Genomic DNA, 57,671 nt, shown 5'->3' with positions numbered 1-57,671 from the left:
AGTTCTCGCGCCCCCAACGGCGCGCGGTATTGGGTGTTTTGGAGAAACAGCGCAACCTGGCCGAGGACCTGAATCGCTACCGCGGGCTGTGGCTGGAAATCGGCCGCTATCTGCATGTTTCCGAATTCCACAAAACCCACCCCCATACCCACAAGGCCTTCGACCTTTTGCGCAATGGGAAGGTGGTGACCTTTAACAGCAAAACCGAAAAACTGATCGCCGATGGGTTGGTGACCGAACTGTTGCATCACCTCGAACACCGTCCCGGGGTTTTGGCGCGCAAGCTTCACGAGCTCCTGCGGCGTTTCCCCAAGAAGACCACCGCCATTTTGGCGGCGTTTGAGCGAAGCGCCGCTTCCGTTACCGCCAAAAACCTATTGGTCCTGTTGCATTACTTCCAGTCCATCAACGAATCTCCCATTCGAACCGTCGTCAACAAACGCGGCAAGATGAAGGTCCTGGAGAACAATGCCGTTCAGGGCATGACCCCTTCTCAAGTCGATCAAACGGTTGCGTTGATCCGTGAACAACTAACACACCGGATTGCCGAAAAAGAAAGCTGGGTGGATCAGTCAGTCTGGATTGATCCCGACCTGGAACACTACATCGTGCCGCTGCAGCAGCGGGCGGCTTCCGATGGTTTGTTGACCTTTGGCCGAGGTTCCCAGATTCCCATAGATGAAGGAAAGGTTTTGCGGTTGTTTGTCTACTGGAAACAAACCGCGCGAACAACCGACTTGGACCTCTCGCTCATCCAATTCGACGAAACCTTTGTGTACCGCGGTCACGTCAGCTACACCAACTTGGCATCCGACGGCATTGTTCACTCCGGTGACCTCCAATCCGCGCCACGGGGTGCAGCCGAATTCATTGATGTGACGCTGGACCAATTGCCAAAGGAAACACGGTACCTGGCGATTCAGGTTTACCGATTCGCCGGTGAGGCCTTCGCGGAAATGCAGGCCCATGCCGGCTGGATGGTTCGGAAAAAGGTCAGCCGACGTTACCGCGGTTTTGACATCAAATCCGTGGTGAACAAATTTGACCTGAACGGCACCGGTAGTTACTGCGTTCCCCTGGTCGTTGACCTGAAAACCCGCCGCGCAATCCTGACAGACTTGTACATGGGTACGCGCGCCTTTTACAACAATGTGGAAGGTGAATGTGGGAACGTGGCCAAGGCGGTCCAGGCGATTGTCGGCTACCGGGAATCGCGTCCCAACTTAAAAACCCTCGCCGAAATCCACCTGGCCGCACGTCAGGGGGAAATCGCGCAATCCGAAACGGCCGATATTCGTTTTGGTGTCAAAGAGGCTGACTTCAATGCCCACGATACCGCCACCATTTTGGCCGACCTTCTCTAACCCTCTTGTTTCATTGGGAGAACCCAACATGTACCAAACGGGTTCTCCCGGTTTACCAAACACGGTGATCGGCGGCTTATCATCTGCTTCCTTCTCCTGGACGGTTCGCAAGGACCATCCATCATCTTAGAACCCCAGCAGATGTCGTTTCCGCCGTTCCCATCGCCTCATTCGGAGGCCTAGAACAGACCTCCTTCTAACCCGCATTTCTCACAAGGAATTCTGCTACGAAGCCGAAAGTCATGCGATTACGAGGGGGCGGCCCTCCGCGTTACTCGGTCGAGCCGCCTTCGCCGTAGCACTGCTACGCCGATAGGTCGGACCCCTGTGCCGTCTCTCGGTCGTAATCTTCGTACTCACAAGGCTTTCTGCTTCTCGCGACGAATAATTGTGAGAAATGCGGGCAAAGCTTTGGGTGCCGGTGGTTGCTGGTTCGATTCCAGCCGCGTCCCCACGGGACGTGTGGCGCAATGGTAGCGCACCGTAATCGTCTGTTCGATTTCCTCCATCTCCTCTTCAAAAAGGGTCCCGACCGGGGCCGCTCCAACCTTACGGAGGCCTAAGGCAAACTTCCTTCTTTTTGGCTTGAACCAAGGCACCAGTCTTGGTTTTACCCAGGGTCGTTGGTTCGAATCCAACCCCGCCGATTCAGGCGGGTAACTCAGTGGCCAGAGTACCGATGAGCAGTTTGCTCCATTTCCTCTTTTTCACATACTAGGCGGAGGCCTAGGGCGCACTTCCTTCCCTTTCGGCTACGAACCGGGTTGTTGTTGGTTCGAATCCAACCTCGCCGATTTTGACGGCGAGTAGCTCAATGGTAGAGCACCTTCCCGTGCGCTCGCTTTCCTCCGCCTTTCTTACCCATTTTTGCCCGTAAAAAGAGTTTGTATGAATTTTAAAAAAAGGGGCTACCGTTGCGAAGGCGGGCTTTTGGGTTTGGCGGGAAAGGCCCAGGCGACGATGGCACCGGCGAAACCGACAACAACCAAGGCGGTTTCCGTTAAACCTAAGAAGCACGATAAGAGCGAGGGATTTTCGCTAAAGATCTGGAGCGAAATGGCTTGGGAAAAGCGGAAGCGCACCCGTTGGGTGCGGTGAGCATTTTCACAGGCCGTTGCAGCCCAGAGGTTTAGCTAAAATCGCCGCGAGTTATCGCGTTTCTTAGGTTAAAGCCATTTCATGACTTCGTCGCTCAATTCAATTTGTTTGGTCAGTCCTAAGGTTACCAGGGTCATTGACCATAAGGTAATAAACGAAAGAGATGGAAGGGCCGGCGAAGCAGCGTTTTTTGCGCCGCTTGTCTTGTTTCGGAGGCGCGCGCTTCCATCTCCATTTGGGATTTGGCAACACTCGCTTCCATTTCCATTTTGGTGAACGCGGTGTTTGCCTGGATCTCTTTTTCGGTTAGTCTTGCTTCCTGCTCCATAAACTGATCCGGCGTTAAGGACTCAGGAGGCAATCTGCGCAAACGTATTTTCAACGTTAGCCTCGGTATGCCGCCGCATGTTCGAGGGCGGGGGTTTGCAGTTCACGAAAGGTATTGTTTTCTTCGTTAATTGCACCGATGGCCAACCCTTTTTGGCTATTGCGAGCGGCCCAGCCCAGAATCGTCAGTGCGTTGTTGAACAACTCTTTACGGGTTTCCGCGCCGGTGATTTTCATCAGTTCTTCGATCCTTTTCAGGTTCGTTTCACTGATTTCGTATTGGATTCTGATTTTCTTTTCGGCCATGTTGGACTCCTTTTGCCCAGATGGCGGTCCATCAGCGTTTTGGCTGGAATAGGCTTCCAAACCAAGAATGTGGCGATGCAGTGCCAGGCCGATTTCCGAGAAATCCAATGGGGAAGTTTGATTTCCATGGGAAGGGACACATGCCTGATGAACCTTTGGTTGCTTAGAGGACGGACGAACCGACGCCTCCCTCGCGCCCACGTTTGTTCCGAGGTGGTCCAATTTGCCGGATGAAAGACCAAAAAATTGCTTTAATCTCATTGTTTCCAACTCCTTGGATGCTCAGCTCTAGGTGGAGCGGAGAGAACAAGGCTCGCTCCATACTCGGAATATACTCATAAAAGACTAAAAAAACCATCTCACGGCCAAGATTTTCTCAAAAATCTCCAAACCACGCATGTTTTCTTTTCAGAAATTCACCCTGGTTTGACTAACGTCGGCGGCGTTGCGCGGCTGAACGCCGTGCTCGACCTCGGTCCGAAACACGCCTCGGCTGTTCTTCGACACGATGATCGAGGTACGCCGCCAACGCTGCAATCGTGGTGTGTTCGAACAATTTGACCACCGGTAGAGGTTCTCCGAATAGTGCTTTAAGTTGATGGTGAACTTCGATCAGGCTAAAACTGTTGCCCCCCAGTTCGAAGAAGGCATCCGTCAGGCCTACCCCCGCCACACCTAGAACCTTTTCCCAAACGGCGGCAATGCGACGTGCCGTCCCGGTAACCGGTACCTCGCCGCCACCGGTCGTGCTGACGGCAAGCGCCTGAGGCAAAGCACCAGGGTCCAGCTTCCCGTTGGCATTCATGGGGAGCGCATCCAAGGCCGCGTACGCCTCGGGGACCATGTGTGCGGGCAGGCGTTTCCCCAGCCAGGTGCGCAGTTCGCGGTCGCTAACCGGTTTGGAAGGAACGAAATAGGCATGCAAGCGGTTGTGGTTGTTGCGCCGAACGCTGATGACGGCGGCTTCGCTTACAGCGGGATGTTCCCCTAAAACAGCGGTCACCTCGCCCGGCTCAACGCGAAAACCGCGAATTTTCACCTGGTCGTCGGCACGCCCCAGGAACTGCAGACTGCCGTCGGGTTGCCAAATGCAGCGATCACCCGTCCGATAAAGACGGGCACCCGCGGGCAGGCCGGCCTCGGTAGGAGCAGGCACGAAGACGCTCGCGGTGAGGCGAGGGCGCCCGTGGTATCCCAGTGCGAGATGGTCACCACCCAGGAATAGTTCTCCTGGAACACCCATTGGAACGGGTTCGCCGGCCCCATCCAAAACGAGACAGAGGGTCTGGTTAAGCGGCGTTCCGATAGGGGGAAAATCGGGCAAGCCAGGGTCCGTACCGCGCACGGCCTCGGCCGTAACCACATGGGTTTCAGAGGGACCGTATTGGTTGTGTAAAACCAAGTTGGGGTTGGCTTTCAGATGCCGGCGGAGGATGGGATCGAGCCGTAAACGCTCACCGGAGGTAACCAACCAACGCAGGCATTGGGGCAGTGTTTCATTCTCACGCACAAATAAACTCAAGGGCGTGTAGGGCATCACCGCCAGCGCGATTTGGTAACGTTCAATGGTGGCGGCAATGCCGGCCATGTCCAAGCGGGCGGTGGTGTCGAGGTTCACGAGGGTCCCGCCCGAGAGCAACGCGAACAGCATTTCTTGAACCGAGACGTCGAAACCCAAGGCCGCGAAACCCAAGCCGCGCAAGCCGTCACCCATCGTCGCCCGTTGCCAGGCAATAAGGTTTTCCAAACAGCGATAGGTTCCTAAGACCGCCTTGGGTTGCCCGGTGGAACCGGAGGTATAAATCAAGTAAGCGGCTTGGTCGGGCGCGGCAACCACGTCATCCCAGTCCGGCCGCGTCGCGGGCGCCTGTTCACCGATTCGAAGCACGGCGGTATCTGCCAAGGTGGAATCATCGCTTTGGTACGTGATTACCGCTTTGGGCGCGACATCCTCCAGAAAGCGCCGCCGCCGTAGGTCGGGATCGCTCGGGTCGAGGTAGGCATAGGTCGCACCGAGTCGCAGGACGGCCATCAGCGCAACGGCGACGGGAACCTCGCGCGGCAGGTTCACCGCCACGATATCGCCTTCACGTACCCCGCGGGCCCGGAGAGATCGTGCGAGTTGTGCGCTCCATGCATCAACCTGCCGATACGTCAGGGTGAATTCGTTGTAAATCAGCGCCGCCTGGTTTGGTCGGGTGGCAACCTGTTCCACGAAAGCGTCGATCAGGCGGGGCCGATGCTCGGCACAGGGGCCGCGCGACCATTGCCGCAACAAGCGCTGTTCATCCGCGGCGAGCAGCGGCAGGCGGGACAACGGGGTTTCCGGCGCACGAACAACCGCTTCAAACAAGGTATTGAGGTGGGTAAACACCCGATCAATGCGCGTGGGTTCGAACAAGTCGGTATGGAACTCGAGATTGAGGTGCAGGCCGTCCTCAGCCTCCCAAAAGTTAAACAGCAGGTCGAATTTGGCGGTGCGAAAATCAAAGGGAAAATCGCGGATCTCGCCCGCCGCAAAATTCGGCGGCTCAAAATCAGCGTTCTGCATCACCAGCATGACATCGAACAACACGGGTCGCGTGGTGTCACGGGCCAAACCAAGATCATCGACCAACTGTTCGAAGGGATATAACTGGTGATCCAGCATGGCCAACACCGCGGACCTTGTTTGTTCCAAAAACGCGGAAAAAGCCATGTCGGCTTGGAAGGGATCGCGCAGCGGCAGGGTGTTCACCAAACAACCGACCAATCCCTCGAGGCGAGGATGGGGTCGTGCCGCGACCGGGGTGCCCAGCACGAAATCGGTTTGCCCGCTGTAACGGAAAAGCAGGGTTTTAACAACCGCGGCCAGGAGCGAGAACAGCCCGGTTTTGTGACGGCGGGCCAAGGTGTTTAACGCCGCCTGCCGCCCCGTTGAAAAAATAAAATGGCGACGGTCACCGCGATAGGTACGCACGGCGGGACGGGGTCGGTCGAGGGGGAGCGCCAAGGGCGGCGCAAGCGGCTGCAGGCGATCCAACCAAAAATCCCGCTGACGTTGCAAACGGGGGCTGTCGCTCAAGGCGGCCTGCCAGCCGGAAAACGCGGTGATTTGCAGCGGTTCAGGGATACGCGCCAAGGCTTGATCATCGCCCTTCGTCTCACGATATAGGCGATAAAAATCAGCTAACTCTCGCACAATCAGTCCCATCGACCAGCCGTCGCCGGCCGAATGATGGAGATTCAGGAACAAAACATCGGCGCCCTTGGGATTGCGCAGATAGGCGACCCGGAATGGGGCTTCCGCGGCCAGATCAAAAGGACGGTGGGCTTGTTGTTCACACCAGCGCCGTGCCCAATCGGACCAGGTTTCCCCGCCGGCCCGCGGGAAAACGGGAAAACTCGGTCGAACCGATGCAGGCGGCGCCAAATGCTGGTGCAACACCCCGTTTTCGAAACGAAGCAAAACGCGCAAGCCATGATGCCGGGTAACCAAAGCGGTCACCGCGGCAACCAAGGCGGTGGGATCGAGCCCTTGCACCAATTGAACCGCGTGCGGCATGTTGTAGGCCAAAGTTTGATCCTCGATTTGCGCCAGGAACCACATCCGTTTTTGGGCTTGTGTCGCGGGAAAAACCAAACCGTCGCACCTTGTCGGGATCGGGATCCCCAACATGGTGTCACGCGCAACCGCTTCACCGGCGACTTCCCCCACCCGCGCTGCCAAGTGAGCCAGGGTAGGCGCATCGAAAAAGGCACGCAAGGGAACGTCAATACCGAGTCCGGCCTGGATGCGGTGGAGCACCCTGGCCGCGGCGAGGCTGTGACCGCCAAGCGCAAAAAAGTCATCGTTGCGACCCACCCGACCGACACCGAGCACGTCTTCCCAGACCGAGGCAATCCAACGCTCACATTCACCACGAGGCGCGACGAACTCAGTTTCATTGTCGCGACCCGCCTCTGGCGCGGGTAACCGCGCCGTCGCCAATTTGCCGTTGGCGGTCAGCGGGAGCTCGGCCAAGGTAACAAACCAAGTGGGCACCATGTAGGCGGGCAGCACCTTGTTTAGTGCCTCGCGTGGATCCCTTTCCAAGGGCGCCGTCGGATCTTTGGTTTGCAGGTAAGCAACCAGCTCGGGGCCCTCGGCGCCGTCGCGGGCGATGACGGCGGCGTCGCGCACACCCGGCAGATCCAAAAGCGCGGCGCGCACCTCGCCCGGCTCAATTCGGTAGCCGCGAATCTGAACCTGACTGTCGGCACGGCCGCGGTGGATCAAGGTGCCGTCGGCGTGAAGGATGCCGAGGTCGCCGGACCGGTAAATGCGCTCGCCCGGTCGCGTCGCGTGGGGATGCGGTTGGAAACGTTGCGCGGTAAGCGCGGCTTGGTTGAGGTAGCCACGCGCCAAACCCCCGCCGGCCACCAAAATCTCGCCAACCCTGCCAAAGGGCAGCAGTTTGCCCGCGGTATCACACACCAGCGTCGCCAGGTGGGGCATCGCACGGCCGACCGCGCCTTGGGGCGTGTTGCCGTCGACCTTCTGAAAAGTCACATGGACACAGGTTTCGGTGATGCCGTACATATTAATGAAAGAAGGACCGCCCTCGGGATGCCGTCGCAACCAGGCATGAACCGAGGAGACATCCAGGGACTCGCCGCCAAACACGACGTAACGGGGCTGCTCGGTCGGGGCCAACGGCGTTTCCGTCTCGAGCGCGGCCAGTTGGGTGAATGCCGAGGGCGTTTGGCTCAACACGCTCACCCGTTCACCGCGCAACAGTTCGAGAAACCGCCGCGGTGTACGCCCCACCCAATAGGGCACAATCACCAATCGGGCGCCGTGAATCAGTGCGCCCCAAAGCTCCCAAACAGAAAAATCAAAACTGGTCGCGTGGAACAAGGTCCAAACATCGTTCTCGTCAAACTTGAACAAGGCATCGGCGGCGGTAAACAACTGCAAAACCTGGCGATGGGCGACGACAACACCCTTTGGCCGACCGGTCGAGCCGGAGGTGTAAATCACGTAAGCTGCTTGGTCCGGCGAGAAGGTCGCCTCGGGAGCCTGGGTCGCGCTATCGGCCGGCGGCGTCGCCAAATCCATCACCCGCCAGGATCCCGTGGGGATCGATTCCGACGCGACCCCGTGGTGCAACAGCAGCAACGGCTGGGCGTCCGCCAACATAACCCGCTGCCGTGCCTCGGGTTGACGCGGATCGAGCGGAACATAAGCCCCGCCTGCTTTCAGAACCGCCAAGATCGCAACCAAGGTTTCGAACGCGGGTTCAATGAGCAGCGCGACCAAGGTTTCGGGGCCGACGCCGGCCGCGACGAGCACATGGGCCCATTGGTTGGCACGTTGATCCAAGTCCGCGTAAGAAAGGTGACGGCCCTCGTGGGTGAGGGCGATGCGGTGGGGAACACGCGCGGCCTGTTCCTCGAAAAGCCGGTGGATGCCGAGCACGGTCGGTTCCGGCAACACGGGGTTCCCGGCAGCGGTCAAGATCCGCCGTTCCTCCTCGGGCTCCAAAAGCGGCAAATCGACGGCGGCACGACCCATATCGGCACAGAGGCCGCGCAGCAGGGTTTGGAAACGCCGCGCAAACCCTTTAATCGTGGCGGGTTCAAACAATGCGCGCGCATACTCCAGGTTCCCCACCAAAACGCCGTCGCACGCGACCAGCGACAGGTTCAGATCGTATTTGGTGGTTTGGTGGGGCACTTCCAGCGCGCGCCAAGCCACATCGCCCCAACGGCCTTCCCTTGTCTGATTCCCCTGGTAAGCAAAGGAAATGTCAAACAAGGGATGCCGACTGGGATCCCGTTCGGGCTGAAGCAGCTCAACCAGTTGTTCAAAAGGAAGGTCGCGATGGGCAAATGCCTCGCTAACCTCGCCCCGCAACCGGTGCAAAAAGACGCGGCCCGATTCACCCGGTTCGATATGGGTGTTCAAAACCAAGGTATTGACAAAAAAGCCGATCAAACCGGCCAGTTCCTCTCGGTCGCGATTGGCCACCGGGGTTCCGATTCGCGGAACACGCCCCCCGTTCAAACCCGCGAGCAGCAGTTGGAAAGCACCGAGCAAAACCACAAACGGGGTGAGGCCCTCGGCTTGTGCGACACGATGGACCGCGGCGTGATCGGCATCGGAAAGGGTGAATTCAAAGGTTTCCCCTTCGTACCGACAGCGTTCAGGCCGCGGGTGGTCACCCGCAAAAGCCGGCGGCGTATCGGACCCGAGCCGACGGCGCCAAAAATCAGCTTGAGCGGCGAAGGTACCGTCGGCTGCTTGTTCACTCTGGAAGACGGCAACGTCAGTGACCTGAATCGGCAAGCTCGGAAGACGGGGTTCTTCGCCCTTGCAACGGGCTTGATAACAGGCGGCTAAATCATCGGCCAAGGGTTTCAGCGACCAACCGTCGGTGGCAATGTGGTGGAAACACAGCAATAACCCGTGTTCCGCTTCACCGCACGAAACCAAGTCAACACGGAACGGGTGCTGCTCGGCAAGGTCAAAAGGCTGATCGGCCCAACCCGCGAAGGCGGCGGTCAGATCCCCCTCCAGTTGACCGCGACGGCGCAAAGGCACCGGTCCGGGTGGATCCACAACCTGAACCGGGGTGTCGCCGTCGGCGGGGAACCGAGTGCGCAAAACGGCGTGGCGCGTGGCCACATCGGCCAGCGCCGCGACAAGCGCCGCTTCATTAAGCGGTCCGCGCAGATGCAGGGCAACCGGTACATGGTACGCGGCGGTGTCCGGTACCAATCGCGCCAACAACCACAGGCGTCTTTGCCCCGGTGATAAGGGGTAGTGCGAACGCGCTCCCGCCGCGGGTAAGGGGGCGTAACGGGCGGGGCGTCGGCCGCGCAGACGTTGTGCAAAGGCGGCCGGACTGGGTGCTTCAAAGAGATCGGCGAGGGTCACATCCGCGACCAATTCCTTGCGCAGCGCGGCGACCAACTGCATGGCCTTAAGGCTGTGTCCGCCGGCGGCGAAAAAGTCATCATCAAGGCCGACCGTCCCGCGGCCAAGCATCCGCGACCATAGCCGGCACAGCTGCTTTTCCAGCGCATCACCGGGACGCGATACACCGCTCGGGGCAGCCGCGACCTCGGGCCTCGGCAAGGCGCGCACATGGATTTTCCCGCTGGGTAAACGGGGCAACGCCGCCAGGGGCATCACAAAAGCCGGCACCATAAACGCGGGCAAGCGTTCTCGCAACGCCGCGTTCAAGCGCGGTACGGCCGCCGCATCCGGCCCAACGACATATGCGGCCAATTCGCAACTTCCACCAACGGTAACACCCACGGTGACAACCTCGCGAACACCGTCGCAATCGCGCAGCACGCGGCTAACCTCGGCCGGTTCCACGCGGAAGCCACGAATCTTGACCTGGTCGTCGGCACGACCGAGGAATGCCAAGCGTCCGTCCGGCAGCAAGCATCCCCGGTCACCGCTGCGGTACATGCGGCTGCCGGCCGGTCCGAACGGATCGGGCAAAAAACGCGTGGCGGTTTGGGTGGGATCGCCCCAATAACCCCTGGCCAGACCTTCACCCGCCAGGTACAGTTCGCCCGCCACCCCGGGCGGTACCGGTTCCAGGTTCGCGTCAAGCAGGTACACCGCGTTGCCGTCAATCGGCGCACCGATGGGCGCGGCCGCGGGATCATCACCCCCAACCGCCCCGGCCGTGATCACATGGGTTTCCGAGGGACCGTATTGGTTGTGAAGCACCAGCTCGGGATGACGCGCCAAAAGCTTGTCCAGCGCACGGGTGCGTTGCAACGCTTCGCCGGAGGTACACAAGGCGCGCAGGTCGGGCACGTGGCGATCTTCCAACACATCGCCGAGCAAGGCCAAGGCGCTAAACGGCATGGTGATCATGCTGATGCGGTCGCGGATCAGGCGCTCGGCCAGAAGCGATATATCCCGCCGCGTGGTTTCGTCGGTGAAATGAAGCGTCCCTCCACCACACAAGGTCACCAACTGTTCCTGCAAGGAAACGTCAAAACCCAGTGGGGCATAAGCCAAAACCCGGTGCGCCGCGCCAAGTTCGGCAAGGTTCCAGGAAATCAGCTGCGCCAAACAGCGACGGGTACAGGCCACAACCTTGGGGGTACCGGTCGAACCCGAGGTGGAAATGAGGTAGGCAACCTGGTCGGGTTCAACTTGGGAAATCGGGACCGCTTCGGTAGGGGCGACTTGAGGTGCGACCACCGTCAGCGCGGACCCCGCCCAATCCGGCGCGGAAAAAGCAATGAGATGACGACAACCGGTGTGCGCGACCACCCGCCGCAACCGTTCAGCGGGGTAGCCGGCATCCAACGGAAGGTAAATCGCACCCACGCGTAGGACGGCGAGCAGGGCCGCGGGCAGCCAGGTCCCGCGCGGCAGCGCCACGCCGACCACATCCTCAGAACCCACACCCTGGGCGACGAGTTGGGCGGCCAAGGCCTGGACCCGTGCATCCAGTTCCTGATACGACCACGTGGTTTCACCCATCACCACCGCGGCCGTTTGCGGGGATCGTTTTCGCCGTGCCTCAAAAAGGTCCACCACATCCGGGTTTGCCCGCGTGTGGCGCCGATCAGTGGCGGCGATCACCGCTTCCCGTTGGGCCGCGTCCAACAACGGCAAACGGCCTATCGCCTGTTCCGGTCGCCGTACCGCCGCCGCCAACAGGGTACAGAACTGCTCGGTAAAGCGCTGCATGCGGGTATCGCCGAGAAAAGCGGCGTATTCAACATCCAGATGCAGGTACCCGTCCTCGAAACGAAAGAAAAAGGTGACGTCGCATTTGGCTTTATCGAAGTTGATCGGGAACGGCCGCGTGCGCAAACCGTCCAGTTCGAAGACGTCGTCTTCCGCGTCCTGCAAAACCATCATCGCTTGGAATACGGGTGAACGGCTCAAATCGCGGGCGGCGTCGAGACCCTCAACCAACAGATCAAAGGGATAAGCACGGTGTTCGACGGCCCGCGCAAAAACCTCGGCCACCTGATCGAGCGCGGCGAGAAACGGAAGATCCGCGTGCAAATGGGCACGCAACACCAGGGTGTTGAGGTACAAACCCATTTGATTTTCCAGGGCCAGGTGGTCGCGCCCGGATACGGGGACCCCGGCCAAAATTTCGTCCTGACCGCTGTGCCGCTGTAACAGGACAAAGGCGAGCGTCGCCGCCACCATAAACGGGGTGACCTGGCTCCGCGCGGCCAGTTCGGTGAGGGCGTGGGTGGTTTCGGTGTCAATAACGGCCTGGCAACGACCGCCGGCGAAGGATTGTCGCGCGGGCCGTGTTTGGTCGGCGGGCAAAGCCAACACGGGCAAGTCACCGCGCAGCGTCGCCAGCCAAAAATCACGGGCCTGGTCCAAGGCACCTTCTTCGATTTGCGCACGTGCAAAGGCTGAAAAATCGCGATGTTGCAGGGTCAAGGCGGGCAAGGCCGGTGTCTGGTCGTTGCGGAAGGCGGCATAAGCCAGAGATACCTCACGCGCCAGCACCCCGATACTCCAGGCGTCGGCCACGATATGGTGCAGCGAAACCAAGAGCAGGTGCCGCCGCGCGTTCAAACACACCAGGTGCACGCGTAGGAGCGGCCCCACGGCCGGGTCAAACGGTTGCTGCAGGAAGGCGTCGACATGGCCGGCCAAATCATCCGGGCTCGATTGCGTAAGGGCAATGCGTTGCCGTGCCGGGGCGTGCACCCGTTGGCGCGGCTCCCCGTCCTGTTCCGTAAAGGTCGTGCGCAGACTCTCGTGGCGCGCGACCACCGCGGTAAACGCCTTTTCCAGCGCCGTCACATCAAGCAATCCCAGGCATTCGTAGGCGGCCGGCATCTGGTAGGCGAAGGGATCGAGTCGATCCAACACCCACATGCGCTGCTGCGCGTGGGAAACCGGATAGGTCGCCGCATCGGGTTGCTTGGGGATCGCGGTTTGATCCCGTTCCGTGCGTTGCCGCAACAAATCCGCCTGTTCCGCGACCGTCGGGTGCGCCAGAATTTCGGCCAAGCCCAGTTCCAAACCCAACTCGGCCGCGACCCGCGCCGCCAGGCGAAGGGCCTTCAAACTTTGCCCGCCGAGTCGGTAGAAATCATCAAAAATCCCCACGGTGCCACACGCCAAGACGTCTCGCCAAAGCGCGCACAACCGGGTTTCCAGCGTATCTCGCGGCGGTTCACCACCAGAGGCGATGCGTTCGGGAACGGGCAATGCCGCGCGATCCAGTTTCCCGGTGGCGGCACGCGGCAAGCTGGGCACAGTGACAAACACACCGGGAATCATGAACCGCGGCAGGAAGGCGGCCAAGGCGGCACGCCAAGCACGAACGCGGGTCTGGTTTTCGGGGACGACGCCGTTTCGCGCGTCGGGTAACACCACATAGGCAACCAGTTGGGTTTCCTCCCCGGGTCTGGCGATCAACGCCGCGGCGGCGGCCGAAACGCCCGGCAACCGCAGCAATCCCTCCTCGATCTGACCCAGCTCCATGCGAACCCCGTTCCGTTTGATCTGGCCGTCACGCCGACCGAGGAAGAGGATTTGGCCGTCGCTTCGAAGCCGGGCGAGGTCACCGCTCCGGTAAAGCCGTTCGCCGTTGCGAAAGGGGTGGGGCACAAAGGCAGCGGCGGTTTCGCGCGGTCGGTCGAGGTAACCCCGCGCCAAACCGGCACCGCCGATGCACAACTCACCCACCGCGCCTTGCGGGCAAAGCAAGCCGTCATCGTCGAGCACATAGGTTTCCACGTTGTCGAGGGGCGTGCCGATGGGAATTTCCGGCAGGGTCTCACCCGCCTCAATCCGAAAAGAGAGCGCGTCCACACAAGCCTCGGTGGGTCCGTAGGCGTTGTGGACCTCGGCCCCCGCGCCCAAACGCGCCGCGGTAGCAGGCTGGAGCGCCTCACCACCGGTGATGATCAAACGGCAGCTCGCGGGCAGACCGCCGGCTTCCTGAACCGCCGCCAAGAAACTCGGGGTGCTGTCGACCACCTGCACCTGGTGTCGGCGCAAGAAATCAGCCGCCAGACGCACATCGCCGATTTCCCGTTCCCCGGTCAGGCAAAGCTGGTGGCCGTAAGCCAAAGGCGCCAGAATCAGCGCGATGGAGGGATCGAAGAAGCTCGGCGAAAAACTGGCCACACGCAAACCCGTCTGGGCCAGACGCGCGAAATAACGGTGCTGGTAATTGGCAAGCAGGTTGGTGACCGCGCGATTGGGGACCACCACACCTTTGGAACCGCCGGTCGTTCCCGAGGTAAACATCACATAGGCCGCACCCGCCGGAAAACGAAGCGCGGGTTTCGCCAAAACAGGGTGCGTCTTGGTTTGGGCCAGGTTGACCACCGCCGCCCCCGCCACCCGCGCGGCCGTTTCCGCGCCGCCATCGTTGCAGACCAGCAGCCGACAGCCGGCCTGGCGCCACAAGCGACCCAGCAAGGCCGGATCGCCCTCGGGATCAAGCGGCACCAACACGGCGCCACTCAACCAAACCCCAATCCAGGCGACGGGTAAATCGCAACCGCGGTGGACCAACACCGCCACCCGTTGCTCCGCGCCCATGCCGGCCCCAACCAGCGCCGCGGCCAAACGACCCGCGCGTTCCATTAAGCAACGGTAATCCAGCCGACCGTCGTCGGCGAAAACCGCCGGCCGCGCCGGTGCTTGTTGCGCCCAATCGACCAGTCGCGCCGTGAGGGCGGCATCCGCAGGCCAAACCCGCCGCGTACCCCGTCCGTCCGCGACGGCCCGTTGCAGGGCCGCCGCATCCTCAAGCGGCAAACGTTTCAGCGGCCGTTCATCGCCGGCAACCACCGCGCGGGCCAAACTCACAAACTGACGCGCCAAAGCCGTCATGCGTCGGGTGTCAAACAGGGCCCGGCTGAATTCCAGCGAACCGATCAGGCCGTCGCGCTCGGAAACAAACCCAAAGGTCAGCTCAAACTTGCCCGCGGGCACCGCCGTTTCTTGCGGCGTAACCCGCACATCGGGCAAGCGCAGTTCGGTCTCCTCGCTTTCCTCGTAGGCGACCACCACATCAAACAAGGGCTCGCGCCCGGAATCGCGCGGCAACGAAAGTTCCTCAACCAACAGATCGAAGGGATAAGCCTGATGGCTGAAGGCCTCGGCCGCCCGCTCGCGCGCCGTGAGCAGCAGTTGCCCAAATGAGGCGTCGGGGTCGAGTTGGTCGCGCAAGGGCAGCATGTTGACGTAAAAACCAACCTGGTTATCCAAACGAACGTGGTCGCGTCCCGCGACGGGCGCCCCGATCACGAGGTCGGTTTGGCCGGTGTGGCGGAACAACAACACCTTCACCAGGGCTTGCAGCAGGACAAAGGGCCCGATGTGGTGGGCGCGCGCCGTTTGGCGCAGCCGTCGGCCCAACTCGGGGTCAAGCGGAATCGCGATGCGAGCCCCGTCGAACCGGGTCGCCGCGGCACGGGGTTGGTCGGTAACCAGGGCAAGGTGCGGTGGCGGTTCCGCAAAACGCCCATGCCAATAACGGCGACTTTCATTGCCATCGCCCGCCGCCAGACGTGCCGCTCGCCAAGCCGCCACATCTTTGTAATGGATGGAAAGCGGCGCGGCATCCTCGGGTTTGCCATAAAAATCAAACAATTCACGGGTCATCAACCGCAACGACCAGCCGTCGCAAATGAGGTGGTGCAGGCAGACCGCCAACACAAAACGCTCGGGGGCAACGTGCATCAGGGTGGCCCGCATCAAAGGACCGGTTTCCAGATCAAAAGGCGTCACCGCATCGCGCCTTCCCAGACGATGGGCTTCATCCTCGGGGTTGGCTCGGGCGCGTAGGTCAAGGCGTTTCAGTAAAAACCCGTGCGCGGGCAACACCCGCTGGCGCGGTTCACCCTTGCGCATCACAAACACCGTGCGCAGGGCCTCGTGGCGTGCAAACAACGCTTGGAACGCGCGTTCCAGGGCCGCCACGTCAAGCGGACCCTCCAGCAGAAAGAGGCCCGGCATGTTGTAGGCCGTCTCCCCGCCGCCCATGCGGTGCAAGACCCACAACCGTTTTTGGGCGTGGGAAAGCGGATAATCCTCGGCCGCTTTGAGCGCGCTTGGACCTTCCATTTCCCGCAACGGGACCCGCCCGCGCAAACGCTCGGCCAAGTCGGCAAGCACCGGGCGTTCAAAGAGATCGCGCATGGTCGTCTCGCGGCCAAGCGCGCGCCGCAACAGCGCCGCGACCCGCATCGCGCTCAGGCTCTGTCCGCCGAGTTCAAAGAAGTTTTGGTCACGACCCACCGCGGGTAAATGCAACACACGCGCCCACGTTGCCGCGATTTCCGTTTCCAAAGCGTCGTGCGGCGCCTGGAGCAACGGTACTTCGACGGTTTCCGGTTGCGGCAAAGCACGACGGTTGATTTTGCCGTTGGCCGTGAGCGGAAAACGATCCAGCACCACAAAAAAAGCCGGGATCATGGGTTCGGGTAACAGCCGCCGCAGGGCCTCGCGCGGTTTGGGATCGCCGCCTTCGACAACCGTGTAGTAGGCCACCAGCTCCTTGCTCCCGCCGGGCGTGGCGCGCGCAATCACCGCCGCGCTTCCGACACCGGGAACCGATCCCAAGCGGCGTTCCACCTCGCCCAGCTCGACCCGGTTCCCGCGGATCTTGACCTGATCGTCGCGGCGACCGCGGAAATGGAGACGGCCCCCACGGAGCACCGCGAAATCACCGGTGAGGTAGAGCCGAGCGCCCGCTTCATCACCGTAGGGATCGGGCCGCCAGCACGCCGCCGTGCGTTTCGGGCGACGATGGTACCCGCGACCCGGCGCAACCCCGCCCACGGCAATCTCACCCACGCGACCGGGCGCCACCAAACGCAGCCTGTCATCGACCAGGTAAAGCCGAACCCCGGCGGGCGGCGTCCCCAAGGGAACCCCGTTCTCCAGATCGTCGTCCAGCGAAACACCATGGCGGCAGACCAGCACCGAGGCCTCACAAGGCCCGTAATCATTCATGTATTGGTAACGTTTTAAATAAGCGCGAACCCGCCGCGGCTCAGGCGCTTCCCCGCCACTGATCAAGACGCGCAGACTGGGCACATCCAAATCCTGGAGCAGCGCGAAATAGGCGGTGGGCGCCACCAGGTGGGTGGCTTTTTCCCGAACCAAGAGGCGATGCAACCGCTCCGGGTCCTCGCGGTCGGCGTGTGCGGCACAATACAGGGCCGCGCCGCATACCAACGGGGTGAAGCTGGTCAGTTGGGCGGCGTCGTAGGAAAACGACAGCACATTGGGATAAACATCGCCCGGCCCGAGCCCAAAATCCCGCGCCCGCGCGGTGATTATGTTGGCAAAACCACGATGGTTTTGGATCGCCGCCTTGGGCCGACCGGTGGTACCCGAGGTGTAAATCAAAAAAGTAGCTTGTTGGGGGTGCCGCAACACCCGCGGCGGCGAATGCTTCGGTGAACCGACGTCGTAACAAATGCCGGGCCGACCGGCCAGATCCGCCGCCAAGGCACGCGTGCTTGCATCACACACCAAAACCCGTGGTCCCGCATCGTCGACCATGAATTGCAGGCGTTCGCGAGGGTAATCGGGGTCAAGCGGCACATAGGCCGCGCCGGCCTTGAGAATCCCAAGCACGCCCATAATTTGACCCACGCCGGGGTGGCACAACAAACCAATGCGATCCTCCGGCCCAACCCCTTCCACTTCGACCAAATAGGTCGCCAAACCGTTGGCCTGTTGGTCCAGCGCCGTGTAGGTCAGCCGCCGTGTCGCATCCGATACCGCCGGTTGATCGGGATACAAGGCCGCGGCCCGTTCAAACAGATCAACCACCGTTTCGTTACCGACCGGGCTGGGTCCGCCGTCCAACCGCGAGAAAAGCCGATCCTCGGCCCCTGCCGTTTGGGCCGCACGCGCCGCGAGATGCCGCCCCACCGGCAGCGCCGGCCCCGCCGCCACCGACTCGGCCAAAAACAGCAAATCAGCGCCCATCGCTTCAATACGGGCCGCGTCGAACAGGCTGTCGCGATAAATCAGGTTCACCAAAACCGAACCGTCGCCTTCCGGCATCGCCGCGAAGGTAAGGTCCATTTTTGCCGCGGGCAGGGGCGCCACGCGAATGGCCGTCGCCAGACCGTCCAAAGAAAAACCCAGGTCGAGGTTGGTTTCGTAAACCACCATCACGTCAAAGAAGGGCGTGCGGCCGGGTTCCGGGAACATCGCCAAGCTTTCGGCCAAACGTTCCAAAGCAGGCGGTGGGAAGGCCAAGGCTTCGCTGATGGTTTCCACCTCGGCCGCGATCAGCGCGCGAAAGGAATCCGCCGCCGCAACCCGTCCGCGCAGGACCAGGTTGGTCACGAAATAACCAAAAACATCGGCCGCCGTCTGTTGGTCACGGCCCAAATAGGGCGTGCCCAGGGCCTGGTCGTCCTCGCCGGTAAGCCGGCATAGCAACAGGCGCACCAAGGCGGAAAAAGCGGCAAAAATCCCGCCCCCGACCGGTTGGGCGATCTGTTTGAGTTGCGTTACCACCAGCGCCGGCAAACGAACTTGGTGCCGGGCCCCGTGAAAATCAGGTCTGGCAGGCCGAGGCCGATCCAGGGGCAGGTCGGGGCGTCGAAATTCAGCCAAACGGCCGCGCCAATAATCGTGGGTGGCCTGGCTCGGCACCTGATCATGAAGCGAAACCACCCAATCGCGCCAACGCGAGGTCGGTTCAAGTAGCGCGGCTTTGCCGGCAACCGCGCCATTGTAGAGCAGTTTTAATTCCGCAAAAAACCGTTCCAGGGCATGGCCGTCGCAGGCGATGTGGTGGAACACGAGCACCAGTTGATGATGTTCATCGCCCAAGCGCAACAGGGTTGTGCGCAGCGGCGCTTCACGGGTGAGATCAAAAGGGGCGGCTGTTCGTTGCCTGACCCAAGCCGCCGCGGCTTCGGCATCGCTACAATCGCGCGCTTCAAGCGCCACCGTCGTCGAGACAAAACGCTGCAGGGCCACACCGTCTTGTTCTTGAATGCGCATGCGCAGCGCCTCATGACGGTGTTGCAAGGTTTCCAGGGCCGCCGCCAAAGCCGCCTTGTTCAAGCGACCGCGCAAATCGAGGGTGCCCGGCATGTGGTACGCCGCCGCATCCCCGTTGCGTTTTTGGTGGAACCACAGCGCCTCTTGGCCGGGCGTGAGTGGGAACAGCGAACCTTCCACTGCAACGGGGGCCGGCCTGACCGCCGCCGGCCCCGCCGCCGAATCATCGGCCAAACCCGCCAGTGTGGCCAGGTCGGGGCAACGCAAAATGGCACGAACCCGCAAGGTCCAGCCCAGCCGGCGCTCGGCCGCCGCCGCCAAACGCACCGCCGCCAAACTGTCGCCACCCAGTTCGAGAAAACTCGCCCCCATATCCACCCGTTGCCGTGCCAGCACCGAACAACAGAGTTCGGCCAAGGCCCGTTCCTTGTCATTGCGCGGCGCGACCGCTTCGCGGTTGCCGGCTGCCGGCTCAAGATCGGCAAGCCGCGCGGCCAAGGCGCCGCGGTCGGTTTTCCCCGAGGTGGTTGTGGGTAACTGATCCACAGGTACAAAATAGGCCGGCACCATGGCCGGCGTCAGCCGGCGCACGGCATGGTCGCGCAGCGCCTGTTCATCGACCACCGAGGGCGTCACAAAGGCAACCAAGACCTTGTCCTCGCCCCGTTGATACGGCAACACCGCCGCGTTTTGTACAGCGTCGTGACGCCGGAGCACCGCCTCAATTTCTTCCGGCTCAATGCGCTGACCTTTGATTTTAAGCTGGTTATCCATGCGACCCAGGAAATCAAAGGTACCGTCGTCGGCCCGCCGCACCAAATCACCGGTGCGGTACAAACGGCCGGGTTGGTTTTCCGCGAAGGGATCGGGCACAAACACCGAGGCGGTGCGGCCGGGGAGCCCGTCGTAACCGTGGCAGACACCTGCCCCGCCGATCACCAACTCACCCGCGAAGCCGCGCGGCACCGGGCGCCCGTGCGCATCCAACACGTACAAACCCGTTCCGTGCGCGGTTGCGCCGAGATGGATCCGTTCGCCGACGCCGAAGGCCGCCGCCGAACAACCCACGGTTGCTTCGGTTGGTCCGTATTGGTTGTAAATGCGTGCATTGGGAAAACAGCCCGCCGCGGCGGCGAGCAGATCGGGCTTCAAAACCTCACCCGTACACACAATGCGGCGAACACGCCCGTTGCGCACGCCCATGCCGACCAGAAGTTCCAGATGGGTCGGGGTGAGGTCGAGCACATCGGCCGGGTTCTCGTGGGTACAGACCCAGCGCAGTGCCGAAACCCCGTCTAAATCGGCGGGCGGCAAGGTTAAACTCCCACCCGCGGCCAAGGACAACAACACCGAGCCGAGGCGCGCATCAAACGTCATCGAACCGTGCAGCACATCGTGAAAACCGTCGTCACAGTCGCGGTACAGGGCAAGTGACCAGGCCAGCCAATTGCCAAACTGGGCGTGGGCGATTCGGCAACATTTAGGCATGCCGGTTGAACCACTGGTAAACAACAAATAGGCGCTGTGAAGCAGCTCCGTTACCGCCGGGGCTTCGCCTTCTTCCGCCCCGTCAAGCAAAGCCGTGACGGAACGCAGGGTGATTCCCGGCCGCGCATCGCGGGGATCCTCGCCCAAAACCAAGCGGCAAACGGCGATCTCCAGCATGCGCTGTCGCCGCGCGGGCGGATGGTCCGGTTCAAGCGGGACCAGCACGCCGCCCGCCTTAAACACCGCCACCATGGCGATCACCGAATCCGCGTCGCCACCCGCCTGAACCGCGACCGGCACCTCCGGCCCCACGCCGAACCCTTGCCGGAGTTGCGACGCCAAACGATCCGTAACGCGGTCGAACGCACCGTGGCTGATCACCTGGTTTTCAGCCCAGAGGGCCGGTGCCCCCGGGTTCCGTGCGGCGGCACGGCGTAACGCCGTCACAAAATGAACCGGCGCCGCGGCCGGCACCCCTCGGTTCCACGCCTTTTCCCGTTGCATCAGGATCGCCGTCGGCAGGGGATTCGGCACGGTCACCGCGATGTCGGGGTCAGCCGTAAAACAGTCCAGCAAATGGTCCAACCCCGCCGCCATATCTTCGATGAAACCACGGCGCAGCAGGGCCGGCTGGTAATTAAAATCCAGGGAAATCGGGGCGTCGGCTGCAAAATCGCGCACCGATAACGCCAGTGCAAAGGGTTGCATGGGCGGCACCAGTTGATGGACCTGATGAGAGCAACCGTGGATTCCCTCGCTGTAACGGTGTTCCATATAGGACACATTAAAACGCCCCAACCGTGACATCCCATCACCGCGCCGCGCCAGTGCGCTCAGCGGGAAGGCCCCGTGTCGGTAATCGCGGCGTAAATCGCGGGCCAGTTGCAGCACCAACGCGCGAAAACCGGTCCCTTCGCCCAAGCCAAGCGCCAGCGGTTTCTCAGCGATGAACAGGCCCGCCGTGTGTTTGGCAACGGCCGAACCCCGGTTCAGGACCGGCAAACTGAGCGTCAGTGCATCGGCGCGGAAGGCGCGACCCAGATAAACACCAACCAACCCGGTAAACACTTGAAAAGGGCTGACCCCTATTGATTTGGCACAATCACAGAGTTGTTGCCAACGGTCGCGCGGCCAGGCAACCGCGACCCGCTCCGTGCGAAGGTCAACCGATTCCGCCAAATCGACCGCTTCCGGCAAGGCCGCCAACCGCGCCTGCCAGTGTTCACGCGCACGGTCAAAACGGGGCGAACGCCGATAGGCGGCGTCCCTCGCGACTTGGTCGAGGAAGGCGGGCGGTTGGGGCGGTGGCGCCGCGCCCTGTTTGAGTCGGTTATAGGCCTGCATGAGGTAACCCATCACCCGAAACCAACCCCAACCGTCCGCGACCATGTGGTGGAACAGCGAATACCAAACATGGTGTTCGGGACCCAGCCGGTAAACGGCAAAACGCACGGGGGGCGCACCCTCCGCAAGCGGTTGCGCTTGATCGGCAGCCATCGCGGCAAAAACCGCTTGGCGGGGATCCGCGGTTTCGCTGAAGTCATGCAGCGGGATTGGTGGATCAAAATCGGGGCAAGGTTGCTGACGGGGGACGTTGCCGTCGAAGGAAATCATCAGCCGAATGCAATCGTGGTTTCTGATCGCCGCGCGGGTCGCCGCAACCAGCAAATCGGTTTGCAGCGGTCCCTTGAATTCAATCGCGGCCCCGATATGGAAGGGGACGCCGCTTTCGTGAAGCTGTTGGTCCAGCCAGAGTTCGTGTTGACCGTGAGTCAGGTGGTGGGTCGTGGCCAATGAAGATCCTTTCCGTGGGGCCGCGCCCCTGGTTACGCGGTTCCCGCGTCGAGCGCGAGAGCCTCGTGTTGGCGCGACGGTGTAAGCAGGTCGCGCAGCAGGGCCGCGTTGTGTTCAAGCGCTTCCCCCTGGAACATCGCCTCGTGACGACCGCGACCTTGGTGGTAACGAACCGTCGCCGCCGAAGCCCAGGCTTCTCGCGCATGGGTGCGCTCCGGCTCAGCTTCGCCGCGTACGTAATAAATGGGTGCCGAAACCGTACCCGTATCGCAACCGCGGTAATGGTAGGCGTGGAAGGCACCCGGCGTTTTTTCCATAAGTCCCAACAGGTAAGGCGTATCCGCATAAACCCGCATCACCGGATCTTCGCGAACCTGACCGTGCAAGTCGGCCAAAAACGCCGCTTTGCGGCGGTGCAACACCGTCGCATCCTCGGGTGTTTCCGTGCGCGCCATGCTGTCGACCAAAATCAAAGCGGCGACCTGTCTACCACGTGCTTCCAAGGTTTGGGTGACCGCAAACGCGAGGTTGCCACCGGCCGAATAACCCAAAAGGCGAAGCGGCCCCTCCGGTTGTTCGTTTTCGATCTGATCCGCGTAAAAGGCCGGCGGGTCGGGTTGGTCGACAAAATCAAAACCCATAAAGGCGAACCCCGGGAGACGTTCCGCCAAGGGACGGTAGATCATGGCGAACCCCAACAGGGGCGGGAAGGCAAAAAGCTTGGCGGCCCCCGCTTCCCCCAGCAGGGCCGGTGCTGAACCGGCACAGGCGGCCTGCCATTCATCGAAGCCGTCCAGCGCGCGCGCCATGCCGCGAATGGTGCGGGTTTGCAGCAACAAGGTGAGCGGCAAGGCGCGGCCGGTTTCGCGATTGAGGCGTGCCATCACTTCCGCCGCGCGCAGGCTATGCCCGCCCAGTTCGTAGAAATCGTCGTCGATGCCCGGCGCCGGATGGTGGAGAACCGCGCGCCAGATCCTTGCCAAAAGCCGTTCGCTCACCGTGGTGGGCCCAACATATTTGTGGCCGACAGCGGTTGTTTCACGTGAAACAATGGCGCCCAGTGCACCCAGGTCGGTCTTTCCGCTTGCTGTACGCGGCAGGGCTTCCACAAAGTGGAAACGCGTGGGAATCATGGCCTCGGGTAACGCGCCCAACATGCTTTGGCGCAGGGTTTCCCGATCCAAGGACCCCGCCGTTTGCACGGCCGCGGCAAGGTCGTCGCCAACCAACAAAACCGCCGCATCAACCACCCCGCCCTGGGCACGTAACACCGCTTCAATTTCGCCCGGCTCAATGCGGTTGCCGCGAATTTTGAGCTGCCGGTCGGCGCGACCCAAAATCGTCAGGCCGCGCTCGCTGTCGAAACGGGCCAAATCGCCCGTTCGAAACAGACGGCCGCCGTTGCCAAACGGGTTGGGAACAAAACGCGCCGCCGTTCCAGCCGCGTCGCCCGCGTAACCCCGCGATAAGGCCGGTCCACCGAGGTACAATTCCCCAACCGCCCCGGCCGGCAAGGGGTTACCCGCGCCGTCCATGAGGTACAGGTCCAATCCACCCAGGCCGAAACCGACCGGAACACGACCCGGCAGTTCCCCGGTTTGGGTAACCTCGGCCGCACAGGCACCGGTCGCCTCGGTCAGGCCGTAGTTGTTGACCAACGTGCAGTGGGGCAGCTTGCGGCGCACCGCCGCCGCCACATCGACCGGCAGGCTTTCGCCGTGAACCACCAGATGGGTCAAGGATGCCAAACGGGTCGTGATCCCCGGCTCCGCGACCAACAGCCGCAGCACCGACGGCACCATTTGGATGCGTCGCATCCCATGCTTCTCGAGGTACGCCGCCAATTTGATCGGCTCGGCCCGTACCGAGGCCGCCGCGACATGCAGGGTCCCGCCCTGGTGCAGCGCATCAAATACTTCCATCAGGTATTCGTTCACATTGGCGCCCGCCGTCAAGGCAAAAGGTTCGCCAGGGGTTGCTGGACATTGGGCCGCCCACCAAGCCAAGCGGTGCGCCAAACCGCGATGGGTCACCATCACGCCTTTCGGCCGACCTGTCGAACCCGAGGTATGCAGTATCGCCGCGGTTTGGTCGGGATCCAGCCGCGTGGGTAGCTCGGGCTGTGCCGCGTTTTGGCGCGACGCCGCCAATGCACCGATGCGGTACAAGGCCACCTCCCGCCAATCCGCATCGACCGCATCGTCATCGACGATCACCAGAAGCGGCCGACAATCATCCAGCACCCGCCGGCGCCGTTGCGGCGGCATGTCGAGCGGCAGGTAGGTGCCACCCGCGCGCAGCACCGCCAACAAAACCACCACCGCCGTGACCCCGGGTTTGAGGCAAACGCCGACCGGGGTTTCGCCGCGCACGCCCAAGGCCCGCAGCGCCCGCGCCGTCGCTTCTACCTGTTGGGCCAGTTCACCATAGGAAAAGCTTTGGGTACCGTCCGTCACCGCCGTGGTGGTTGGGGTCGTCCCTGCCCGTGCGAAAAAAGGTTCGTGTAAGGCTGCCGGCGAATCATCGAACCTGGCCCGCGCCAAGGCCTCGGGAATGTTTTTACCCAACGGATGCAGCTCAAGCGCCCGCCCCGGCGCTGCCAAAAGCCTGTCGAACAAACACTCGAACGAAGCCGCCAACTGTTCCATCGTTTCCCGTTTGTAGATGTCGGCCGCGTATTCGATGAAGCAATCGACCTCGTCCGCGCCTTCCATAAAAATGAACTGAAGATCCATCGGCGAGATTTCCCGATCCGCGTAATATCCTTCCACCCGAAATTCGGGGGCACCCTCCTGGTGGAGCTTGGCCGCTTCCGTGTTCAGGCCCGCGGCGCTCACATACACAAAACCCAGTTGGGCCAACGGCATCGCGCTTGGATCACGCTCCGGTTTAAGCGCCTCCACCATCGCCGAAAAGGGGACCCGCTTGTGTTTCAAGCCTCCGAGTACCGTGGTTTTGGTCGCTTCCAGAAGCGCCTCAAACGACATGCCCGGGGTGATCCGGCCCCGGAAGGGCACATAATTGAGAAAGTAACCGATGACATGGGCCATTTCGCGGTGTTCACGGTGGGAAGCCGGTACCGCGATCAACATATCCCGCATATCGGCCCAACGGTAGAACAGGGCAAAAGTCCCCGCCAACAGCGTCATCAACGAGGTGGTCCCCGCCAAACGGTTGCGGGCACGCAGCCGTTGCGTCACATCACCACTGAGTTTAAAAAAAGTACGGCTACCGCGATCATTAAAGACCTTGGGACGCGGGTAATCCCCGGGTAAACCGATCCGGGTCGGTGCGCCCTTCAGTTCTTGTTCCCACCAGGCTGATTGCTCCTGGAAGGCCGCGCTCGCCAACCACTGATTGCGCCACAAAGCGTAATCAATGTAGTGGCGGGTAATCGGCGGCAGCGGCGCCGGATTGCCGCGCAGGTGCCCGCCGTACAAGGCAATGAGTTCGCGAAAGAAAATGTTGTAGGAGACGGCATCCGTAATCGAGTGGTGCATCACCGGCACCATCAGGTGCACGTCATCCGCCAAACGAATCACCACAAATCGCACAATCGGCCCCTTTTCCAAATCAAAGGGCTGGTTAATTAACCTGGCCGCGGCCTGTTGGGCCAACCGCTCGCGCTCGGCCGCGGGTTCGCCGCGTAAATCAACCCAGGTAATCGAACCGCCGAGATCGTCGGCAATCGCCACATGAGGAACACCATCCACCACGGGGTAAAAAGCCCGCAACATTTCCTGGCGTCGAACCAAATCGGCATAAGCTCGTTCTAGTAGGGGCGGTTCGAGTGGACCCAATAAACGTTGGCCGTTACCGATGTTGTAGGGCACCGCTTCCGCGTCGACCTGCTGGAAATACCAGAGTGCCGCCTGATCGGCGCAGGCCGGCCAAGGTCCCGGTCCCGTACGAGCCGGAATCACCGAATCTTCGTCGGTAGCACGTTGTTTTTCGCGGGAGCGCAGGAATAACGCGCGTTGTTGGGGGGTCAGCGCCGCGACCCGTTCGGCCAAGGTTTTCACAAGGCGTTCCTTCGAACGAATTTTTGATCATGATGAACGTGCCTGCGATTATAGCCGCGCCAAAATCGAAAGGAAAGCCGTGGTTGCGCGAAGGGACAAGCACCGAAGAAAAGCACATGATCCAAAAAAGAATGATTTATCTCGCGATGGGACCAAGTCGCACTTGACCTTGGCAACATGCCTTTCTACAATTCGCCACATAACGAAATGAGGTGTTTTGTGGAAGCGGTTTCTCTCTTTAAAGCCCTGGCCGATCCCAACCGGGTTCGCGCCTTTTACGCCCTCCTCCAACAGGAACTTTGTGTTTGCCAAATCGTGGAATTGCTCCAGTTAGCCCCCTCGACCGTCTCCAAACACATGTCGATTTTGGCCGCCGCCGGTTTGGTAGCCGGCAACAAACGCGGCCGCTGGGTCTACTACCGCCACACCGCCGCCGACAACCCCGCGGCCGCGGTGCTCTTGCCGGCCCTGCAGCAATTGGTCGCCCAAGAAACCTGGCCGGAAGCGGACCAGCACCGATTGGACACGATTCTGGCCGAGGACCCCGAATTCCTGTGTCGCCGCCAAAGTAACCGCCGCCAACAACGCAATCCACCATCCTAACCCGCATTTCGCACAAGGCTTTCTGCTTCTCGCGACGAATCCTTGTGAGCATTGCGGGCCAACCGAGGCATCTATGAACTTTTTCGAACGTTATCTCACCGTTTGGGTCGCGCTCTGTATGGTCGCCGGCATCGCGCTCGGCCAATTCGCGCCCGGCTTGGCCCAATCCCTAGAAGCCATGGCGATTCGCGTCAACGGCGCGCCCGTCGTCTCCGTTCCCATCGCGATCTGTCTGTTCCTGATGATGTACCCGATAATGGTCAAAATCGATTTTGACCACGTCGTCAAAGCCGGTACCTCCGGCCGCCCCGTCTGGCTCACCCTGTTCATCAACTGGGGCGTCAAACCCTTCACCATGGTCGGCCTCTGCACCCTGTTCCTCGGCGTGCTGTTCCAAGGGTTCATCGGACCCGACGCCGTCGATCTCGTCAAAATGCCGCTCGGCCTCGACCTGCCCGTCGGCGCCACCCACGGCGCGGGGGTCGTCGTCGAACAGGACGGGGTACGCATGCTGCAAATCCCCCTGTGGCGCAGTTACCTCGCCGGCTGCATCCTGCTGGGCATTGCACCCTGCACCGCGATGGTTCTCGTCTGGGGTTATCTGGCCAAAGGCAACGACAGCCTTACCCTGGCTATGGTTGCTATTAACTCGCTGACAATGTTGGTGTTATACGGTGTGCTCGGCGGCTTTTTGCTCGGCGTCGGTCGCCTGCCCATTCCCTGGGAAGCACTCCTGCTCTCCATCGGCGCCTACGTCGCCCTGCCCCTCGCTTGCGGCTACGGCTCACGCAAAGCGATCCTCGCGCTCAAAGGCAAGGATTGGTTCGAATCAACCTTCCTCCACTACCTCACCCCCATCACCATCACCGCCCTGCTCGCCACCTTGGTGCTGCTGTTCTCGTTTAAAGGCGCCGTCATTCTCGCCAACCCACTCACCATTCTGTGGATTGCCGTACCGCTCACCCTCCAAACCCTGATCATTTTCGGTCTGGGTTTCCTCGCCGCCAAACGCCTGGGTTTGTCCTACGAAAATGCGGCACCCGCCGCCATGATCGGCGCCTCCAACCACTTCGAGGTGGCCATCGCCACGGCCGTGATGCTCTTCGGTTTGTCTTCCGGCGCGGCCCTGGCGACCGTGGTCGGGGTATTGATCGAGGTCCCGCTGATGCTGTTTTTGGTCGCCGTCTGCAAGCGCAGTCAAGGATGGTTTGCGGCTTAGCTGGTGTGGGTTGCCACCTCGGGCGCCGCGCGTTTTAGTCCGTAACACCCGAGGTTCAACTCCTTACAAACCCTATATGGCACGAGGCCGGAAGACGCCGGCCTGAAACGCCGGCTTGACTTATTTCAGCATCGCCATCAGTTGCTGGGTCAGGTCTTCGCAATGGACTTCCAATGAAGCCAATTGGACTTCGCTCAAATTGAGGGACTGGGCCGATTCGGTCAGGTCGAGCCGGATGCTTTCGTCCTGACGCAGGCCGAGACCGACCTTTTTGCACAATAAATTGGCCAAGGCCACGATGTGCAGGTCGGCGTTGTCCGATTCCTCCGTGGGGATCTCCTCGTGGTGAGCCACAATCCCGGTTAATTTCGGGGGCAGGCCCGCCTCGCTGAGGTACCAGGCACCCAGTTTGGCGTGTTCCTTTTCACAGAGCTTGAAAAATTCGTCGGTGCCGAGTTCGGCGAAATCGACCTTAAAGCTGTCGTTTTGTTTGAGGGCCTGGAGGCAGAGAATGTAACCGAAATCGTGAAGCAACCCGGCGGTAAAAACTTCTTCCGTGGCCTCGTGCCCTACCTGCTCGGCGATTTTTTGTGCCGTCACCGCCACCCCGAGGGCGTGCTCCCACAAACCTTCCAACAGGGTGAGCATCGATTTTTTGTCCGATGTGTAGAGTTGTTTGTTTTCCAGGGCCGTAATCAGGGTTTCGGTAACATTCAGGCCCAAGCGCATGATCGCCAACTTCAGATCGGTGATCTCAACCAAACCGCCGTAAAGGGCGCTGTTGGCCAACTCCAGGATTTTGGTGGCCATGGTTTGGTCGGATCGGACCAGCTCCACCACATCGTTGATCGTGCCGTTGCCGTCATTGCGGATCTTGCGAATTTTGGTCGCCAGCACCGGCAATACAGGCAGCTTTAACTTGTCTTTGTTTTCGTAGATGTAGGCCGCAATTTGGTTTCTCTTTTCGCCAGGTTGCGTGCGCTGCCGTCCCGTTTTGACCACGTTGAGGGCGTTGACCTGTATTTTGACCGACAGCAAGGTGTTGCAGGATTCACACTGAAAACTGAACAGCAACCTCGGGATATCGTCGTCGTTTAGGAGATTGTCGTGGCGACAAACCGGGCAATGGATTTTCATGGGGTGCCTACCTGGGAGGGAACGGCCGGCGCTTAGCCGACCATTTCCAATAATTGGTTGATCGGGCGAACTTTGGTGGAGACGGGAATAAATTTGAGCACTTCTTCCAGGGTGGTCTGGTTGGACCAAACCTTGGCAATGCCGTCCTCGGCCATGGGAATTAGCGCCGCCTCGGCAAGGGCGATTTCGCGAATTTTGAAGGTACTGGCGTCGCGCAGAACCGCGTCGCGCACGTGTTCCTCAAGGATCAGCAACTCGTGAATGCCGAGCCGGCCGGCGTAACCGGTGTTGAGACAATGGGCACAGCCCGAGCCGGTAACGAATTCCCGGGTGGTGAGCAAACTAGGAGGCAGACCGACCCGGCGTAACAGGCGTGCCTTGGGAATGTAGTTTTGCTTGCACTGGTTGCAAATGCGCCGTACCAGACGTTGGGAAACCACCGCCAAAACCGTGGAGGAAACCAGATAGCGTTCCACGCCCATTTGCACCAAACGGACCAACCCGCCGGTGGTGTCCTCCGTATGGAAGGTGGCGTAGACTTTGTGGCCGGTCATGCTGGCGTGAATCGCTATATTGGCCGATTCCAGATCGCGAATTTCGCCAAGCACGATGACGTCGGGATCTTGGCGCATGATGGCCTTGAGCGAGCTGGAAAAGGTACGACCGGCACGTTTGTCAACGCTGCACTGGACGATTTCGGGAATGATGTATTCAACTGGATCCTCGACAGTCACAATTTTGTTGCCGCCAACGAGCTGGTACTGAAGGGTGCTGTAGAGCGTGGTGGTTTTGCCGCTGCCGGTCGGTCCCGTAATCAACACAATGCCCGCGGAACTGGCGATGACCTCGTCGACGTAACGCTCCAAATTGCGCCTGCCGAAACCAAGGCTGTCCAGATCCACCAAGCCGCTAAACGGGTTGAGGATGCGCACGACCACCGATTCCCCGTGCACGGTGACAAAAATGGAGACCCGGCAGTCGATAGGGTGACCGTGGAAGTTCACCTGAAACTTGCCGTCCTGGTGCTTGCGCCGTTCCGAAATGTCGCATTCAGCCAAGACCTTGATGCGGGTAATCACCGAGGCGTTGCGCTCCAACGCAAAGTGCTGGTGTTCGACGAGGTGGCCGTCGACCCGGTAACGCACGCGAGTGACCGTGTCCATCGGTTCGATGTGAATATCGGAGGCCCCTTTTTCAATGCCTTCCTTAATGATGTCGTCGACCAATCCGGCCACGCTGCTATCCGCGTGTTTGGTTTCCAGTTCCCTGGCGTTGGTTTGTTTGGGCCGATTTTGCAGGTAACGAAAAATGGTTTCCAATTCGGTCGGGGTCGCCAAACCGAAGCGAAAAGGTAGGTCGTAAATGCCTTTTAGCACCGGGTTAATCGTGTCGCGGTAATCCTCGGTGACCACGATCAGCAGTTCCCCTTCAATCACCCGGTACGGCAGGATGAAATTCTGTTCGAGGAAGTTCATCGAAATTTTATCGACCAAATCCAGGTCGACCTTGCGGAAGTCGGGAATAACGCGTTCGATTTTGCGGTAGAGGGAAATCGCGTCGCACAGGGTTTTTTCCGTCAGCTTTCGTTCTAAAACAAGGACTTCCCCAATGCGCTTGCCCGGATACTTCTTCTGGGCCAGGAGTGCCTCTTCCAAATCGGTTGGGGTGATGAATTCCCGTTCCACCAACAAGTCACCCAAACGGATTTTGCGCGCGTATTTGATCATGATTTCATCGAGGTCTGATTCCTTGACGAAATCCAGTTCAATTAAAATCCGGCCGATGCGGCGTTTGCTTTTGAGTTTTTGTTGGATGCGCAGGGCACGATCCAATTGCTCACGGCTGACGATGCCTTCCTCGACGAGAATCTCGCCGATGGGCCGTTCCCTCGGTTGTTCCTCTACCGGCTCGGCCGGTGGTGTTTCTTCACTCATGGTCCACACCCGCGCTTCCATAATCGAAGGGTGGGATCCGGGTTCTCCTGGGTTTTAGTGGAGAACCCGGACGACCTTTCGCTCCTAGGTTGGTCGGCACGCCGGCAAGAAAACCTGAATGTTTTCAGCTAGAGGATGCGTTTAGCCGGGTGAGGCTTCAGCGGGCTAGGAAACGAGTTTTTGGTAAATCGCCTCCAAGGCGACCGCCGCGCGTTCCGAAACCTTCACGTCGACCATGTCGCTTAACTCGGTTTCACCTGGATTGATTTCAAGGGTGGGCACGCCCAATTGGTTGGCGATGATGACCGGCTGCATGATGTAGGGAAACAGGCTGGAGGTTCCGATGGATACCACCAAGTCGAAGCCGCGGTTGGCCTCGGCCTGTAGCAGTTCCAGTTTTCCGAGGTCCAACAGCTCCCCGAACAACACCACGTCGGGTCGAATTAAGCCGTTACAGGAAGTGCATTTGGGTGGGATTTCGAGATGGCTGTAATCGGCCACGGTCTCGCGAAAGTTGCATTGGGTACACAGCAGTTGGTACACATCGCCGTGGATGTCGATGACTTGGCTGGAGCCGGCACCGCGGTGGAAACCGTCGACATTTTGGGTGAACACACAGACGTGGTCCAAATGCGCCTCCAGCAAGGCGATCACCTCGTGACCTCGGTTGTAAGAAGCACCGCGACACGCGGCTTCAATACGCGCGATGTGGCCCCAGGTGACTTCCGGTTTGCTGTTGAGCATTTCGCCACTGAGGGCTTCCTCAATGGTTAAACCTTCCTCCGTCATGTTGACGTTGTACAGGCCGCCGATGCCGCGGTACACGGGTAGATCGGAGTCGGCACTGATCCCGGCACCGGTGATAAATAAAACCCGGTTTGCCTGCTCAAATAGGGCGGTGGCTTGGTCGATGGCGGTTTGGGATTTCATAGGGGACCTCCTAATCCGCAATGCCCACGAGGTGTTCGGCATCATCGCGCCTTATGCAAGCGCGGCCGGCATTTTGGTCTTTCTCGCGGGGGAGCGACGAATCCTTGTGGGAAATGCGGGCTAACGACGACCACCTGATACATGGCCGCACAAAGTTGGTGTCGAGTATACAATAAGCATCAAGGGCACAGCAAGCTTATTGTAGGTATGACACCAACTTCAAAACAAATGCATGACCTTAAACGAGATGACCCGTTTCTTCTGTCGCCCTGTATCGATAAAGCTGAACCCTACTACCGCATCGCTTGCCTGTGACGCTTTTCTTGCCGGAACCGTAAGGGTCGCGTTGGGCTGACCCGTGGCAGCGATACCAAAAATGAGGAAGTCCGCGAAAGCGGAATTAGACAGGGGGCTAATCTGCTAAATCCGCTTCGCGGCCAAGGGGTAATGAGTCTTCTTTTTATCATAGAATCCTCAAATTGTTGAAAATAAGTTTGTTACATCTCGGAAAGTAGCATTCTCGAGAAAGACTCACGCACCTTGAGCTCGATGAAAAGCAACAGAAGACCAAAAAAATTGATCATATTGAATTTTATTAAAGATAATTATTGTGCGATGTTATTTACCAGCATCACCATATCGCGGACGTTGACACGGCCGCTGCCGTCCACATCGGTGGTGCATTCGTCACAATAGGTGAGCCACGCCTCGTGGAGCAAACGCACATCGGTAAGGGTGATCAGGCAATCCCCGTTTTGGTCGTATTTCAAATTGCAACCGTTGGTGGTCAGGCGCCAAACAAAAAGGCCCTTTTCCAAATCACTGCCGATAATGGTACCGCTGGGGAAGTAGGGGTAAACGCTCCACAAGCCGTTAAAGTTCGGGTTGTTGTTATCGGGGTACGTATCGAAATAAGCGATTTCGGTGGGCGCCAGGGGATCACTGGTTTCGAAGACCCGCAGACCACTGCGGTAATTGGCTTGGAAGATCATGCCCTGGTGGGTGTAGAGGTTGTGGTCAATCGCGCGCAGGCCGGTGGTAAAGGTACTCGCCTCGAAGGGGTTCTCCAGGTCGGACACGTCAATGACGCGGGTGGTGGTGGTGGAGCCGGTGCGTGATTCGTCCAGTTCGTCATTCAGGTAAAAGTAGCGACGGTCTTCCGACAACCAACCTTGGTGTGAATAGTTGGGATTGCTGAACTGGTAATGGGTGATGACTTGGATGTTTTGCTTGTCGGTCACATCGACGATGCTCAGGCCGGTTTGGGTGCTCCCACCGTTGAAACCCGCGCAGGCAAAGGCGATCTCGCGACCGGCATAGGGGCCCTCGGTGTAGGTAACGATTTGGGCGTCGTGCACGTAGCGGTCGGACCAGGCGCCCACGTACTCCGGGGCGGCCGGGTTGGCTAAATCGTAAATGCGCAGGCCGTTGCTGCTACCGCCGGTACGGTACAAATAGCCGCTCTCCTCATTAATCGCCACGTTGTGGGTAGCCGTCGCACCGCCGGTGGTGACCGTATTGACCAAAAGCGCCTCGCCTTGGTCGACGTTGGCCAGGTTTACCACCTGGATGCCTTCGCCGCCCTCCGTGACAATGTAGGCGTAATGGCTGTAGGTTTTGACGTCGCGCCAAGAAGAAGACGGGCCCTCGATAAATTCGATGAGGGCCGGCTGGGCCGGGTTGGTGATCTCAACAAACGCCGTTCCACCGCGCAAACCCATAATGGCGTATTCACGGCCGGAGGGCGCGGTATAACCCCAACAATCGTTGCCGCGGGTTTGGTTGCCCAACTCGGCGAGGGTCATCCAACTGTGCATCACCAGGCCGGATGATTGGAATTCGGGACCGTTTTTGCCGAGAAACGCACCTTGTTGGTAACCGGGTCCTTCATAACGGGGTTGTTCGTCGCGAACCTTCGGGTCGCCTTGGTGGGCCAAAACTAAAAAGCCGCTGCATAGCAGGATGGTCAGCGTTTTAACAAAAGGGTTCGAGATACGAAAACGGTGCATGGCGGCTCCCTTGCTTCGGTTGGCTATGGGTATAAGATGCTGACATTAACTTAGATTTTGAATGCTTTCCTATGCAAGGGTAAATACGCACAAAGTGACCCAAACCCCTTACCTCGGGTTTATTTTTCGCGCGTCTCCTTCCGCGAGGGTTCGGGCGAGGGTGGCCGAAACCAGGGATTGTCCCGTGGTGGCGGCACACTTAAGCTCGCCAAAAAAGCCACCAAATCGGCTTCTTCCGCCGGGGTTAAGCCCAAGGGAACCAGCAATGGATCCACATGGTGTCCATTGTTGACGCGCCCTTCCAGGGTGTTGTAGAAACGCACCACCGCCGCCAAATCGGGCAGTTGTCCACCGTGCATGTAGGGCGGATGCTGGGCGCTTTGACGCAGGTTTGGGGTTTTAAATTGACCCCAGCTATCGGCCCGCCGTTGCAGGAACGCCAAGCTTTGGGCACGTTCTCCCTGCCGGTCGTCACTGTAGCGGCCGGCTGAATTAAAGGGATCGGCGAGCAACAAGGACACACCCGCGTAGCGGCCCGCATCACGGGGAAAAGAACCGTCCCGCGCCGGTACCCCGGTTTGGTGGAAGGTGCCGTCACTGAATTGCGAACCCACATGGCACAGGTTGCAACGCCCTTTGCCCACGAACAGACGGGCGCCGCGAACGGCGGCGGGCGGCATCTGGGTCGTTGCATGGGCGGGATCGGTCGCCAATGCGGTTAAGAAGCGATCAAACCCATTGGTCGGCGCGATTAAGGTTCGTTCATAGGCCGCAATGGCTTTGCCGATATTGGCAAAAATTCCGTTGATCAGGTCGCGGTCGCTTTCGCTCATCCCTCCCCAGGCCGCGGCCCAGGGGTGCCCCGCTTGGTTTGGCATCGGCATGGCGTCGCGAGGAAAACGGCGTACATCGCTTAAATCGGGGAGGGCGCCGAAGATCGCCTCGTAGGCATGGCGAAGAGGGTCGCTTTGGTGCAGAAGCAGAACCACGCGGTTGCGGTTGAGGCCCATTTCGCGCGGATTTTCAAAGGGCTGCAGCGCCTGGGACCAGAGACTGTCGGCGCGACCGTCCCAAAAGAACCAGCGGTTAAACGCCGTGTCCCATAGGCTGGGGGTATGGCGTTCGCCTTCCGCCAAGCCGACCGCCCGTTCCCGTCCGTCGGCAAAACCCAATGCCGGCTGGTGGCAGGTGACACAGCCGATTTCGCCGTTGGCGGAGAAACGGGTGCTGAAAAATAGCTTTTGTCCCAAAGCAGCCGCCGCCGCGTTATCTGCCCAACGGTTTCCTGGATCCGCGGGCAACGGGACGCGCTTAAATTGCATCAACTGCCTGATTTCGGCCGCACTCAGGTCAAGTACGGGTTCTTGTGCAACCAACACGTTGCCCATCAAAACCAGGCAGCACATCACTCGCCGCCAACCTCGACACCATCGCGGCATTCCCATGGCGTTTCGGTTAAAGGTCCAGCGCGGTCTGGGCGCGCACCGTTTCCCCGTCTCGGGTGATGTCAAACATCAATTGCCAGCGGCCGACCATGTGAAACAACATCCCTTTCACCTCAAAGCGGCCGGGTTCGCTTTGGGTGACCACCGGTTCGGTGTTCATACCGTGGCGGTGTTGCGGCATGCGGCCGTCCACCGCGAGGGTAATGTCCCGCGCGGGTTTGGTTAAAGCCTCGTCCTGAAAAATCGCCACCTGCAGGGAAAAGGTCTGGTTCAGCACAATGGTCGCCGGTTCGATTTGGTAGCGCACCCAATAGGTGCCGTCACCCGTGGACAACACCTTGGTATCGGTTGCCGCACTTTTGTCGCCCGCTGAAACCAGTGGGACGAACAACACGGCCAGGAACAGGACAAAGGTTTTGGACAAAGCGCTCATGGTTGATTCTCCTCGGTGGTGGTTTTGCGGTTGGGTGGTGGAAAGCGATGGGTCCAGGTCATCGCGATGTCCATGGTAACCAACCAGGATCCATCCTCACCAAAGATTTGTAGCCGGTGATTGCCCTGATCAACCACACACAGGCGACCGTCCGCGGTGAAATCGATGTCGGCGGGCCGCCAGAGTTGACCCATGTCGCTACCGCGCCCACCGAATGCGTGTAGAAACCGGCCGCGCGAACTGAACACCAGGATTTGACAGCGGGCCTGATCGCTCACAAAGATGCGCCCGTCGTCGTGGACGGCAATCCCGAAAGGCTGGTGTAACTGTTTACGCCCGAACACGCCGATCACCCGACCGGTCTTGTCAATTTTTACCAAACGCCGGTTGTTCTGGTCGACGACCACCATGGCGCCGTCGCGGGTAAACGCCAAGTCGGTGGGATGGTTGAACTGATGCCGTTTGTGTCCGAAAGAACCGATGGTTTGCCGATGGTTCCAATTTCGATCAAAAACCAGAACGCGATGGTGGCGTGGATCGATCAGGCGATAGGCACCGTCGGGGTCCACGGCAAGCGCGTCGAACCAGGCGCGTTCCGTGGCGGCACGGCGGTTGAGCGCCGCGTAACTAAAAGCCCGTTTGAAGCGGGTCATGTCGGGTAATTGCTTGAGTTCATCCATCGGATCGTGATCGTAGTGAAACACCTGAATCCGTTGGTTGGCGCTATCCGTGGTGATGATTTGGGAGGCCGCCGCGTCGATCACCAACCCTCGCGTATCGCGCATGAGGCCGAATTTGTTGCCGCGTTCGCCAAACTGGTTGATGTTAATCGGGGTTTCCCCACGCATGTCGTAAACCATGACCTGATGGGTTTCGGTGTCCGCGGTAACCAACAGGGTTCCCTGGATGTCGAGGTAGGGGCCGAAATGGAAACGGCCGGATTGAATCGATTGCGGGTCGTAGGGGATGGGTTGGGCGTTGGCTTGCCAATCAAAGAATTGCAGGCGGTTTTCGAGGGATTCGGCGATGACAAGGGTGTTGCCGTGGTTGTCGACCGCGAAATGGTTGGGGTAATGGAGCCGGCCGCGGCCTTCATGGGGCAAAACCTCGTGTTCCCCCCACAACCACAGACTTCCCCCCTCGGGGGTAAACGCCTGAATGCGGTGGTTGCGATGTTCCAGCACAAGCAAGCGGCCGCGGTCCCAGAGCAGATCGGTGGGATGATCGATGAGGCCGGGAAAAAAGCCGTAATCGGCAAGGGTGGCTAGGGGTTTGCCGGCTGCATCAAGGACGGTAATTTGTTGTAAAACGGCGTCGGCCACGTAAAAGCGCCCCTGCCCGTCACCGGTGATCGCGGTGGGGGCGATAAAGGTACGGTCGCTTGAAAATTGGCTGAATACCCCGGTAACGCGGCCGTTGCGGTCGAATCGCTGAACCCGTTGGTTGCCGAGGTCGGCGACCCAAAGGTTGTCCCCGTCCCACCACAGCCCGTTGGGATGATTGAACAAGCCGGGCGCCGTGCCGTAACCGCCGAAGGAAAAGTGGGACTTTTTGGTCCGATCGAAACGCCAAATCCGGTGGTCGGCGGCGTCGCTAATCCATACCTGCCGGGCCGTGCCGGTTAGGTCGCTGGGGCGAACGAGCTTGCGACCCTGTTTCGTCAGCCAATTTTTTTGAGGACGGCCCTGGTCGTCGCCAACCCACAGAATGCCGCGACCGCGCCGGAACCCGACCGCAATCCACTCGTTGGTGTTCCCGCGCATAAGCCCCTGAACCTCGGGCAAATCGCGCACCTCGAGGCGCCATGATTGCGGTAAGTGGGTGGCATCGTCGGGGTTGCCGGCCAGGTTCCACGTGAAACCCCCGGCCAAGACGGCGCCGAGGGCAACAGCGCGTAACCCACGAAACAAACGCGATAAAGGGTGCTTCAAGCGGTCAGTCCTTTTTTCGATGGTTTTCGATTTCTGCTAAAAGGGTGCGTTTCAAACACTTTAAGTATCGCGTACAGGCTGTCGCGACGGCAAGGCCCCTGCTTACCTAATTGATATCCGTCATCAACATGAGCCTAAAAGCTCGATGCCTTGACCATTTTTACGCGTACGCGCAAATAAAAGTCACAAAACGTACAAGGCCTTCCGTGTAGCGCTTCGGTTCCACAATCCCCGCCCCCGTTCTTGGCGCATCGATCCTCATGAAATGGTAGATGCTTTCACTTAAGTACTTGTTTCTAGCGTATTTAAGCTATCGGAACGGAACAGATGATAATGTGTGCCTTCCTAGCCGATCATGAATACTTAAGTTGCTTTTAAACATTGTGCGCAAATAAACAGACAAAAGAGTATCGCTTCTTCCTTTAAGCCGGTTGCGAGGTCGTGCCGAAGAATTCCTCTGCTCGGTTCCCTTTTTGCGGTTGTTCCCACGCGGCACCGGCACAAAGATGAGAACCGTCTCCTGGCACACGAAGGTTCCGGTGCAAGCGCATAAAAAAGGGCGCCCAAGGGCGCCCGATTCGTTGCGATAAACCACACAACCGCCGGCTTAGTTAACCGGCATTCCCGAAAACATACAACTGATGAAGTCAAGGACATCCACCTTGTTGTTGCCGTTGACATCGGGAATACCACCGTTACCGGTTTGGCCCCACGTGCTGTAATCAACCTGACATTGCTGGGTCACGGCTTGAATGGTCAGGTTGGCGTTGCTGATGTCGAAAAAGACGTTGTCGGCACAAGCAACCTTGACGCGTACCGTGGTTGAGGCGGTGTTGGGCACGGTGATGGTGGCACTGCCGTCGTTGGCTTCTTGGCTCGCCACGGTCTGAGCAAAGGTTTGCCCACCGTCGGTGGAAACCAAAATAGTGACTTGGCTACAGTTAACCGGGGCTTGGTCGGTGCCGGCCACATTCCAGGTCACCGTTTGACTGCTGTTACCCTGCCAGGTTTCACCGCCCGCCGGGGCCGTCATGGCGAAGGGACCCGCGCCGCCCGCCACGGTGAGAACCGCTTGGTCGGTGCTCACCGCGCCGCCGCCTTGGTTGTTGTTGCGCACGGTGAACCGGAAGGTCAAGGTTCGCGAGGTAGAAGGCAACACCTCACCGACCACGGTGGATTGGTCAAGCACCGCGTCCAGACGCGGGAAGGTACGGCTGGGACTGGTCGTGGCGGCATAGCTGCGGAAAATGGCGTTGTCGCCGCGGTCCACGTTGAAGTTACTCGCCGTGCCGGAATCAAACTGTTCCCAGCTATAGGTCAGACCGCTCGCGGTGTTGCCGCCCTGGGAGCTACCGGTCAGGGTAAAGGGCGTGTTGGCCGGGATGGTGTAATCGGAACCGGCGTCGGCGCTGGGCGCGGCATTGCTGAGCGACGAAAGCGCGGCACAGCCCGCGCCTTCGGCATTGCGGGTGTAGTTAAACATTTGCTCGATGGAACCAATGTGGAAAAAGGGATCGCTGTTCGGCTGAATGTCGTTTTGGCCGCAGATCCCGGCGTAACCCATGATGGTGGTAGCGCTACCTGGCTCATAGGCGGTTGTCGTGGAACGGTTGCCGTCGCAGGCACCGGTTTCGGCGTTAAAGGTGTGCTCGGCTCCGAACTGGTGGCCGATTTCGTGGGCAACAAAGTCGATATCAAACACCGGACCGCTGGGCGGGTCGGTGCCGGTGAAGCCGCCGGCTTTGAGACCTGCCTGACACACGACCCCCAACAGGGCGGCACCACCGCCACCGTCAAGCACCACGTGGCCAATGTCGTAGTTGGCGCTGCCGATGACGCTGTCGAGGTTGGCGATGTTGTCGTCGATGGGATCGCCGCTGTAGGGATCGGTTTGGGCGTTGGTGTAAATAATGCTGTCGTTGTTGGCGATGATGGTGAAGCGAACCGCCAGATCCCGTTCGTAAACGACGTTCACGTTGTTAATCGTGGTGTTGAGTGCGGCCAAGGCCCCCTGCACGGTGCCACCGTGAAATTGGGTGTATTCGCCGGTAGCGGCAATGGCCAGCCGGTAGGTCAGCAGTTCATTTTGAATCGGCATGCTGCGACCACGGAAAATATCGCGTTGGGCGCGCCAACGCGCCATGCCGCGCTGCTCACAACGAAAACCTGATTTGTCGATAAACAAATCGCGCCGGGCGTAGACCATGCTGACGCGGTCATCATAGCGCAGCATGGGTTTAATGAACACAGCGCCTTCCGGCGACAGGATGGTGGCGCTAAAACCCTTGGGACTGAGGTCGCAGCGCATGGTGATGCCGGGGTCGTCGGCGGAGTAACCTCGGTAACTGGAAATTTCTGGATAACGCATGGCCAATTCGGGCGCCATCACGGGCGAGTTTTCAATCAAGAAGCGGTGGGCTTCCCCGTTGGGCAAGGGCAACACCAGGGAAAGCGGTGTTTCGTTGCTGTATTCGAGCGGCGCTTCGGCCAGGCGGTCGCTGAGTTCGACCAAGTCCCAGCCGACGGTGCGAAAACGGTCGGGCATGACGGCGTAAACTTCACGGTCCCCGTCGAGTTGTTTATGCTGGATGTCGTACCAGACGGTTTCGTGTTGGGCGAATGCGGCAACACAGAAGAAAAAAAGAACGGCAAGCGTCGACAGACGTTTCACAATATACCCCCATGGTTCGGTTCCGCGTATCGGGCCGGCGCTGGGCAAAACGGGGTGATCGGGCAGGGTTCGACCGGCACCTCGAATCGCCTAGGACGGGCGACACGCCTTTTGACCTAAATAGGTTTGAGGAATCCAGGGATTCCAACGTTTCCTCCCGCCGCCCATACCGCGACGGGATGCGGTTGCCGACCGAAGGGTGACGCATGCGCTCCGGCACGGCAGTGCAATAAAGCTGCGATTGCCTCACACCCGTTGTTTTTGGCTGGGTCCTCTGAAAAACACCCAAACAGCGGTAGGGAGGTGGTAAATCGCATCGGTTCTGTCTGCCTGCTACGCCGCCGCTTGCAAAATCCCCTACAATAAAGTTATTCGGTCAAAGCGCCCTTTTTCATTCGGATTTTTTTTCGAACCCTAGAAAGTTCAACAAACAAGGCATGGAGGCGATGGATGGATTGGTTGATTGTGCCCATGGCAATCGCCCTCGTCGGCATTACGGTGCGGTATCACAAGGCACCGGTGCAGGCCCTCCATTCGTTGTTTACATCGCCGGAAGACATGCTTCGCGTCACCGAGGAAAAACGGCTGCAAGCCGGCCGGGCCCTGCTAAAAAAGATGCTCGCCGAACAAGGGATCAGAGAAACCATCCAAGCGTGGGATACCCCCGGTTTTTTAGTGAGCTGCCGGGAAACCCCAAACGACCTCGTCGTGGTGGTACATGCCGAGACACCCCTTTGGAAGGCTGTATCGCTGGTGCCCAAACATCTATGGGGCGAAGACGAAACAGCGCCAAAAAACATGGGTTTCCGCACGCTGTACCAATGGCGCATGGGAAAGGGTGACCAGGGGATAATGTTGTCCCCGGCGGTTCGATCTTTTTTGACGGTGTTACACCCGGTCACAATTGAAGAATCGCGGTTGATGCTGTCGCTGCAGGCAATCACGGCGGAAATGGTGGACTCGAAGGAACGGGCACGCTTGTTGGCGAACCGCCTAGCGCAACTCAAGGCGTTGCTGAACCACCTCGCGGCCGTCGACGACCCCGCGCCGGTTTTGGTACACGGCTGCATGACCGACGTGGATGCCGGTTTCCGGCGTGAAGCCTGTCGCCACGCTTTAGCCAGTTGCAAAAGAAGCAAGAAAAAGCAGAAACCCGATTTGGGCCATTATTCCATCCGCGACCGCACGGCACACTTTCGCGGGCGCTTTGCGGTCGACATCACGACACCGGAAACCGACAATGATCCCCGCGGCGGCACCCTCTCGCAAAAGATCATCGAACCCTTGGCGGCGCGCTTCCCCGACGCCATGCAGGCCCCCGATGACGGCGGCCCCTTTGCGGTAACCCGCGAGGCGGCCTTTTTTGCCGCCGTCTATTTCCCGGAATACCTGAGCAAAAAAGAGTTGCTTCATTTATGCACGGTCGCTGATCGGGACATGGCTGATTTGATCCTTCCTGTTTTGCGTCACTTGCCGGAGGATCGCATTAACCTGGGTTTGAGCACCGCGCTGCAGAACCACGCCTTGCGTTCGGTCGTGCTCGATGCCTTTTTTATCCAAAGCACCAAACGCATGCATCTTTTGCTCGAGTTGGTGTTAACCTGCCCCCATCCCGAAACGCGGCTAAACATCCTTTCTTTTCTGAAGCGGGTCCAACACCCACAGCGTCACGCCTTTGTGGTGGAAGCGCTGCCGAGCCTGGTAAAGGCCGCCATCTCGCTGGAACTTCGTGCTGAAATGGTCGCGGTCTGTCTGCGCATTCTGGCCGAATTCGGAACGGTCGATGATTTGCCACTGGTTCAAACCGCGCGCGAGGTCTGCTTCACCGAGGACGCCCTGTTGGCCCATAGACAGGCGATGAACGCAATCGCCAAGGGTGGAAATTTGCAATACGAGGGTATGCTCTCGGCGTTGGATACCGGCGAACACGGCGGCGCCTTGAGCTGGGCGGAGGGTGGCGGCGCCTTAACCCGCTTGGGCGAAGAAGGTCTCGCCGGGCCCGACCGGCACGAGGAATGACATGCTGCTTTTTGGTTGTTTTGGTTGTCCCTGATGGGTCTCGGCGTCTTTTTAATCGGATGAAAACCGCGGGCACGGGCAACGTCCATCAATCTGCAGGACAACCGTCAGCCACAACGGAACCCAAACCAAACTGGGTGATCGGACCTAGCCCGCCTTTCTCCCAAGGATTCGTCGCGAGAAGCTGAAAGCCTTATGCGTACGAAGATTCCGACCAAGCCACGGCTCAGGGGTCCGACCTTTCGCGGGGCCGACCTTTCGCGGGGCCGACCATTCGCGGGGCCGACCATTCGCGGGGCCGACCATTCGCGGGGCCGACCATTCGCGGGGCCGACCATTCGCGGGGCCGACCTTTCGGCGCAGCAGCTGAGGCGAAGGCGGCCCGACAGAGTAATGCGGAAGGCCGCCCCCTCGTAATCGCACGGGTTGCCCCGTAGCAGAATTCCTTGTGAAAAATGCGGGCTAGCCCAATCCGAATTTTTGCACCGGTTCTTTGCCCGACTCTGGAAAGGGTTGGGTGCTTGCCATACGGCGATCCCGCGAAAGCCACTTGAGGTCGAGGCCGCGGCGTTTGGTACCCTCGGGTTTGATGAGCAGCACCGGGCAACCGGATTTTTTGATGACACGCTCCGAAACGCGGCCCATCACGTAATGGTTCAAACCCGAACGGCCGTGGGTCCCCATGATGACCAGGTCGACATCGCGCTCGAGGACATAATCGAGAAGCGCTTTGCCGGGATTGCCTTCCAACAGGATTAAATCGGGGTTTTCCAAACTCTCGCTGAATGTCTCTAGCTTGAACCTGGCCTTTTCTTTCAACTCGCCAAAGTGCTTGACCAACCAATTATCGACCAAAGGCAGCAAGTGAGAGGCGACCGGAACCTTAAAAGCGGTGCGGTCAAAGACGTGAGCGACAACGATTTCGACGTGCATGCGTTTTTGCAATTGCACGGCGTAATCGCGCGCGGCAAGGCTGGCGTCGGAAAAGTCGGTCGCCAACAATACGGTTTGAATGTGTCTCATGATGGACCTCTCAGGGCACATTTCTGCCGACAAAACCCGCTGGTTCGGAGGAAAAAGCGTCGCAAAACGCAAAGCAGCAAAAACCTTGCCGGTGATTGTCTACTCTGATGAGACTGAATAGGTTTCACGTCATCAATCAATGAAAAGTGGATCAATCGTACTAAGGAATGAACCGGATTGGCTAGTGAAACTTTGTAAGCGGTCTGATGGAAACGCCCGTCACACGGGGCTTTTCCCTCGCATACCCGTGTTTAGGGCGGGCTTCCGTTGTGGAGACAAAGCCTTAGCCCGCATTGCTCACACGGATTCGTCGCGAAAAGCAGAAAGCCTTGTGAGTACGAAGATTACGACCAAGCCACGGCAGAGGGGTCCGACCTTTCGCGGGGCCGACCATTCGGCGTAGCAGCTGAGGCGAAGGCGGCTCGACCGCGTAACGCGGAAGGCCGCCCCCTCGTAATCGCATGGCTTGCCCCGTAGCAGAATTCTTTGTGAGAAATGCGGGTTACGGGGTGAAACAAAGCGGGCCTTCGGTGGCGCCTAATTCTGGGAATGTCAGCCATTTGCCCAACACCGCCAACAACCCGACAACAATTAAAAAAACAGGCGTCAACCGACTCGCACGGCCCAAAAAGCGACGTGCCGCCAAATCGGTGCCCAAGGCGACCGTCATCATCGCCGGCACGGTACCCAGCCAAAAAGCGACCATCACCGATACCGCGCCGAGCGGGGTACCGGTCGCGGCGGCGGCAAAAACAAAACTGTACAGATAACCACAGGGTAATAAGGTGCTTAAAAGGCCCAAGAGCAAACCCAAAAGCGGGCCCTTGGGAAGCGCAACCAGGGGTTGTTTGAGGCGCGCCACGTGGCGCATCAACCCGCGAAAAGGGGTTGCCCCGGGTCGGACGAGCTGCCAAATACCCAACCCAATCATGGCGACCCCGGTTGCGATCATCAAGAAACGCTGGAACAGCATGGTTTGCCCTACGTAAAGGAAGCCTTTGCCCAATAGGCCCGCCGCCAAACCCAGCGCGCTATAAGAGATTAGCCGCCCCACCTGATAAAAAGCCACCCCGCTCAAGGAAACACCGCGCGAGCCGACCGCATAATAACCGGCAAAAGGCCCGCACATCAGGAAGCAGTGGAAACTGCCGATGAAACTCGCCAGGGTGATCAGGAACAGGGCGGAAAGGGTCACGGTTCACCTCAATCAACGCGAATTTTGCGACGAAAGGCGATGGGCCCCTGATCCGTTTGAGCCGCGACGCCTAGGTTCCAGTTTCCAGACGCGGGTTGGTTGGGCAAAGCAACCGACCACCAGCCACTTTCGGCCGGTTCCAAGTCCAATTGCAGATCGGCGGCCGACCCGTTGGGTCGGACCAGGGTTGCGGAGACGGTCTTAACCGCTTCCTCCGGATTGGGTCCGACGAGATGAACCAAAAACCGGCCCGAATCATCGAAACGATGTTGCATGGTCCAATCGCGCGCGGCGCGATAGGTATCAAGCGTTTGTTGGTAAACCTGCTCATGGGCGTAGTAATCCTTGCTGGTCAGTTCGAAGTTGCGGCCTGAAATGTAGTAGACCGCGCTGAGATGAAAAACCATGCAGGCGCCGAGCAGGGACATGACGATGTACTTCCAATAGTTCATTGTGCCGGCCCCATCAGTGTTACCTCGGTTTGGTAAAGAACCGCGCCGGTCCGTTCATCGCGGAACGTCACCACGGCCCGTTCTTTCCCAGAGGTGTTAAAAAGTGTTTTTTGTTTGCGCACAAAGATGGGCAAGGTTGCCGTTTCTTCGGCCGGGATTTCCCAAGGATTGCGCGGCGTGACTACCTCGAACCCCGCGGGAACCTCGGTGGTCACGGTCCAAATCGCCTCGGAACGGTTGGTCGCCTTCACCTCGAAATGGTTGGAAACCACCGCATCCGCTTCGCTCAGGGTGAAACTCTGACCAGGCGGCCGAACAATTTGGAACTTGAGTCCGCGGTTAAACAGCATCAAGTAGGTGCCTGCCCCGTAAAGCGCCAACACCAACACCAAATACACGATCACGCGGGGCCTCATGAACCGGCGCACCCGCCCTTCTAAGTCCGCGATCGCCGTGTAGCGAATCAGTTTCGGCGGTTTGTTGACCTTAAACATAATTTCATCGCAGGCATCCATACAGGCGGTGCAGTTAATGCACTCCATTTGAAGGCCCTGACGAATGTCAATTCCGGTGGGACACACCGCCACACAGCGGTTGCAGTCGATGCAGTCGCCCTCGGTACGTTCTTGGTTTTTCCGCAGTTTGCCGCGCGGTTCACCGCGGTTGTAGTCGTAACCCACGATCATCGAATCGCTGTCGAGCAACACCGATTGGAAACGGCCGTAGGGACAGGCAATCAGACAAAACTGCTCGCGAAACCAGGCGAAATCCACGAAAAACATGAAGTTAAAAAAGGCCATGAAGGTGAACCAGCCCCAGTTCTCGCGCGGATCCTGGAAGGTCATGTGCAGCACTTGGTCGGTGCCGACGAAATAACACAACACGGTGTTGGCGAAGTGACTGGAGATCGCGATAAAAATCACGTACTTCAACGCTTTTTTACTGAACTTGGAAACGCTGATCGGGGCCTGATCCAATTTACGGCGTTGGCGGGCGTCCCCTTCAATCCAGATCTCAATCCGTCGGAAGACGTGCTCGAGAAACACGGTTTGCGGGCAAGCCCAGCCACACCACAAACGACCCCACTGGGCGGTAAGGAACAGCACCAGGATCGCGGTTCCCGCGGCGAAAAACCACAGGATCGAAAAGTCTTGCGGCCACAGGACGAGCCCGAAAAACGCGAACTTGCGGTCCGCGATATCCAGCAGCACGGCCTGTGAACCGTTGATGTCAATCCAAGGCAAGATGAAAAAGAACAGAATCAAGACGACGGCCATGACCCGACGTCGGTTGAGCCATTCACCGGTGAACTTGGCGGGATACAGCCAAAAACGTTTGCCACCATCACCAATGGTCGTCATTTTCTCCCGGGTCGGGATCTGACCGTTCATCAGGACACCTCTCTTTACTCGGCGGGTTTCTCCGCCGCGCCAACGAAGTTGCCGGCCTCGTCAACCAGCTCGCCTTGTTTCTCCTTGGGCGTCGCGGGCGTGGTGCCGCGCATGGCGCGAACATAGAAGCTGACATCTTGAATTTGTTGCGGTTTCAGGATCGGTTTCCAAGAGATCATGCCCTTGGTGGGCACGCCCTCGGTCACCACGCGGATCAGGTCACTCAACTTGCCGCCGTGAATGTAGTAATCGTCGGTGAAGTTGGGCCCGATGGTGCCGCCGCCGTCGTTGGCGTGGCAGGCGGCACAGTTGGCGGTGTACACCGCTTTGCCGGATTCTTCCCAACCACCGGCGCTGTACGTGGCGGTTAACGCGGCCTCGGGATCCTCGGGCGCCTCGGCCGCCTTTTGTTCGGCGACCTGGGCCACGGCGGCCTCCCGCGCCGCCATTTCCGCCTGCAAAGCCGCGTGGGGCAGCTTTTCGGGATTGAGGAAATGGTAGTAAGGCACGTAGAAACAGGCGAACAAAATGCTGACGGCGAAGATGCCGAGCCACCAGTGGGGCAGATCGTTGTCGTTTTCTTCGATGCCGTCGAAGTCGTGTTGGTGTAGGGGTTTCTTATCTTCCACCATGAGGCTCCTCCGTATTCCGGCCGGACTCGTCAAAAACAATGTTGGCCATGTCGTCGTAGTGTTTGCCCGCGTTGCGCCGGTAGACCCAAATCAGCACCCCGGTGAAACAAAGCAGGAACAAAACCAGTGAAATTTGGGGCCAAATCGCATAGTTGCCCTGGCTAATGATGTTTTTCAACATGGTGTCCTCCCTTACTTCTTGATGTCGGTGCCCAATCGCTGCAAGTAGGCGATCAGCGCGGTGATTTCTTTGTCGTCCATGCCTTCCACACCGGAAGCCGCCAGGTCGGCACCGATTTCGGCCGCTTGGGCCTCGGCGATCTTTTTGGCGTTTTCAACCGTATCGCGGTCGTAAGGCACGCCCAGGTGTTTCATGGCATTGACCTTGGCTTTGACATCGCCCAGGTTCATTTTGTTTTCCAGCAGCCATTGGTAGGCCGGCATGATCGAGTCCGCGACGATGGCGCGAGGATCTTCCATGTGGCGCAAATGCCACAAGTTAGGATACTTGCCACCAACACGGTGCAGGTCGGGACCGGTCCGTTTGGAACCCCACAGGTGCGGGTGGTCGTAGACGAATTCACCGGATTTGGAGTATTCGCCGTAACGCTCAACCTCGGCGCGCAATGGACGGATCATTTGCGAGTGACAGTTGTTGCAACCCTCGCGGATGTAAATGTCGCGGCCGACAAGTTCCAGCGGCGTGTAAGGTTTGACGCTGCTGATGCTGGGCACGTTGGATTCAATCGCCATCATCGGAATCGTTTCGGCGACACCGCCGATCAGGATCGCGATGGTTGCCAGTACGGTGAGCAGCACGGGTTTGGCTTCCAAGCGGTAGTGGAAGCTACCAACCAGGGGTTTGCGTTCGTAAGGCGTGGCCTCGGCCTCGGTATCCTCGGGCACGGTCACTCCGGAAATGGTTTTGACCACGTTGTAGAGCATGACCAGCGCACCACCCAGGTACAGCATCCCACCGAACATACGGATCCAGTACAGCGGCACAATGGCAATCACAGTTTCCACGAAGTTGGGATATTTGAGGTAACCCTCGTTGTCGAAGTCCAACCACATCAAACCTTGGGTTACCCCGGCGATGTACATGGAAAGCATGTAAATCAGGATGCCGAGCAAACCCATCCAGAAGTGGGCGGTGGCCAGTTTTTTGGAGTAGAGTTCGCGGCCGTAAAGACGGGGAATCAGCCAGTAAATCATGCCGTAGGTCAGGAAACCGTTCCAACCGAGGGCGCCGCCGTGAACGTGGGAGATGGTCCAGTCGGTGTAGTGACTGAGTTTGTTGAGCGATTTGATGGAGAGCATGGGCCCTTCAAAGGTGGACATGCCGTAGAAGGTAATCGCCACGACCATGAACTTGAGAATCGGATCCTCGCGCAACTTGTGCCAGGCACCGCGTAACGTCAACAAACCGTTGATCATGCCGCCCCAGGACGGTGCGATCAACATCAAGCTGAACAGCATGCCCATGGTTTGCGCCCAATCGGGCAGAGAGGTGAACAGCAAGTGGTGTGGACCGGCCCAGATGTAGAGGAAAATCAAGGACCAGAAGTGGATGATCGAAAGGCGGTAGGAGTAAATCGGACCTTCAGCGGCCTTGGGCATGAAGTAGTACATCAGGCCCAGGAACGGGGTTGTTAAGAAGAAAGCAACCGCGTTGTGGCCGTACCACCATTGCACCAGCGCGTCCTGCACACCCGCGTAAACGGAATAACTTTTGGTCATGGAGACCGGCAATTCCAGCGAGTTAAAGATGTGCAACACGGCCACGGTCACAATACTGGCGATAAAAAACCAAATCGCCACGTAGAGGTGGCGTTCGCGCCGTTTGAAGATGGTCCCGAAATAGTTAATCGCCATCACAACCCAAACCGCGGTGATCGCTAAATCAATCGGCCATTCCAGTTCGGCGTATTCCTTACTGGTGGTAATCCCAAGCGGCAGCGTGATCGCGGCGGCGACAATGATCAATTGCCAACCCCAAAAGTGGATGCGCGAGAGTTTGTCCGAAAACATGCGGGTCTTCAGCAAGCGCTGGCTGGCGTAATACATCCCGGCAAAAAACGAGTTGCCGGCAAAAGCAAAAATGACGGCGTTTGTGTGCAACGGCCGTAAGCGACCAAAGGTCAAATAGGGAATGCCCAGGTTGGCTTTCCAGAACGCCAATTGAAAAGCGATCAGAACGCCGACCAACATGCCCACCAAACCCCAGATCACGGTGGCCCAGACAAACTTCCGCACTATGTCGTCGTCGTAGCGGAAACGTTCAACTGTCATGATGTCTCATCCTTTCTTGATGCCGAAAAACCCGAAAGGGCGTGGTCATTTTTGTTAAATCTCCGGGTGAGCTCGTGAAAACGCGCACCGCGTCCGAATCCGCCAAGCCTGTTCGCCGGACCTTTAACAAAAATCAACCACGGGCTTCGTGTCCTTTGGCTTTGTCTACTTCCCCATTTGCGCGGGGTCCACGCCTTGTTGCCTCACCGTCCTCGAAAAGCACGCGATAGGCAGGTGTTTCCATGTCTTCAAATTGACGATTCCGCCAGGCCCATACATAGGCGACCACGGCAATGCCGGACAACGCCAAGGCGAGCGGCACCAAAACCCAGAGAATCCCCATTAACGGCTCCTTTGCCGCAGCGTCCATGCGGACACGGCGATGACGGATAGTGAACTGAGCGGCATCAACACCGCGGCGATCAGCGGCCCAATCAGGCCCGCCAAACTAAGTGCAACCGCCACCGTGTTGTAGCCGAGTGAAAGTGCGAGACCACGGCGGGTGGCCGCTTTAACGCGATCCGCCAGGTCGAATAAGCTGTCGATCCCCGTCAAATCGCGGCGACGCAGCACCACGTCCGCAAACTCAAGCGCTGCGCCGGTACCGAGCGCGTGGGTCACCCCGACGTCCGCCGCGGCCAGCGCACCCATGTCGTTCAAGCCGTCGCCGACCATCAAGCAACCCTGATTGCGACAACCCTCGATATAAGCCAACTTTTGTTCGGGTTTGCGTTCGCCCAAACCCTGATCCAGTGCCAGCATCCCGGTTAACTGGTCCACCACGTCCTGGCGATCACCCGACAGAATCGTGCGAACCAACCCTCTTTTTTCCAATTGCTTCATCGCTTCGGGCACTTCTTCGCCGAGCGCATCCACCAAGGTGAACAGCGCCGCCAAACGGCCGTTAACCACCGCCGCCGTTGCACTCCGCCCCGGCGCAAGGCCCGCCGCCAAATCAGAAGCCGTCGCCAAGCAGCTTTCCCGTTCCGCGAATTGAGGCAGCGCGGCCAGGGAACAAACCACCACCTCGCGGCCGTCGATCTCCCCGCGCACACCCACACCGGGGATGGCTTTCACCGCCGTCACCGACTTAAAGGTGGGAACCGGTCCCCGCTCCGCCTGCCAAGCCGAAAGGAACATGTTGGCCAGCGGGTGATGCCCCGCTTGCTCCAACTCGCAAATCGCTGCTTTGAGCCAATGCTGGTTGGGATGAAACCAGTGGGTTTCCAACAAGGTCGGCAAACCCTCGGTAATGACACCCGTCTTGTCAAACACCACCTGTTTAACGCGGGGTACTTGCTCAAACACCTCGGGCCGCTTGATCCACAATCCCGCTTGGGCGGCACGGGACAAACCCCAGGCACGGGCCGTGGGTTCGGCCAAGGCCAAGGCACAAGGGCAGACCACGATCAGCACCGTCAGCGCGACCGAAAAGGCTTTGGCCGGCGAGCTGGGGTACCACAGAACGAACCCCAAAAGGGCCGCACTCAAGGCGGCGGGCAAAAACCAGCGTGCGGCCGCCTCGGCGATGGGTTGTTGTTGTTTTTTCCGATTGAATTGCTGTGATTTCTCCTGAAAACGGGCAAATTGACTTTGATCAACGCCTGATTCCAGAATGATTTCTACAACCGAAGCCAAGTTTACCGAACCGGCCAGAACCCGTCCGCCGCGCTTGATCGTTACCGGATCAGCTTCGCCGCTAACCACATGCAGGTTAAACAGACCTTCGTCGCTGTCTAAAATCCCGTCGACCGGAACCAAATCACCGGCCCGAAAGCGAAGCTGATCGCCCCGTTTCAGCACCTCGACCGGTTTTTCAACCCAGGTATCACCCTCGCGGCAGCTCACCAGTTGCGGCATCGCCGCCAGCAGCCGTTGGGTCTCGCGCAAGGCACGCTGCACCCCCATGTTCTGCACATAACGACCGGTCAGCAGGAAAAAAACCAGCATGCCCATGGAATCGAAATACAAACCGTGGACATGGCCCTGCAAAAGCGAAACCGTACTCAACACGAAGGCGCTCATCAACCCAATCACAATGGGAATATCGAGATTGAGCTGGAGCAACCGCACCGCCAGCCAGGCACGCTTAAAAAACGGCGCCGCACCGTAGAACAACAGAGGCAGGGTTAGGGTGAAGGCGACCCAGGCAAACAGCAGCGCGAAACCGCCTTGTTCGAGGCCGGTATAAAACGGCAGGCTCATGAGCATGATGTTGCCCGCCAAAGCGCCGCTGATGCCCAAGCGCAGCAAATCACGGCTTTCTTCGCCACCGACACGTGGCTGCAAACCCACCTGGTACCCGGCAGCCGCGATCAGCCGCGCCAGTTCTTCCAGATCCGCGCCGGCTTCAAAAAACAAAACCAACTTGCCGCTGCCGAAATACAACTCGCTGTTGACCACCCCACGGCAGTTCTGGACCAACTTCTCAACCAACCAAACACAGGCCGCACAGTGCAGGCCTTCCAAATACCAGGTACCTTGATAAAGACCGTCCCGGCGTCCACAGTGTTTGTCGTAATAAACCTCGGTCCCAAGGTAAGCGAACGACGGTAAGTCATTGTTTTTATTTTGGTTGGGCTTCCCATCCGCCAAAGCACGCAAACGGTAATACTCATGCCATCCCCGTTGATGAATCAAGTCGTGTACCAAGGCACAGCCTGGACAGCAAAAATCAACCTGTTGGGACACCAGCCGTTCGCCGCAGTGACGGCACGTTCCCGTGTCGGTCGCGTTCGGTTGGGTGATGGGCTGGACAGCAGGCATAAGTCCTCTTAAGGGCGGACGCACCTCGGCGGGGTGCGGACGAGCCGCACCGGGGTGCGAAACAAGTCGCACCGGGATGCGGGCAAGCCGAACCGGGGTGCGAAACAAGCCACACGCGCCGTGGGGTTAAAAGGGTGGGGGTGGGAACGGAAAATAGCGGAAGGGGGAAACCGGGGTGACGGAGACATGGGTTTGATTGATTTCCCCATTCCGCTTAAAGGATTAACTTGGAACGGGTTCGCGTGCGATAACGACCGGTAACCGGCCGTCGCGAATCAAGGCACGGGCAACCTGGCCAATGCCGCCGTGTTTTTGGTGGCCGTGTGCCCCGATCACCAACATGTGGCAGGCATTGTCCTCACAAAACGCGAGCAGCCGCCGCGCGGGGTTTCCTTCAAGGAAATGGCTGCGATCTCGGTTCTCATGGTGCACCCGATCAGTCTCAAAAACGATGTGACCATCGGCGCTCAGTTCAAAGGCAGGGTCACTTTGTGGTTCCTCCGCGACCGCACCCGAGCCGTCCGCCAAATGAACCAATCGGCGGCAACTCTGATGGCGAATCTCGGAAAAATTTTGGTGTAACCAGTCTTCCAAGCGGGGCAGGTCCTTGTATGGAAAGGAAGGTCGAAACGTAGACGGATCGCAAACATGAACTAAATCGAGACCCATATCCATTTTTTTTGCCAAGCCTTTAGCAAAAACAAGGGCGGTTAAGGAAGCCTCGGAGAAGTCGATACCGACCGCAATTCGAAGTGTTTGCGTTAAGGGCAATGCATTCACGGAAACCACCTGCGCCTTTTACCAAATTCCGGCGATTCGGGGCCGAACATCACCGCCGCGTTATCACCGCCCCACCATCTGCAAATGCAGTACCAATAGCTGATAACACCGAATGCAACTCTCTTAATTAGGTTGTTTTAAACAACTTATTTTCTTAAAACCTTATCAATTAGCGCCTTCAACCGTCCAATTGGGAATGATTACCCCATTACCCCCTTACACAGGTTGAGCGTGAGGGTCCGTCACCCTGTCCGATACGAAAAGGGAAAAGCCGCCCGCTCGAGAAAAGTGCTTTAAACCCAAGGTTAAAGCTTGATTTTGGACCACACCCTGTCCCCAAATAATCCGAGGTTGAAGGTTTTTTAACGCGCAATTTGGTCACTTTTCCCTAGAGAGAGGGTTTTAAAGCTTGGTCGCGGTATTGCGCATTATTTCCCAGGTGCTGCGGATCTTTCCCAAGACCGGCTTCACCCTCATGATCGATGCCACTCCTTGGGCACCGCTGATAAACCTAAGAAGCGCGATAACTCGCGGGGATTTTAGCTAAACCTCTGGGCTGCAACGGCCTGAAAAAATACTCACCGCACCCAGTGGGTGCGCCTCCGTTTTTTTCAAGCCATTTCGCTCCAGATCTTTAGCCAAAATCCCTGGCTCTTATCGCGCCTCTTAGGATAAAAGGTCAATCCCCACAGCGATTCGTCGCCAACGCATCCGGCCCGGGAGAGACGGCCGTTTTTTGTGTAACCAAACGATAATCGTTACAACAACAACACTTTAGCGCGCTGCTTACCGCTTTGCCGCGAACGCCGTATGCCAACAGGGGGACCACACCGTGCCCCAAAGTCTGAACCACGTTTCGCAAAATATAAGGCACTTTTCAGTAGAGATAACCTTCTGTAAAAAGTTTTCTTTCAAAGAGTTAGCCCTAAAGCCGTAGATAACCCAAAGCGCCAATCTCGTTATTTCGCCGGCAACGAAGCCCACTCGGGGTCACCCAAACAAAACCCCAAAATAGAAGCCATACGAAGCAAAGACCCCATCGATCACCCCAGCGTCTGTGCTTGGCAACCATTTTGCAATTTAGCGAACGTCTTGGAAACCTACCCGCGGCGCACCTTCGGCCTCGCGGTAAAGGACCGCGAGGCAAATTTAGGAGGGCTTCCCGACCTGTTTCCATGGGGATTGAACATGAATTTAGGGCGTCAAAAAATCCTGGTCGTCGATGACGAGGAATCCGCCAGAAAATTGATCATCGCCAGCTTACGGAAAGCGGACTACCAAATCCTGCAGGCCGAAGGGGGGCGCGAGGCGATTCGCATCGCCAACCGGGAACATCCCGATCTGATCATTATGGATATCTGCCTGGCGGAAACCAACCTGGACGGTTACCAAACCGCCGAAATCATTACCGAGGAGTGTCCCGGCCAAACCATTTTGTTTGTCTCGGGAAAAATCGATTACAACAACCGTCGCGCCGCCATTAAAGAGCGCTGGTCTTTTTTAAATAAACCTTTTAGTCCCTTAGATTTACGCGCACGCGTCAAGCGAATCTTAGAAAGACCCCCCGCGAAACGGGCCCGATCACTTTAAGTGGCGCCCGTCGCTGGGAAATTTAGCCCGCATTTCTCACCAGGATTGGTCGCGAGAAGCTGAAAGCCTTGTGCGTACGAAGATGACGACCGAGAGACGGCACAGGGGCCCGACCTTTCGCGGGGCCGACCTTTCCCGGGGCCGACCTTTCCCGGGGCCGACCTTTCGCGGGGCCGACCTTTCCCGGGGCCGACCTTTCGCGGGGCCGACCTTTCGCGGGGCCGACCTTTCGGCGTAGGAGCTGAGGCGAAGGCGGCGCGACCGAGTAAGTCGGAAGCAAACCCTCGTCATCGCATGAGTTGCCCCGTAGCAGAATCCCTTGTGAGAAATGCGGGTTAGAACAACTTGTACTGCTTCATGCGGTAACGCAATTGATCTCGAGACAAACTCAACAGTTTGGCGGCTTTGGTTTGGTTACCCTCGGTACGTTCCAACGCTTGGCGAACCAAGGTTTCCTCCACCGTATCCAGTGGAATGCCCTCGGGCGGAAGGGAAAACCCCTCGTTGCCGGCGGGAGCATCGGCCGATTTGCGGCGTCGCAGGGGAAAATCATCGGGTTGCAGGACCTTGTTTTGACTGAGAATCATGGCACGTTCCACCACATTCCGCAGCTCGCGTACATTACCCGGCCAGGCATAACGGCTCAAATAGGTGAGGGCATCATCGCTAATCCCTTGAATCGTTTTTTTAAATTTGCGGTTAAAGTGGTCCACGAAAAAGCGACACAAAAGGGGAATGTCCGCTGCACGACTGCGCAGCGAGGGCATATCGATTTCAATCACATTAAGTCGGTAGTAGAGGTCCTCGCGAAATTTCTTTTCATCAATGAGTTGGTCCATGTTTTGGTTGGTCGCGGCAACAATCCGCAGGTCGACCGCGATATCACGGGTCCCACCGACACGGCGGAAGCGACGGCTTTCCAAGAACCCGAGCAACTTAGCCTGGGTTTCCAGAGGCATTTCGCCAATTTCATCCAAAAACAAGGTTCCCTGATGGGCCATTTCACACAAGCCGCGTTTGAGGGATTTGGCGTCGGTAAAAGCGCCTTTTTCATGACCGAAGAGTTCCGACTCAAGCAGGGTGGCCGGCAAGGCGGTACAGGTAACTTCCATAAAAGGCCGCGAGGCGCGGCTGCTGTTGTAGTGAATCGCCTGGGCGATCAGGTTTTTACCCGTGCCGCTTTCGCCCAAAATAAGCACCGTTTCGGCCGCGCTTTCGGCCACGGTTTTGGCAACATTCATGATCTGCACCATGGGTTCACTTTGGCCGATGATGCTTTGAAACCCATATTCGGCTTCTAAATTAGCGCGCATCAAACGGACCTGACGGCGCAGTTCCGTCATTTCAAGGGCTTTTTGAACGGTTAGCATCACCTCTTCCAGGTTAAAGGGTTTGGTGATGTAGTCGAAGGCGCCCAACTTCATGGCTTCCACCACGAGCTGGATGGCGTGGTTGCCGGTCATCATAATCACGGGCAACTCGGGATCGCGTTCCTTGGCCTCGGCCAAAAGATCGATACCGTTGGCGTCGGGAAGGTTGATATCCATCAAAACCAAGTCACAGGCCGATTGGGCCAAATGCTTGCGGGTTTCTTTCCCGTTGGCGGCCTCCTCGGTAAAAAAACCCTCTTTGTTGAGTTTGCGCACCAGGGTTTTGCGAATGAGCGCCTCATCCTCGACGATCAAAACGGAAATCGGAGAATCCATAAAATGCCTCTAGCAGAAAAATGACGGGAGCAACGTCCAGCGAAATGCTAACACGAGCAGGGGGGGAGCGAAAGCAGGGTGCGGAAAGACGTCCAGGCAAAAGGAGTGCGCCGAGCGAAGACGAACGCGGCTTCGAAATGGATAGAGCAGGTTGAACGCCCAGGGTGATTTCACGGTGCATCCAGGTGCCAAAACGGGAGGATTTTTTTTGGTTTTTCCGTAAAAGGTTTGTGGTGTTTGCCTTATTGCGATGTTCCACATGGAACATCGCCGGACCCGCTCCTTGGCGGGGCTATTCGATCCGCGAGGATGGTGTTAGGCTTGGAACCTAAGAAGCGCCATAAGAGCGAGGAATTTTCGCTAAAGATCTCGAGCGAAACGGTCTGAAACGAGCGGAGGCGCACCCGTGGGTGCGGTGAGCAATTTTTCAGGCCGTTGCAGCCCAGAGGTTTCGTGAAAATTACCGCGAGTTATCGCGCTTCTTAGATGGGCTACAACCTTTTCCCGTTTATCAAGGTGACCCCTCATCCAGGAGGACCTCCTCTATGTCACCGTTGGACGATCTCCAACAACTTTCGCCCAGGTACCTGGCGGCGCTGTCACAGCTCGACCCCGATTCAGCCTTTTTTGCGGTCAATGCCGACCAACAGGTTGTTTTCTGGAGCGAGGGCGCTTCCCGTCTGCTCGGTTGGGACCATGAGGAAGTTGTCGGCAAGCACTGTAGCTTCGCCATTCGTTGTTTAAGTTGTGCCAAAGGTTGCGGCATCCGCGAATACGGCAAGGTTTCTGTCGCCGATCTCACCCACCTCGACAAAAACGGCAAACCGCAACAGGTAACCAAAGTTGCCCAAGCCGTACGCGATGAAGCGGGCCGCTTTCTCGGCGGGTTGGAAATCCTCCGACCTCAACAACAAAAGCGCCGTCCCGGCTGTACCGCACTGCAGCAGTTCCACCAAATATTGACCGCCGATCAAAGCTTTCTCGACAACCTCGCCAACATGCGTTTTGCGGCACATAGCGGGGTCAACATGCTTATCCGCGGCGAGAGCGGTACCGGTAAAGAACTCTTGGCTCGAGCCATTCATCAAATGAGCCCCCGCGCCAAGGCCCCTTTTGTAGCGATAAACTGCGGTACCTTAAG

30 protein-coding genes and 1 tRNA gene (2 of these 31 running past the window's edge) are annotated in these 57,671 nt (G+C 58.9%); 8 read left to right on the top strand and 23 right to left on the bottom strand.

The window, feature by feature from the left end; genetic code table 11:
- The 3 genes from J3U88_RS05585 to J3U88_RS05575 all read left to right on the top strand — a co-directional run.
- Positions 1 to 1,364: the 3' portion of a TerD family protein gene (locus tag J3U88_RS05585; protein ID WP_207857434.1), read on the top strand. 802 nt of this gene lie to the left of the window's left edge; the window shows 1,364 of its 2,166 coding nt (coding positions 803-2,166); its start codon lies off the left edge, out of view; the stop codon is at positions 1,362 to 1,364.
- 650 nt (positions 1,365 to 2,014) lie between these two features.
- A tRNA-OTHER gene (locus J3U88_RS05580) sits at positions 2,015 to 2,158 on the top strand.
- 94 nt (positions 2,159 to 2,252) lie between these two features.
- Complete coding sequence (locus J3U88_RS05575) at positions 2,253 to 2,462, top strand: hypothetical protein (protein WP_207857432.1); 210 nt, start codon at positions 2,253 to 2,255, stop codon at positions 2,460 to 2,462.
- 133 nt (positions 2,463 to 2,595) lie between these two features.
- Here the strand turns inward: J3U88_RS05575 and J3U88_RS05570 are convergent, their stop codons facing one another.
- The 4 genes from J3U88_RS05570 to J3U88_RS05555 form a co-directional block, all read right to left on the bottom strand.
- Positions 2,596 to 2,844, bottom strand: a complete 249-nt coding sequence (locus tag J3U88_RS05570; protein ID WP_207857430.1) for a hypothetical protein — start codon at positions 2,842 to 2,844, stop codon at positions 2,596 to 2,598.
- Positions 2,845 to 2,846: 2 nt separating this feature from the next.
- Positions 2,847 to 3,356, bottom strand: a complete 510-nt coding sequence (locus J3U88_RS05565; protein WP_207857429.1) for a hypothetical protein — start codon at positions 3,354 to 3,356, stop codon at positions 2,847 to 2,849.
- 169 nt (positions 3,357 to 3,525) lie between these two features.
- The gene (locus J3U88_RS05560) at positions 3,526 to 22,350 is read right to left on the bottom strand and encodes a non-ribosomal peptide synthetase (RefSeq protein ID WP_207857428.1); all 18,825 of its coding nucleotides are present in this window, start codon (positions 22,348 to 22,350) and stop codon (positions 3,526 to 3,528) included.
- 32 nt (positions 22,351 to 22,382) lie between these two features.
- On the bottom strand, positions 22,383 to 26,372 hold the full coding sequence (locus J3U88_RS05555) for a non-ribosomal peptide synthetase (protein ID WP_207857427.1): 3,990 nt from the start codon (positions 26,370 to 26,372) through the stop codon (positions 22,383 to 22,385).
- Between the two features lie 219 nt (positions 26,373 to 26,591).
- Between J3U88_RS05555 and J3U88_RS05550 the strand changes: the two genes are divergently transcribed.
- On the top strand, positions 26,592 to 26,975 hold the full coding sequence (locus tag J3U88_RS05550; RefSeq protein WP_207857426.1) for a metalloregulator ArsR/SmtB family transcription factor: 384 nt from the start codon (positions 26,592 to 26,594) through the stop codon (positions 26,973 to 26,975).
- Between the two features lie 73 nt (positions 26,976 to 27,048).
- Positions 27,049 to 28,194, top strand: coding sequence for an ACR3 family arsenite efflux transporter (gene arsB, locus J3U88_RS05545; RefSeq protein WP_207857425.1), 1,146 nt, complete (start codon positions 27,049 to 27,051; stop codon positions 28,192 to 28,194).
- A 120-nt stretch (positions 28,195 to 28,314) separates the two neighbouring features.
- Here arsB and J3U88_RS05540 read toward each other — a convergent pair whose 3' ends face one another.
- The 8 genes from J3U88_RS05540 to J3U88_RS05505 all read right to left on the bottom strand — a co-directional run bounded on the left by J3U88_RS05540 (position 28,315) and on the right by J3U88_RS05505 (position 40,684).
- Positions 28,315 to 29,331, bottom strand: a complete 1,017-nt coding sequence (locus J3U88_RS05540; RefSeq protein WP_207857424.1) for an HDOD domain-containing protein — start codon at positions 29,329 to 29,331, stop codon at positions 28,315 to 28,317.
- A gap of 32 nt (positions 29,332 to 29,363) precedes the next feature.
- Positions 29,364 to 31,265, bottom strand: a complete 1,902-nt coding sequence (locus J3U88_RS05535) for a GspE/PulE family protein (RefSeq protein ID WP_207857423.1) — start codon at positions 31,263 to 31,265, stop codon at positions 29,364 to 29,366.
- A gap of 165 nt (positions 31,266 to 31,430) precedes the next feature.
- Positions 31,431 to 32,195: an NAD-dependent protein deacylase gene (locus tag J3U88_RS05530; RefSeq protein ID WP_207857422.1), complete on the bottom strand. Its 765-nt coding sequence runs from the start codon at positions 32,193 to 32,195 to the stop codon at positions 31,431 to 31,433.
- Positions 32,196 to 32,800: 605 nt separating this feature from the next.
- Positions 32,801 to 34,204, bottom strand: a complete 1,404-nt coding sequence (locus tag J3U88_RS05525; protein ID WP_207857421.1) for a choice-of-anchor B family protein — start codon at positions 34,202 to 34,204, stop codon at positions 32,801 to 32,803.
- A gap of 119 nt (positions 34,205 to 34,323) precedes the next feature.
- On the bottom strand, positions 34,324 to 35,610 hold the full coding sequence (locus J3U88_RS05520) for a cytochrome-c peroxidase (protein ID WP_243435819.1): 1,287 nt from the start codon (positions 35,608 to 35,610) through the stop codon (positions 34,324 to 34,326).
- Between the two features lie 49 nt (positions 35,611 to 35,659).
- The gene (locus J3U88_RS05515; protein ID WP_207857418.1) at positions 35,660 to 36,082 is read right to left on the bottom strand and encodes a FixH family protein; all 423 of its coding nucleotides are present in this window, start codon (positions 36,080 to 36,082) and stop codon (positions 35,660 to 35,662) included.
- On the bottom strand, positions 36,079 to 38,013 hold the full coding sequence (locus tag J3U88_RS05510) for an NHL repeat-containing protein (protein ID WP_207857415.1): 1,935 nt from the start codon (positions 38,011 to 38,013) through the stop codon (positions 36,079 to 36,081). Before J3U88_RS05510 ends, J3U88_RS05515 begins: the two co-directional genes overlap by 4 nt.
- A 607-nt stretch (positions 38,014 to 38,620) precedes the next feature.
- A complete protein-coding gene (locus J3U88_RS05505) occupies positions 38,621 to 40,684 on the bottom strand; it encodes a reprolysin-like metallopeptidase (protein WP_207857414.1) in 2,064 nt (687 codons plus the stop codon).
- Positions 40,685 to 41,134: 450 nt separating this feature from the next.
- Here J3U88_RS05505 and J3U88_RS05500 point away from each other — a divergent pair, with 450 nt between their 5' ends.
- Positions 41,135 to 42,703 carry a hypothetical protein gene (locus tag J3U88_RS05500; RefSeq protein WP_207857412.1) on the top strand — a complete coding sequence of 523 codons (1,569 nt, stop codon included), beginning with the start codon at positions 41,135 to 41,137 and terminating at the stop codon, positions 42,701 to 42,703.
- Positions 42,704 to 43,165: 462 nt separating this feature from the next.
- Here J3U88_RS05500 and J3U88_RS05495 read toward each other — a convergent pair whose 3' ends face one another.
- The 10 genes from J3U88_RS05495 to J3U88_RS05450 all read right to left on the bottom strand — a co-directional run bounded on the left by J3U88_RS05495 (position 43,166) and on the right by J3U88_RS05450 (position 53,234).
- Positions 43,166 to 43,726 carry a universal stress protein gene (locus J3U88_RS05495; RefSeq protein ID WP_207857410.1) on the bottom strand — a complete coding sequence of 187 codons (561 nt, stop codon included), beginning with the start codon at positions 43,724 to 43,726 and terminating at the stop codon, positions 43,166 to 43,168.
- A 502-nt stretch (positions 43,727 to 44,228) separates the two neighbouring features.
- A complete protein-coding gene (locus tag J3U88_RS05490; RefSeq protein WP_207857408.1) occupies positions 44,229 to 44,921 on the bottom strand; it encodes an urease accessory protein UreH domain-containing protein in 693 nt (230 codons plus the stop codon).
- Between the two features lie 8 nt (positions 44,922 to 44,929).
- A complete protein-coding gene (locus J3U88_RS05485) occupies positions 44,930 to 45,373 on the bottom strand; it encodes a FixH family protein (RefSeq protein ID WP_207857406.1) in 444 nt (147 codons plus the stop codon).
- Entirely contained in the window at positions 45,370 to 46,764 is a 1,395-nt protein-coding gene (gene ccoG / locus J3U88_RS05480; RefSeq protein WP_207857404.1) for a cytochrome c oxidase accessory protein CcoG, read from the bottom strand. Before ccoG ends, J3U88_RS05485 begins: the two co-directional genes overlap by 4 nt.
- Positions 46,765 to 46,778: 14 nt before the next feature.
- The gene (locus J3U88_RS05475; RefSeq protein ID WP_207857403.1) at positions 46,779 to 47,396 is read right to left on the bottom strand and encodes a cbb3-type cytochrome c oxidase N-terminal domain-containing protein; all 618 of its coding nucleotides are present in this window, start codon (positions 47,394 to 47,396) and stop codon (positions 46,779 to 46,781) included.
- Positions 47,383 to 47,577 carry a cbb3-type cytochrome oxidase subunit 3 gene (locus tag J3U88_RS05470; protein ID WP_207857402.1) on the bottom strand — a complete coding sequence of 65 codons (195 nt, stop codon included), beginning with the start codon at positions 47,575 to 47,577 and terminating at the stop codon, positions 47,383 to 47,385. Before J3U88_RS05470 ends, J3U88_RS05475 begins: the two co-directional genes overlap by 14 nt.
- An 11-nt stretch (positions 47,578 to 47,588) precedes the next feature.
- A complete protein-coding gene (gene ccoN / locus J3U88_RS05465; protein ID WP_207857401.1) occupies positions 47,589 to 49,688 on the bottom strand; it encodes a cytochrome-c oxidase, cbb3-type subunit I in 2,100 nt (699 codons plus the stop codon).
- A gap of 133 nt (positions 49,689 to 49,821) precedes the next feature.
- The gene (ccoS, locus tag J3U88_RS05460; RefSeq protein ID WP_207857400.1) at positions 49,822 to 50,031 is read right to left on the bottom strand and encodes a cbb3-type cytochrome oxidase assembly protein CcoS; all 210 of its coding nucleotides are present in this window, start codon (positions 50,029 to 50,031) and stop codon (positions 49,822 to 49,824) included.
- Positions 50,031 to 52,454 carry a heavy metal translocating P-type ATPase gene (locus J3U88_RS05455; protein WP_207857399.1) on the bottom strand — a complete coding sequence of 808 codons (2,424 nt, stop codon included), beginning with the start codon at positions 52,452 to 52,454 and terminating at the stop codon, positions 50,031 to 50,033. Before J3U88_RS05455 ends, ccoS begins: the two co-directional genes overlap by 1 nt.
- A gap of 222 nt (positions 52,455 to 52,676) precedes the next feature.
- Positions 52,677 to 53,234, bottom strand: coding sequence for a universal stress protein (locus tag J3U88_RS05450; RefSeq protein WP_207857398.1), 558 nt, complete (start codon positions 53,232 to 53,234; stop codon positions 52,677 to 52,679).
- Positions 53,235 to 54,422: 1,188 nt separating this feature from the next.
- Between J3U88_RS05450 and J3U88_RS05445 the strand changes: the two genes are divergently transcribed.
- Positions 54,423 to 54,824: a response regulator gene (locus J3U88_RS05445; protein ID WP_207857397.1), complete on the top strand. Its 402-nt coding sequence runs from the start codon at positions 54,423 to 54,425 to the stop codon at positions 54,822 to 54,824.
- Positions 54,825 to 55,159: 335 nt separating this feature from the next.
- Here the strand turns inward: J3U88_RS05445 and J3U88_RS05440 are convergent, their stop codons facing one another.
- Positions 55,160 to 56,530: a sigma-54-dependent transcriptional regulator gene (locus J3U88_RS05440; RefSeq protein ID WP_207857395.1), complete on the bottom strand. Its 1,371-nt coding sequence runs from the start codon at positions 56,528 to 56,530 to the stop codon at positions 55,160 to 55,162.
- A 545-nt stretch (positions 56,531 to 57,075) separates the two neighbouring features.
- Here J3U88_RS05440 and J3U88_RS05435 point away from each other — a divergent pair.
- On the top strand, positions 57,076 to 57,671 hold the start of the coding sequence (locus J3U88_RS05435; RefSeq protein WP_207857393.1) for a sigma-54 interaction domain-containing protein. It continues 751 nt past the right edge of the window; 596 of the gene's 1,347 nt are visible here — the first part of the coding sequence; its start codon is at positions 57,076 to 57,078; its stop codon lies beyond the right edge, outside the window.

It is taken from the genome of Acanthopleuribacter pedis, assembly GCF_017377855.1.
GTDB lineage: Bacteria > Acidobacteriota > Holophagae > Acanthopleuribacterales > Acanthopleuribacteraceae > Acanthopleuribacter > Acanthopleuribacter pedis.
The sequence above is the reverse complement of the archived record's forward strand: the minus strand, read 5'-3'. Positions and strand labels throughout refer to the sequence as shown.

Bases quoted from the DNA above. Each gene is read 5' to 3' on its own strand.
- J3U88_RS05575 (WP_207857432.1), top strand. From the start codon at position 2,253: ATGAATTTTAAAAAAAGGGGCTACCGTTGCGAAGGCGGGCTTTTGGGT.
- J3U88_RS05525 (WP_207857421.1), bottom strand. From the start codon at position 34,204: ATGCACCGTTTTCGTATCTCGAACCCTTTTGTTAAAACGCTGACCATC.
- J3U88_RS05455 (WP_207857399.1), bottom strand. From the start codon at position 52,454: ATGCCTGCTGTCCAGCCCATCACCCAACCGAACGCGACCGACACGGGA.
- arsB (WP_207857425.1), top strand. From the start codon at position 27,049: ATGAACTTTTTCGAACGTTATCTCACCGTTTGGGTCGCGCTCTGTATG.
- ccoN (WP_207857401.1), bottom strand. From the start codon at position 49,688: ATGACAGTTGAACGTTTCCGCTACGACGACGACATAGTGCGGAAGTTT.
- J3U88_RS05470 (WP_207857402.1), bottom strand. From the start codon at position 47,577: ATGTTGAAAAACATCATTAGCCAGGGCAACTATGCGATTTGGCCCCAA.
- J3U88_RS05445 (WP_207857397.1), top strand. From the start codon at position 54,423: ATGAATTTAGGGCGTCAAAAAATCCTGGTCGTCGATGACGAGGAATCC.
- J3U88_RS05495 (WP_207857410.1), bottom strand. From the start codon at position 43,726: ATGAGACACATTCAAACCGTATTGTTGGCGACCGACTTTTCCGACGCC.
- J3U88_RS05565 (WP_207857429.1), bottom strand. From the start codon at position 3,356: ATGAGATTAAAGCAATTTTTTGGTCTTTCATCCGGCAAATTGGACCAC.
- J3U88_RS05475 (WP_207857403.1), bottom strand. From the start codon at position 47,396: ATGGTGGAAGATAAGAAACCCCTACACCAACACGACTTCGACGGCATC.
- J3U88_RS05500 (WP_207857412.1), top strand. From the start codon at position 41,135: ATGGATTGGTTGATTGTGCCCATGGCAATCGCCCTCGTCGGCATTACG.
- J3U88_RS05440 (WP_207857395.1), bottom strand. From the start codon at position 56,530: ATGGATTCTCCGATTTCCGTTTTGATCGTCGAGGATGAGGCGCTCATT.
- ccoS (WP_207857400.1), bottom strand. From the start codon at position 50,031: ATGGGGATTCTCTGGGTTTTGGTGCCGCTCGCCTTGGCGTTGTCCGGC.
- J3U88_RS05485 (WP_207857406.1), bottom strand. From the start codon at position 45,373: ATGAACTATTGGAAGTACATCGTCATGTCCCTGCTCGGCGCCTGCATG.
- J3U88_RS05530 (WP_207857422.1), bottom strand. From the start codon at position 32,195: ATGAAATCCCAAACCGCCATCGACCAAGCCACCGCCCTATTTGAGCAG.
- J3U88_RS05520 (WP_243435819.1), bottom strand. From the start codon at position 35,610: ATGTGCTGCCTGGTTTTGATGGGCAACGTGTTGGTTGCACAAGAACCC.
- J3U88_RS05540 (WP_207857424.1), bottom strand. From the start codon at position 29,331: ATGAAAATCCATTGCCCGGTTTGTCGCCACGACAATCTCCTAAACGAC.
- J3U88_RS05515 (WP_207857418.1), bottom strand. From the start codon at position 36,082: ATGAGCGCTTTGTCCAAAACCTTTGTCCTGTTCCTGGCCGTGTTGTTC.
- J3U88_RS05535 (WP_207857423.1), bottom strand. From the start codon at position 31,265: ATGAGTGAAGAAACACCACCGGCCGAGCCGGTAGAGGAACAACCGAGG.
- ccoG (WP_207857404.1), bottom strand. From the start codon at position 46,764: ATGAACGGTCAGATCCCGACCCGGGAGAAAATGACGACCATTGGTGAT.